The sequence below is a fragment of the Streptomyces sp. NPDC050439 genome, assembly GCF_040655335.1.
Lineage (GTDB): Bacteria > Actinomycetota > Actinomycetes > Streptomycetales > Streptomycetaceae > Streptomyces.
In genome coordinates this window covers 54,016-108,800 of record NZ_JBFAJT010000002.1, presented here as the reverse complement: position 1 = coordinate 108,800, position 54,785 = coordinate 54,016, and the positions used below count along the sequence as shown (strand labels likewise).

Below are 54,785 nucleotides of genomic sequence, written 5' to 3'. Positions count from 1 at the left end.
AGGCAACTGGTCCGGATCCCTCACCGCCTTCCATCATCCGTGCGGCGGCGGCGAACAGGGTTACTTCCGCGGCGCCGACACGTGGACCGAATGGCACACGGTGTCGACCGAATGGACCCCGGGGCATGTGCGCTTCTTCGTGGACGGACGGGAGACCGGACACGACACCCGGGGCGTTCCCGACCGGCCGCTGTCCTGGATCCTGCAGAACGAGAGCGCGCTGGAGGGCCCGGGCGCGGCGCCCGGCAGCAGCGCGCAGCTGGAGATCACCTGGGTCGCCGCCTACGCGTACGACTGGAAGTAGACCAGGAGGGCACCCGAGTACTGCCGTGCGGCGTGGGTGACGGCCTCGCGCGCCCGCGAGCGGTGAGGTTTCAGCGGGAGCAGTTCGGCAAAGCGTACAAATATGGTGCAAATCGGCTACACGATGATGACCGAGCAAGCGGGCCCCCGTGCGCTCGTCGACGACCTCGTCGCGGCGGAGCAGGCCGGGTTCGACTTCTCCGTCACCTCGGACCACTACTTCCCCTGGCTCGACTCGCAGGGGCACGCGCCCTACGCGTGGAGCGTGCTCGGCGCGGCGGCGCAGGCGACCTCGCGGATCCCGCTCATGACGTACGTGACCTGCCCGACGGTGCGTTATCACCCCGCCGTGGTGGCGCAGAAGGCCGCGACGATGCAGCTGCTCTCCGAGGGCCGCTTCCGGCTGGGCCTCGGCTCGGGCGAGAACCTCAACGAGCACGTCGTCGGCGCGGGCTGGCCGTCGCCGCAGGTTCGCCTGGAGATGCTGGAGGAGGCGGTGGACATCATCCGGGCGCTGTTCACCGGCGACAACGTCAATCACCAGGGCACCCACTTCGACGTGTCGAACGCCCGTCTGTGGGATGTCCCCGACAAGCTGCCGCCCATTGGAGTGGCCGTTTCCGGCGGACGGTCCTGCGCGCTGGCCGGGCGCAAGGCCGACCTGGTCATCGCCACCGAGCCCAAGGGGGACCTGGTCGAATCCTTCGACCGGCACGGCGGCAGCGGCAAGCCCCGCGTCGGCCAGCTGCCCGTCTGCTACGACACCGACAAGGACGCGGCCATCGCCCGCGCGCACGACCAGTTCCGCTGGTCGGTCGGCGGCTGGCCCGTCAACTCCGAACTTCCCGGTCCTTCCGGCTTCGCGGGCGCCACCCAGTTCGTCACCCGCGAGGACATGGCGAAGCAGGTCCCGTGCGGCGACGACGTCGACACCTTCGTGGACGCCGTACGCCCCTTCGTCGATGCGGGCTTCACCGAGGTCGCCCTCGTCCAGGTGGGCGGCGACCAGCAACGCCCCTTCATCGACTGGGCGGAGAAGAAACTGCTGCCCGCCCTGCGCGACCTCTGAGCTGACGCAGCGACCTCTGAGCAGTTCGGGTACCGCCACCGCCAGATACCTGCCCGCACATCGGGTACCCGTGATCACACAGCAAGCCCCGCGATCCCACTGGAGCACAGCGTGAACGACACACCCGACCCGGCAACCCCCACCGCACAGTCCGACTCCCCGGACCTGGTGCAGGTGGTACTCGGCGAGTGCTCCGCGGCCGACGCGGACGCCGTCTTCGGGGTGCTGCGCACCCACTTCCCCTCCGACCGCGGCGAGGACGCGCCCCACCGCACGGAACAGCCCCGCCCCGCCGTCTGGACCGGCGGGTTCCTCGCCGCCGACAGTCCGGGGCCCGTCCGCGGTGTGCTGCTCGCGGGGCCCGTCACCGCCGACCTCCAGGGCAGCCCGGTGGCGGTGGACCGGCTGCGCTCCACGCTCGAATCGGCCTTCGTCGTCTCGCCGCGGGGCAACGTGTCGGGCGACCAGGAGGTGCAGGTCCAACTGCGCCTGACGGGCGCCGAAGAGGGCGAGCCGCCGCTGCCGGGCCACTGAGAAAAGAGCGGCAGCGCGGACGGGCGGCGCAGACGTCCGCCGGGGCTACTCGCCTCCCTCGAACATGCCGACCAGGCCGCGCGGCGCGTCGTCGCCGAAGAGCAGCTCGTGGAGCTCGGCGCCGTCGGTGGCGGCGGCTGCGCTGCGGGGGAACATCGCCTGCTCGTACGAGGCGAGGGCGGCCTCTATGCCATCCGGGTGCGTGGCGATGGCCTTGCCGAGTTCGGCAGCGTCGTACATGGCCAGGTTGGCGCCCTCTCCGTTCGGCGCCGCGAGGTGGGCGGCGTCACCGAGCAGGGTCACGCCCGGCACGCGCTCCCACCGGTGTGCGGCGGGCAGGGCGTTGAGCGTGCGCAGGACCGGGGCGGTCTCACCGTCGGTGATCAGCGCGGTGAGCTCGGGCGCCCAGCCGTCGAATTCCCGCGCGATCCGTGCCGCGGCCGATGCGCCATCGGTGAAGTCGATGGCGGCGAACCACTCCTTCGGCTCGGTCAGCGCCACATACGTGTGCAGCGTCCCGCCGCTTTCCCGGTGTGCCTGGATGCCCTTGCCCGGCGCGAGCGCGAACAGCGACCCGCCGCCCACCGCTTTCGCGGCGGCCGGGTGCCGGGCGTCGGCGTCGAACAGATAAGTCTCGACGAACGATCGGCCGATGTACTCGGGCGTGGCGTCGGAGAGCAGCGGCCGCACCCGCGACCAGGCGCCGTCCGCCCCGATCAGCAGACCCGTGACGGTGGTGCCGCCGTCGGCGAAGGTCACCTCGTGGCGGCTGTCGCCGAGCGCGCGGACGCCGCTGACCTTGTGCCCCCACCGGACGGTGCCGGCCGGGAGGGAGTCGAGCAGCATCTGGCGCAGCGCCCCGCGCTGCACCTCGGGGCGTCCGCGTGCGCTGTCGTCGTCGTACAGGACGGTGCCGTCCGTGGCCAGCACGCGTGTTGCCTCGCGGCCCTCCAGGATGAGGTCCTGGAACTCCTCCATGAGGCCTGCGGCTTGGAGGGCCGACTGTCCTGTGTCGGCGTGTATGTCGAGCATCCCGCCCTGTGACCGGGCCGTGGGTGAGGCCTCCGCCTCGTAGACCGTGGCCGTGATGCCGTGGACGTGCAGGACGCGGGCGAGGGTCAGTCCGCCCAGGCCTGCGCCGATGATCGCGATGTCGGTGGTGTGCGTGTTCGTGGTGTGTGTGTTGGTGGTGGCTTTCATGGTGGCTCCTCTGGTCATGCGCCTCCCGGGTGGGCCCGACGGGCACCTCTGGAATGACGTTCCATGAACACACTGGAACCTCGTTCCAGAGATGTCAAGCTGGAACGAGGTTCCAGAGCTGTGCCAGGATGTGTGCATGGCAACGAGGACGCGTCGTGCGGAGCGACGAGAGGAACCGCTCTCCCGGGAGCGCATCGTCGAGGCGTCGATCGCCCTGCTCGACTCGGCGGGCGAGGGCGGGCTCACCTTCCGCGTGCTGGCCGAGCGCCTCGCCACGGGACCCGGCGCGATCTACTGGCACATCGCGGGCAAGGAAGAACTGCTCAACGCCGCCACCGACGCCGTCATCGCCCGGACCGTGGCCGCCGGCACCACCGAGGCGACGCCGCGGGAGGCGATCCGCGCGCTCGCGCTCGGTGTGTTCGACGCGATCGAGGCGCATCCGTGGGTCGGCACACAGCTCTCCCGCGCCCCGGGGCAGTCGCCCATGCTGCGGGTCTTCGAACACATCGGACGCCAGGTCCAGGCGCTCGGCGTACCCCGGCAGGCCCAGTTCACGGCCGCGTCCGCGTTCCTGAACTACATCCTCGGAGTGGGCGGCCAGAACGCGGCCGACGCCCGCGCCCACCAGGCACGCCGGCCCGACACGAGCCGCAGCGACTTCCTCGACGCCGCCGCGGCCGCGTGGTCCGACCTCGACCCCGAGGAGTTCGCGTTCCTGCGCAGCGTCGCGGACCAGCTACGCGTGCACGACGACCGCACGGAGTTCCTCGCCGGGATCGACCTCATCCTGACCGGCATCACCGCCGGTCACTGATCGGTCGGGCCGTACCAGACCGTCGTGGCGTTGCAGAACTCGCGGATGCCGTGGCCCGCCAGTTCACGTCCGTAGCCCGAGCGCTTGATGCCGCCGAAGGGCAGGCCGGGGTGGGAGGCGGTCATGCCGTTGAAGAAGACGCCGCCCGCCTGGAGGTCTCGTACGCAGCGTTCGATGTCCGCGTCGTCGCGCGTCCACACATTCGAGCTGAGCCCGAACGGTGAGTCGTTGGCCAGGGTCACGGCCTCGTCCAGGTCCGCCACGCGGTAGAGCGTGGCCACCGGGCCGAACGCCTCCTCGCGGTGGATGCGCATGTGCTCGGTCACGTCGGCCAGGACGGTGGGGGAGTAGTACCAGCCCCGCTCCTGCTCCTTGGGGCGCTGCCCGCCGCACAGGGCGGTGGCGCCATGGGAGAGCGCGTCGTCGACGAGCTCCTCCAGATCGGCGCGGCCCTGTTCGGTGGAGAGCGGACCGACGTCCGTGTCCTCGCTCGCCGGGTCGCCGACGGTCAACTCCCGCATGCCCGCGACGAAACGGTCCCGGAAGGCGTCATATACGTCGGTGTGCACGATGAAGCGCTTGGCGGCGATGCAGGACTGTCCGTTGTTCTGCACCCGCGCGGTCACCGCGGTCGCGGCGGCACGCTCGACGTCGGCGCTCGGCAGCACGAGATAGGGGTCGCTGCCGCCCAGTTCGAGGACGGTCTTCTTGATCTCGTCGCCCGCGGTGGAGGCCACCGAGCGTCCCGCCGGTTCGCTGCCGGTGAGGGTCGCGGCGACCACCCGCTCGTCGCGCAGGATGCCCTCGACGGCGCCCGAGCCGACCAGCAGCGTCTGGAAGCAGCCCTCGGGGAACCCGGCGCGGCGGAAGAGGTTTTCGAGGTACAGGGCGGTCTGCGGCACATTCGACGCGTGCTTGAGCAGACCGACGTTGCCCGCCATGAGGGCGGGAGCGGCGAACCGTACGACCTGCCACAGCGGGAAGTTCCACGGCATCACCGCGAGCACGACGCCGAGCGGGCGGTAGCGGACGATGGCCCGGCTCGCCCCGGAGTCCTCGACGTCGGCCTGCGCGGGGTGCTCGTCCGCCAGCAGGCCCTCGGCGCGCTCGGCGTACCAGCGCATGGCCTTCACGCACTTGGCCGCTTCGGCTCTGGCCGCCTTGATGGGCTTGCCCATCTCGGTGGTCATGGTGCGCGCGATGGACGCGTTGTCCTCTTCAAGCAGGTCCGCGGCCCGGTTCATGAGCCGGGCCCGCTCGGAGAAGGTGCTGGTGCGGTACCGGCCGAACGCGGCGTGGGCCGCCGCCACCCGGCGCTCGACCTCCGCGTCCTGCAGCGGCTCGAAGGTCTCGAGCGTCTCGCCGGTGGCGGGATTGACCGTGGCGATGGGCATGCCGTTCCTCCTCGGGACGCCTAACGCGACTGCGAGGGGCCCTGGTGGGGCTCCTCCCACGAATTCGCGCGCGGCTGGGGCTCCTGCGGTGGGTTGGGGCGCCGGGTGACCTGCCGCCGTCCGAACCAGAAGAGGGCGAGCAGCACAAGGACGATCACCACGCCGATGATCAGCAGCAGTGACGAGGATCCGCTTGCGGCGAGGGTCATGTACGGCCTCCGAATTCACCCTAGAGCGACCTGCGCGGGGAAGCATGCGCAGGACTTGCGGGTGCCCTGACATGCGGAGCGCACACTTCCCCCGCCCGGGATGATCAGAGAATCTCCAGTGGCTCCTTGCGCACCGGGGCCGGGAACGCGGCGTCCAGTGCCTTGAGGTCCGCCTCGGTGAGGCTGACGTCGAGGGCGCCGTGGTTCTCCTCCACGTGCGCCGGGGTGGAAGCCTTCGGGATGGCGATGACGTCGTCGTGCCGCAGCACCCAGGCGAGCGCCACCTGCATCGGGGTGCAGCCGTGCTCCGATGCCACGGACTCCAGGGCACGCTGACCGAGCAGGCGTCCCTGCTCCAGCGGCGAGTACGCCATCAGAGGCACCGCACGCTCACGGCACCAGGGGAAGAGGTCGTACTCGGGGCCGCGGCGGGTGAGGTTGTAGAGCACCTGGTTTGTCTGCGGGAGAGCGCCCCGGGGGAGTTCGGAGAGGTCGTCGACATCGAGGTTGCTCACGCCCCAGGCGCCGATGCTGCCGCTGCTCACCAGGCCTTCGAGGGCCTCGACGGTCTCGGCGAGAGGCACCCCGCCCCGCCAGTGCAGCAGGTACAGGTCGATCCGGTCGGTGCCCAGGCGGCGCAGGCTGGCCCGGCAGGCGTCGACGGTGCCGCGGGCGTCGGCGTTCGACGGCAGCACCTTGCTCACCAGGAACACCTCGTCGCGCCGCCCGCGGATCGCCTCGCCGACCAGCTCCTCCGAGGCGCCGCTGCCGTACATCTCGGCGGTGTCGATCAGCGTCATGCCCAGGTCCAGGCCTCTGCGGAGGGAGGCGAGCTCCTCGGCGCGGCGGGCGGGATCGTCGCCCATGCGCCAGGTGCCCTGGCCCAGGGCGGGCACGCTCACACCGGAGGGGAACGTCACCGTCTTGGCCGCTGTCATCGCATGTCCCTTCTCGTGTCTCAGCGTGTACGTCCGCGGGTGCGGGCCACGGACGTCACGCAGAGAACTTCACACTGCTTCGCGCCGACGCACAAGCGATCACCACCAGTACGCGGGGTAGCGCTGCGCGCCGGGCCGGGCGCGGGAGGCCGCCCACCCCGCGAGGACGACCACGACGACCGCCCCGGCGAGCAGCGGCACGAACGTCGCCGGCCGGGGGTGGTGCAGGACGATGACGACCGCGGTGGCGCAGGCCGGCGAGTGCGGGGTGCGTGCCGCGGTCATCACGGCGAGGCTGATGCCCGCGGCCAGCGCAGCGGCCCAGGGGGCGCTGCCGAGCGCCGCCAGAACCGCGTAGCCGACGCCGGCGCACAGCAGGTGGCCCGCGATCACACTGCGCGGCTGGGCCAGTGCCAGCCCGGGGGCGCTGTGCACGATGGCAGCGGATGCCGCCAGCGGGGGGATGAGCACCGGCTCGTGGACGACGGAACCGACCGCCACCAGGGCCAGCAGCACCGCGGTGACAGCGCTGATGTTGTGCAGGGTGTGGCTCGTCGGCGGCGGGGCGGGGGCGCGGCCCGCGAGGCGGGGCAGGATGCGGGGGCGGACAGCGGGAGTGGGGTGCGGCGGGGCAGGCGCGGGCGGCGCCTCGGTTATTTCGTCGGTGCTCAAGTAAGGACGTTCCGGACTTCAGCCGGCGGGAAACCCGGACGGCGGGATGACAAAGGGCAGGAGTCGCCACGGCCGCCCCTGCGGTCGGCAGGGAGCGCGGGCAGTGTCGGCGGCCCTGGGTCGGGGCGTCCGCGTACTCACCCAAGATCCTACGAAGTCCGGTCACGGGACCTGCGGCCAGGTCCCGCGAGCACCGTTCTGACCAGGCGTGACACGGGATCGGTGGGGTGCCGTCCCGGCCGGTTCCGCGGCTTCGGGCGCACGGTGCGGCTCGCCGGGAGCTCCGGCACCAGCCTCGGCATCAGCTCCGGCATCAGCTCCGGCACCAGCTCCGGTGCTGCCCGCGCCCCGCAGCCGTGCGAAGGAGAAGAAGGCCGCGGCCGCCATGACGCAGGCCGCCCCGATCGCGGCGTAGCCCATCCCGTGGGTGAAGGCGTCGCGCGCGGCCGACAGCACGCTCTGCGCCGTCTCGGCCGGGAGGTGCGAGGCCACGGTCGTCGCCCCGCCCAGGGTTTCGCGCACCGCGTCGGCCTGCGGGACGCCGGCCGGCAGGGCGTCGGCCATGTCGCGGCTGTAGACCGCCGCGCCGATGGAGCCGAGGATCGCCATGCCCAGGGCCCCGCCCAGCTCCTGGCCCGACTCCAGGACGGCCGCTGCCGAGCCCGCACGCTCCGGTGGGGCGGCTCCCAGGGCGAGCTCGTTGGCGAGCGTCATGGCGGCGACCAGGCCGCCCGCATAGACCGAGGCCGCGGCCAAAGTGACCCAGAGAGCCGTGTCGGTGTGCACCTGGGTCAGCCAGAGGAAGCCGCAGGCGGAGACGAGGAAGCCGCCGCCCATGACATACGCGCGATCGACACGTTGCGCGAACACCGCCGCGGTGGGAGCCATCACGGCCATACCCGCGGCCGGTACCATGCTCCACAAGGCGGCCTCGAAGGGGCTCATGCCGCGGACGGACTGCAGATACTGCGTGAGGAAGACGGCCATGCCCACCGTGGCGAACATGGCGAGGAGATTGGCGACCATCGGCCCGCCGAAGGCACGGCGGCCAAGGAGCCCGAGGTCGATCATCGGGTGCGCCATACGCTGCTGGCGGCGCACGAAGACGTAGCCGAGCACCAGACCCGAGGTGACGCCGAGGGCGGGCAGGGGCTCGTATCCGTGCTGGGCCATCTCCTTGATGCCGTAGATGACCGGGAGCAGGGCGGCGAGCGAGAGCGCCGCGCTCAAGAGGTCGAAGCGGCCCTGTTGGGGCGACTTGAACTCCGGCACCAGGAACGGCACCAGGGCGAGCAGCAGCACCATCGCGGGCAGATTGATCAGGAAGACCGAGCCCCACCAGAAGTGTTCCAGGAGCAGACCGCTGACCACCGGGCCCAGGGAGATGCCGGTGGTCATGACGGCCGTCCACACGGTCACCGCCTTGCGGCGCTGCTTCTCGTCCCAGAAGAGGTTGCGGATCAGGGCGAGCGTCGAGGGCATCAGGGCGGCGCCCCCGAGCCCGAGCAACGCCCTTGTGGCGATCAGCAGTTCCGCCGAGTGCGCGTACGCGGCGGCGACCGAGGCGGCGCCGAAGACGGCGGCGCCCGTGAGCACCAGCGTGCGCCGGCCGATCCGGTCGCCGAGGGCGCCCATGGTGATGAGCAGCCCGGCGAGGACGAAGCCGTACATGTCCAGGATCCACAACTGCTGTGTGGCGCTGGGCTCCAGGTCCTGACTGATGTACGGAATCGCGAAGTAGAGGACCGAGACGTCCATCGAGACCAGCAGCAGCGGCAGCATCAGGACGCCGAGGGCGGACCATTCCTTGCGGCCCGCGAGGGGGCCGGGTGTGTTCTCCATGACCGACACGGAATCGGGTCGACGTGTACGCCGCAAACAATGGCCTAGTGCACCTCCGCCGGGGGCCCTGCTGAACCGGGGGAGTGGTGAGGAAGTGCACTAGTACAGTTCTGTCATGACCGCCGACCCGCCCTATCTCCGTATCGCGCGCGACATCCGCCGACGGATCGACTCCGGCGCTCTCGCCCCGGGTGACCGTGTCCCCTCCACCCGGCACATCACCCAGGAATGGGGGGTCGCCATGGCGACCGCCACGAAGGCGCTCGCCGCGCTGAAGCAGGAGGGTCTGGTGCGCGCCGTGCCCGGTGTCGGCACGGTCGTGGCGGAGCCCGTGCGCGAACGCCGCGCCGCGTCGGGGCAGGGGCTGACGCGCGAGCGCGTCATCCGCTCCGCGATCGCCTTCGCCGACGCGGAGGGTCTGGCGGCGCTGTCCATGCGGCGCGTCGCGGCCGAGTTCGGGGTCTCCACCATGGCCCTGTACCGGCATGTCCCGAGCAAGGGTGAGCTCGTGCGGCTGATGTCGGAGACGGTGTTCAGCGAGGAACCGTCGGGTCCGCGGCCCCACGGCTGGCGTGCCCGACTGGCGCAGGAGGCGCGGTGGTTGTGGGAACGCTATGAGCGTCACCCCTGGCTGGGGCGGGCCATGGCCGGGCTGACCCGGCCGATGGCCTCACCTCATGCGATGCGGTACACGGAGCGGGTCCTGGGCGCCCTGAGCGGGCTCGGGCTCTCGCCGTACCAGATGATCCATGTCCATCTCACGCTGCTGGGGTACGCCCAGGGCGTCACGCTGGCCATGGAGCTGGAGTCCCAGGCTCGGCAGGACACCGGCATGACCCCCGAGGAGTGGATGGCGTCGAACGAGCCCCGGATGGACGCGATCCAGTCCAGCGGCGCTTATCCGGTGCTCGTCGACCTCTTCGGCGACGACGACTTCGATCTCGAACTGGGCACGCTCTTCGAGTTCGGGCTCCAGCGTTTCCTGGACGGGGTCGAGGCACTCATCGCCGAGCAGTGAGCGGAGCTGTCGACGTCAACGCACCAGGCAGGGGCGCTTGTTGTCGAACTGCCAGTCGGGGATGAGGTAGCGCATGCCGGTGGCGTCGTCGCGTGCGCCCAGGGCCTTCTCCTTGTAGAGGTCGTGGGCCGCCAGGAGCCGGTCCATGTCGAGCTCGACGCCGAGGCCGGGGGCTTGGGGTACGGCGATCTCTCCGTCGACGATGCGGGGCGGGGCGGTGGTGAGGCGTTCCAGGCCCTCCTGCCAGATCCAGTGGGTGTCCAGGGCGTTGTAGTCGCCGGGGGCCGCGGCCCCGCAGTGGGTGACCATGGCCAGGGAGATGTCGAAGTGGTTGTTGGAGTGGCACCCCCAGGTGAGACCCATCGCGTTGCACAGCTGCGCCACGCGCACGGAGCCCTGCATGGTCCAGAAGTGCGGGTCGGCCAGGGGTATGGACACCGACTGCAGGGCCAGGGCGTGGGTCAGCTGGCGCCAGTCGGTGGCGACCATGTTGGTGGCGGTCGGCAGTCCGGTGGCCCGGCGGAACTCGGCCAGGACCTCGCGGCCCGAGTAGCCGCCCTCGGCGCCGCAGGGGTCCTCGGCGTAGGCGAGGGTGTCGGTCAGCGGAGCGCACAGCTCGATCGCCTCGCGCAGGGACCAGGCGCCGTTGGGGTCGAGGGTGATGCGGGCCTGGGGAAAGCGGTCCTTCAGGGCGCGCACGGCAGCGACCTCCTCGGCGCCTGCCAGGACGCCGCCCTTGAGCTTGAAGTCGCGGAAGCCATAGCGGTCGTAGGCGGCTTCGGCCTGCCGGACGATCGCCTCGGGGGTCAGGGCCTCCTCGTGCCGGACGCGGTGCCAGTCGACGGAGGCGTCGGGCTCGCGGACGTAGTCGAGGTCGGTGCGGTCGGGGTCGCCGACGTAGAAGAGGTAGCCGAGGACGCGCACGGAGTCGCGCTGCTGTCCGTCGCCGAGCAGCGCGGCCACGGGCACTTCAAGGTGTTGGCCCAGGAGGTCGAGCAGCGCGGACTCGACGGCGGTGACGGCGTGGACGGCGGTGCGCAGGTCGAAGGTCTGGGCGCCCCGGCCGCCGAAGTCGCGGTCGGCGAAGCGGTCGCCGATCTCGCGCAGGACGCGCTTGTAGTCACCCACGCGGGCGCCGACGACGAGGGACTCGGCGTCGCGCAGGGTCTGGGTGATCTTCTCGCCGCCCGGTACCTCGCCCAGGCCGGTGCGGCCGTCGGAGTCCTTGAGGACCACGATGTTGCGGGTGAAGTAGGGGCCGTGGGCGCCGGAGAGGTTGAGCTCCATGCAGTCCCGGCCGGCGACCGGATAGACGCTGAACGCGGTGACGGTCGGCTGCCTGTTCATGATCGGCGATTCCTCAGGTGTGAGAGCGGGTGTGAGAGCGGGTGTGGGATGTAAGGGGGCGCGAGGGTCAGAGGCTCAGGACGTCAAGCGCCCACTCCATCGCGAGGACGCCGCCGAGGCCGAGGATCGCGAGCACCGTCGTATAGGTGGTGCGGACCTTGATCGCCTCGATGACCGAGAGGTTGAAGTACTCCTTGAACAGCCAGAATCCGGGGTCGTTGACATGGGAGAAGGCGATCGATCCGCAGGAGACGGCGAGCACGAGCATCTCGGGGTGGACGCCGCTGCCCGCGAGGAGCGGCAGTACGACACCGGACGCGGTGACGACGGCGACCGTGGCGGAGCCGAGGGCGATGCGCAGGATCACCGCGATCAGCCACGCGAGGATGAGCGGTGAGATGGCCCAGCCGTCGGTGGTGTCCTTGATGTGGTCGGAGATGCCGCCTTCGACGAGAACGTTCTTGAAGGCGCCGCCCGCGCCGATCACCAGCAGGATCATGGCCATGGCCTTGGCCGCGGACGTACAGGAAGCGCTGACGTCGGAAAGGCTGCGGCCGATGCGCGGCCCGAACGCCCAGATCGCCAGGAGGAGGGTCAGGAGCAGGGCGATCGGTGCCGAGCCGATGAAGGTGACGAAGTGCAGGAACGGGCTCTCGGCGGAGGTGGCCATCTCGGTGACCGAGGCGCCCGCTATCAGTACGACGGGGAAGAGGGCCACGGCCAGGGACCAGCCCATGCCGGGCATTTCCTCGTCGGTGAACTCGTGCTCGCTGACCAGGCCCGTGGGGATGGTGGGGTTCATCGCCTTGACGAACGGAAGCCGGGGCCACGTCAGCGCGATGAGCGCCCCCGCGGGTATCGCGATGAACAGGCCGTAGACCAGGGTCAGTCCCACGGAGGCGTGGAACGTGGCGGCCACGGCGGTGGGGCCGGGGTGCGGCGGCAGGAAGCTGTGCATCGTGGAGAGCGTGATCGACATCGGAAGCCCGATCCACAGCAGCTTCGCGCCGGTGACGCGTACGAGGGTGAACGCGATGGGCACGATGATGATGAAGGCGACCTCGTAGAACATGGTGACGCCGATGAGCATGGACGTGACCACCATGGCCACCTGGACCCAGCGCGGTCCGAACGCGTCCAGCATCTTGTTGGCGATGCGCTGGGCGGCACCGGAGTCCCCCATGACGCGGCCGACCATGGCGCCGAGCCCGATGACCAGCATCGTGTCGCCGATCTGGCCGCCGATGCCCTCCGAGAGGACGTCGGGGATCGTGGCCACCGGTATCCCCTGCACCAGCGCGACGCCGACGGCCACGAAGAGGAGGGCGGCGAAGCCGTTCAGTTTCAGGCGGGTCATGAGGAACAACAGGATCAAGACGCTGACCCCGACTACGACGAGCGGCATTTCAGTTCCCCTTTGAACTGTGGGTCAAGTCGGTGTGGGGGGTGGGGAAGTCAGGAAGGGCGGGGCGCTCAGGCCCTGTTGCGAGGGGCCGAGACCAGGTCGAGGCCGGCGTGGAGAACCTTCTCCAGGTCGGCGATGTCGGCCGGGCCGAGGTCGGTGAGGGGGGCGCGCACCGGGCCGACCGGCAGGCCGCGCAGCCGGGCGGCGGCCTTGACCAGGGCGACGGCGTATCCCGGCGCCCGGTCGCGCAGTTCGACGAGCGGGACGTAGAACTCCCGCAGCAGCCGGTCCACCGCCGTGTCGTCCCGCCGGCGCAGCGCGGCGAAGAACGCGTCGGCGATCTCGGGGGCGAAGGCGTGCACGGCGGAGGAGTAGGCGGGTACGCCGACGGTGGCGTAGGCGCGGGCCTGGATCTCCGCGGTGGCGGCGCCGTTGAAGAAGAGGAAGTCGTCGGGGGCGGCGAGGGTCAGACGCTGCAGCCGGTCGAGGTCGCTGTGCCCGTCCTTGAGGCCGATGACGGTGGGGATGTCGGCGATCTCGCGCAGGGCGTCGGCGGTGAAGGTGACCTGGCCACGCTGGTAGGCGATGAGGGGCAGCCGGGTGCCGGCGGAGATGCGGCGCAGCTGTTCCACCAGGCCGGCCTGCGGGGCCTCGACCAGGTAATGGGGCATCACCAGGAGGGCGTCCGCGCCCTCTTCTTCGGCGATCCGGGCGAACCGCAGCGACTGGGCCCACCCGTATCCGGTGCCGGCCACCACCGGCAGGCGTCCGTCGGCGACCTCGACGGTGACCCTGATGACCGTGCGGTACTCCTCCTCGTCGAGGGAGAAGAACTCGCCGGTCCCGCAGGCGGGGAACACCGCACCGGGCTCCGTCGCCAACTGGGCCGTCAGATAGGTCCGGTAGGCCTCCGCGTCGAGGCTGCCGTCACTTCCCATGCTCGTGAGCGGGAAGGACAGCACGCCGCGTGCCATGCCTTCCCGCAGTCGGCGGGCGATGTCCTGGGGCGTCGTACTGAGCTGGTCCATGCTGAGCTCGCTCACGAATCTCATCTCTATATGCAGATGGCGTCCACGTATGAGAATGGAGGCTAGAGTCATGAACGATCGGGGTCAATGGCCGGACACCGCGGATCTACGATGGGCGCATGTCGCAGAGCGAGACGGCCCCCGCAGTGGCCCCCGGGACGGGCTCTGGGGTGGACTCCGGGACGGGTGCGGGCGTTCGCGGGGTGAAGTCGGCGCTGCGCACCGTGGCGCTCCTTGAGTTGCTCGCCGAGCGCGCCGACCGGCCCGCCCGCCTGGACGAACTCGCCGAGGAGCTGGGTGTGCCGCGCAGCAGCATGTACCAACTGCTGCGGACCCTGATCGACTGCGGCTGGGTGCGCACGGACACCACCGGATCCCTTTACGGCATCGGCATCCGCACCCTGCTCACGGGCACGAGTTACCTGGACGGCGACGCGCGGGTGTCCGCCATCCGCCCGTATCTGGACGAGGCGTCGGACGCCTTGGGGGAGACGATCCATTTGGCGCGGCTCGACGGCCCGCACGTGGTGTACCTCGCCACCCGTGAGTCGCACGAGTATCTGCGCACCATCAGCCGCGTCGGCCGCCGTGTTCCCGCGCACGCCGGAGCCCTGGGAAAGGCGCTGCTCGCGGAACGCCTGGACGGCGAACTTCCGCTCCCCGACGGCCTGTTGGAGTCCTGCACCCCGAGCACGCACACCGACCGCGCCGCGCTGATCGCCGACCTCGGCCGGGTGCGCGAGCGCGGCTACGCCATCGACCGCGAGGAAACGGTGACCGGCATCGCGGGCTTCGGCTTCGCCCTGCGGTATGACGTCCCGGCCGTCGACGCCATCAGCTGTTCGGTGCCCGTGGCCCGGCTCACCGACGAACACCAGAGCCGCGTCGTGGCCGTCATGCGAGAGATCCAGACGAAGATCGAAAGACTGCTGTCACCCGTTTCGGGCGCTCCCGACTGGCGCTGATCGCCTGCCGCCGTCCGGTGGGCGGCGGCAGAGCTCCGACTTGATAGGCAAGCGAAGACTTGCCTATGGTGGTGGTCATGTCGGACGATGTGTTCAAGGCGCTGGCCGACCCCACCCGTCGGTACATCCTCGACGGGCTGGTGGAACGGGACGGTCAGACCCTGTTCGAGATATGCGCGAGGCTGACGAACAAACACGGTCTCGGGCTGTCCCGACAGGCGATCAGCCAGCATCTGGCCGTGCTGGAAGCCGCCGGCCTGGTCCGTTCGCGACGCGAGGGCCGCTACAAGTTCCACGACCTGAACACCGAACCGCTTGAGCACATCGTGACCCGATGGCTCAGGCCCCAAGCACCGGAGCGCACCCCATGAGGATCCACCTGACCAGCGTTTTCGTCGATGACCAGGAGAAGGCCGCGCGCTTCTACACCGACGTGCTCGGCTTCGTGAAGAAGCATGACGTCCCCGTCGGCGAGGACCGCTGGCTGACCGTGGTCTCGCCGGAGGACCCGGACGGCACCGAACTGCTCCTCGAGCCCTCCGGCCATCCCGCGGTGCAGCCGTACAAGACGGCCCTGGTCGCGGACGGCATCCCGGTGACCTCCTTCGCCGTGGAGGACGTGAACGCCGAGTTCGGCCGGCTGCGCGGGCTCGGCGTTACCTTCACCCAGGAGCCGCTGGAGATGGGCCCCATCACCACCGCGGTGTTCGACGACACCTGCGGCAACCTCATCCAGATCCAGCAGGGCGGGTAACTCGGTGGCGTGCCGGGCCCGCACGGACGACCATGTCCCGCATGAGCGACCAACCCGAACGCTGGACCCAGGCCACCACCTACCCCGACATGTGGGCGGACCCGGAGGACGACCCCCGCAACAGCGACGGAGTCAGCCCGGACGGTGAGCTGGCGACCCTGCAGGACTTCCTGACGAGTTACCGCATGACCTTGAAGATGAAGTGCGAGGGCCTGGACCCGGAGCAACTGGCCCGGCGCTCGGTCCCGCCCTCGACGCTCTCGCTGCTCGGCCTGCTGCGGCACCTCGCCGAGGTGGAACGGGACTGGCGCAACTGGATCAGGGAGGGCGACCCCCTGCCGAAGCTGTACGGGAAGCGCGACGCGGATTTCCACGGCGCTGTCGGCGAGCAGGCCGTGGTCGATGCCGCGTACGCCGACCTGGCGCGCGAGCAGGCGGCACTGGACGAAGAACTGGCCGAACATCCCGACCTGGGCGAGCGCCTGGGGAAGGACGGCTTCGCGGTTCGCGAGCTGATGGTGCACAGGATCGAGGAGTACGCCCGTCACTGCGGGCAGGCCGACCTGTTGCGCGAGTGCATCGACGGCAGGGTGGGTCAGTGATGGATTTGCCCCTCTTGTAACTTTTCGCCCCATACGCCCGCTTACATCCGTTCTTGGCCCGGTCTCGCCTGCATGTGCCGCTCGGTGACAGCTGCTCGTCCTTGACGGTCGGCTACCGAGCTGTGTGCGCATTGTGCGAAGATCCGGAGACTGTTTGACAGCCGTTGCGGCATAGTCACAGTGGAAGTGCCAACGGCAACAGCCGCATGGCCAGGCGAACTTACCGGGTGGGAAGGGCGGGAGAATTGCGGTGGCGTCACAGCCATGGACTTCCGGCGTGCGTGCGGCCGGTGCAAGTGACTCTGCGGCGGCCCGTCAGTTGTCGCCGCCCTTGGTGCTGCTGGTCGAGGACGATCCCGGCGACGCACTCCTGGTCGAGGAGCTCGTCGCCGACAGCGCCCTGAAGATGCGGCTGCAGTGGGTGCGTTCCATGGCCGAGGCGCGCGAGTCACTGGCCGTGGAGGTCCCGGACTGCGTGCTGCTCGACCTGCATCTGCCGGACGCCCAGGGCCTCGAAGCCGTCTCCATGATCCGCTCCCGCGCGGAACAGGTCGCGATCGTCGTGCTCACGGGCCTCGCCGAGGAGGAGACCGGCTCCGCCGCCGTGGCCGCCGGAGCCCAGGACTACCTCGTCAAGGGCCGCGTCGAACCGGAGCTGTTCGGCCGGGCCGTGCGCTACGCGATCCAGCGCAAGCAGACCGAGCAGGCGGCCGTCGCCCTGCAGGCCAGCCAGATGCAGGCGCAGGAGAACGCCCGCCTGGAGCGCGGACTGCTGCCCAGGCCGCTCCTGAACAGCGCGGGCGTGGACGTCGTGGCCCGCTACCGCCCCGGCCGCGCCCAGGCTCTGCTGGGCGGCGACTTCTACGACATCGTCCAGGGCGCGGACGGCACCGTGCACACCCTCATAGGGGACGTCTCCGGCCATGGGCCCGACGAGGCCGCCCTCGGCGTGGCCCTGCGCATCGCCTGGCGCACCCTGGTGCTCAGCGGCGTCACCGGCGCCGAGCAGGTGGGCCGACTCGAGGAGATCATGCTGGCCGAGCGGGTGAAGCCGTACGTCTTCGCCACGCTGACGAGCCTCTCCGTGCCGGTCGGGGCGGCGCACGTGCACGTGACGCGCGCGGGTCACCCCGGGATGCTGCTGCGCAGCGCGGAGGGCGGGGTCGAGTGGGTGGAGACGCCCGGCGGTCCTGCCCTGGGCGTCGCACCCGGTCTCTCGCACTGGCCGGTCGAGCGAGTGGCCCTGCCCGCGGGATCGGCCCTGGTGCTGTTCACCGACGGCATTTTCGAGGGGCACATAGGAAACGGGCGCGAGCGGCTGGGCGAAGAAGGACTGCTGGGCCTGGCGCGTGAGCTGGGCGATTTGGCACCCGAGGCATTCGTCGACACGCTGATCCAGCGCGCCGAAGACCTCGCCGAGGAGCAGGGCGGCCTGGCCGACGACGTGGCCGTGGTGCACCTGCACTGGCACGGGGACAAGGAAGGCCCGACGAGATCAGTCGTCGAGGGCCGGTACAAGAGCAGCATCGGAGAACAGCGCCGTGGTTGAGACGACGAGCAGGACAAGGTTCGGCCGGCGGCTGACCGTACAGGGCTGGTTCCAGCTGGTGCTGGCCCTGATGGTGCTCCTGGTGGTGGTCGGCACCGTGATCGGCGCCCGCCTGCTGGGGCAGACCGCGGACGTGACCGACGAGCTGGTCGACCGCCTGCAGCCGGCCCGCACGCAGACCTACCGCCTGCAGGCCGCCCTGGTGAACCAGGAGACCGGCGTCCGGGGCTACGCCATCACCGCCGACCGGCAGTTCCTGCAGCCCTACACCCAGGGCAAGCGGGACGAGGCCCGCGCCGCCGCCGAACTCCGCAAGCTCCTCGCGGACCAGCCCCGACTCCTGGCGGACCTCAAGACGGTCCAGCGGGAGGCGGCGGACTGGCGGCGCGCCTACGCCCAACCTCTGGTGGACAACGTCACACCTGGCCGGCCACGCGCCGTCGCCGAGACGGACACCAAGCGCGGCAAGGAGGTCTTCGACCATATCCGCACCGCGTGGGCCACGCAGAACGCCGACCTGGCCGAGGCCGTCGACGACGGCAAGGACGAGCTGGACAGCTCGCGCACGGTGCGCACCGTGATCCTGGGCGCCATGGTCGTGGTCTTCGTGCTGGCCGGGATCATCCTGGCGTTCCTGGTGCGCGCGCTGGTGGCCCGGCCCCTGGACGCGCTGCGTGTCTCGTCCCGCCAGGTGGCGCGCGGCGACTTCGACCACGTCATCACGATCGACGGGCCTGCGGACCTCAGGGCGGTGGCCGCGGACGTCGAGGGCATGCGGCAGCAGATAGTGGAGGAACTGGGAGCCTCGCGCAGCCGGCGCGACGCGCTGACCCAGCAGGCGGCCGAACTGGACGCCCAGGCGGTGGAATTGCGCCGCTCCAACGCCGAACTGGAGCAGTTCGCCTACGTCGCCTCCCACGACCTGCAGGAGCCCCTGCGCAAGGTCGCCTCGTTCTGCCAGCTCCTCGAGAAGCGGTACGGGGACACGCTCGACGACCGCGGCAAGCAGTACATCGACTTCGCGGTCGACGGCGCCAAGCGCATGCAGGTCCTCATCAACGACCTGCTCACCTTCTCCCGCGTCGGGCGTCTCAACGACGCCAGTGTGCCCGTCGACCTCGGCCAGGTCCTCGGCAAGGCGCTGGCCAATCTGGAGACCTCCGTCCGTGACACCGGCGCGGTCGTCGAACGTCCCGACGATCTTCCCGAGATCGTCGGCGACCCGACGCTCCTGACGATGCTCTGGCAGAATCTCGTCGGCAACGCCGTCAAGTTCCACCACCCCGACCGCACCCCGCGCATCCGGATCACGTGCGAGGAGGACGAGGGCTCCGGCAACTGGAACTTCAGCGTCACCGACAACGGAATCGGCATCCCCGAGGAGTTCGCGGAGAAGGTCTTCGTGATCTTCCAGCGCCTGCACGGCCGGGACGCCTACGGAGGCACCGGCATCGGCCTGGCGCTGTGCAAGAAGATCGTCGAGCATCACGGCGGACACATCTGGATCGACAGCGGCCAGGCCGAGGGAACCCGCCTGTGCTTCACTCTGCCGTCCGACGCCGGGACCGACACCGACGCCGCCGATGACTCGGCCGAGAACACCGCCGAGAACGCCACCGAGAACACCGCACCCCGCAACGAGGAAAAGGCCCTGACATGAACACCCCTGATGCCGCGCCGATCGACGTGCTCCTCGTGGAGGACGACCCGGGCGACGAGCTGATGACGCGCGAGGCGTTCGAGGACAACAAGATCCGCAACAACCTGCACGTGGTCCGGGACGGCGAGGCGGCGCTCGACTTCCTCTACCGGCGCGGTGAGCACACGGCGGCGCCGCGTCCCGATCTGATCCTGCTCGACCTGAACCTGCCCAAGTACGACGGGCGCCAGGTCCTGGAGAAGATCAAGTCGGACCCGGACCTGCAGGACATCCCGGTGGTGGTGCTCACCACGTCGGCAGCGGAGGAGGACATCCTGCGCAGCTACAAACTGCACGCGAACGCCTACGTCACCAAGCCGGTCGACCTGGACCAGTTCATCGCCGCGGTACGGCAGATCGATGACTTCTTCGTCCAGGTGGTACGCCTGCCACGTCGCCAGTAGATTCCTCGTTCATGACTGAGAGCTCCCCCTCCTATCTCGCCACGACGGCGGACGCCTACGGGGCCATCGCCCCCCTCTACGACGAACTGGCCCGCGGCGCGCTCGACGCCTTCCCGCTGGATCGCGCGGTGCTCGCGGCGTTCGCCGAACTCGCGTCCGCCGGCGCCGGGCCGGTCGCCGAACTGGGCTGCGGCCCCGGGCGGACGACGGCCCACCTGAGGGACCTGGGCCTTGACGTCTTCGGCATCGACCTGTCGCCGGTGATGGTCGACCTCGCGCGCGAGAACCATCCGGACCTGAGGTTCGAGGTCGGCTCCATGGACGCCCTGGACCTGGCCGACGGCAAGCTGAGCGGCATCGTGTCCTGGTACTCGGTCATCCACACCCCGCCCAAGGACCTGCCTCCGTACTTCGCCGAGTTCCGGCGGGTCCTCGCCCCCGGCGGCCACCTCTTGCTCGGGTTCTTCGAGGCGGACGGCGGGCCGGTCACGGCGTTCGACCACAAGGTCACGACCGGCTACCGCTGGCCGGTGGACGGCCTCGCGGAACTGGCCCGCGAGGCCGGATTCGTGGAGATCGGACGGATGCTGCGCGAGCCGGGCGAGAACGAACGCTTCCGCCGCGGCCACCTCCTGATGCGCGCGGGCGACTAGGGCCCTAGGGCCCTGGCTCAGGCGCCGGCCAGGTGGCGGGGCGCGCGGCGCATGGACCACAAGGTCGGTCCGCCGCCCGGCAGTTGGACCTCGCCGAGCACCGTGAAGCCGAAGTGCTCGTAGACGGGCAGGTTCGAGGGCTTGGACGATTCCAGGTAGGCGGGCAGACCGTCCGCGTCGGCCTTGGCGAGGCCCGAGCGCAGTAGCGCGGCGCCCTGTCCCTGGCCCTGGGCGGCCGGGTCGGCGCCGACCACCGCCAGGTACCAGTGCGGCTCCTGGGGGCCGTGCGCGGCGGCGGCCGCCGCGGCCTCCTGGAACAACGCGGCCCGGTCGCCCAGGATCTCCACGAGCTCCTGGATCGTCTCCGCGTCGGGAACGGCCTTGTCCTGCGCGCCCGGCGGCACCCAGTACGCGGCCGCCGACGCGGTGTGCTCGCAGACGCCGTGGTGGACGTACTGGCGGGTGAAGAGCGTCGAGAAATAGCGGCCGAGCCCCGTCTCGCGCGTGGCGTCGTCGGGGAAGAACCAGCGCATCATCGGGTCGTCGTCGAAGGCGCGGGCCAGGGTCCCGCCGATTCGCGAAGCATCGTCGATGGTGGCCGTCTTGGGCGTAGTCGTCATTGACATACGGGTCATTCTCCACCCGATGATCTTGGACTGCCGAGCCGGGTCCGACGCGAAAATCAACTCGCTCCCGCCGCGCCCCGAACCTATCCTCGGCGAAGCGGGACCGCGCGGTCCCGCAGGTTGCGGCGCCGTGGCAGAGCGGCCCAATGCGATCGGCGTGCGGGAAGCCCCCCGCACGCCGACTGAGGGGAGCCGGGCGGGCCTTGCCTCTCCTCCTCCGCGGGTTCGAATCCCGCCGGTGTCGCAGCCGACCCGTGTCAGAGCCGCACGTCCGCCTCCGCTGACTGGAGTTCGCATGAGCACGCCCGTCCCCGCCGCCGTGGTGTTCGTCGGACCGGAGGAGACCGCGGCCGTCGGGCGGGGGCAGATCAGCGTCCTGTGGTCGCTCGGCGAACAGGGCAGGGATCTGGACGCCGCCGTCGTCCGGCTGGCCCCGGGCGCGAGCCTCGGCGACCACATGGAGGAGTACGGGGTCCTGTTCGGTGTCCTGTCCGGTACGGGTGAACTCCGCACGCCTGGCCACTCCTGGCCGCTCGCACCGGGCGCCCTGGCCTGGCTCCCCGCGAGCCACATCCGGTGCGTGGACGCGGGGGAGCAGGGGCTCGTCTACACGACCTCCCATCGCCGGCGCCCGGTGCTCGGTGTGGGTCCGGACGGTGTCTCCGACGCGGGTGAGCCGGTCTGCCTGCTCGGCCGCGTCTGCCCCGGCTGCGGCCGCCTCGCCACCGAGGGTGACGCCCGGTACTGCGCCCGCTGCGGCACGCCGTTGGCGGACTGACCGATGCCGCAAGCGAAGGCAGGCCGGCCGGAACAGCCCGGTGCGCACGACGTCCTGGCCGGTGACCACCGCTCCGCGCACCTCCTCGCCGAGAACGTGCACTGCGTCCTCGGGGACCGCATGGTGCTGCGCGATGTCTCCCTGAAGGTCTCCCGCGGCGAGCGCGTGGGCCTGATCGGCGAGAACGGCCGGGGCAAGTCGACGTTGCTGCGCGCCCTCGCCGGTGACCTGGTGCCGCAGCGCGGCCAGGTCGTCCGTGCGGTCGCGGGCCAAGTGGGATTCCTGCCGCAGCAGCCCGGCTTCCCGGCGGGGGCGACCATCGAGACCGTCGTCGCGCGGGCGACCGCCGAGTTCGCCGAGATGGCCGAACGGATGCGGGCCGCCGAGGAGTTGATGTCGTCCGGCACGGAGGACCTGAGCGAGGTGCTCGGCGACTACGGCCGCCTCCAGGACGAGTTCGCCCGACGCGGCGGCTGGGAACTCGACGCCCGCGTCGGCGAGGTCCTCGATGTCTTCGGCCTCGGCGGCCTGGACCGGCGTCGGCCCACCGAGACACTGTCGGGAGGCGAGCGATCCCGCCTGACGCTCGCCGAACTGGTCCTCGCCGAACCCGCCGGGCTGCTCCTCGACGAGCCGACCAACCACCTCGACGACCGAGCGGTGGACTGGCTCGTCCAGTGGCTGGTCCAGTACCAGGGGCCGTGCCTCATCGCGTCGCACGACCGCCTGTTGCTCGACACCGCCGTCACCGCCATCGTCGACCTGGACGGCTTCCGCGGCTCCACCATCCGCTACGGCGGCGGTTACCGCGACTATCTCGACGAACGGGCTGCGGCCCAGGCGCGCTGGTGGCAGCAGTACCGCGACTGGCGCCAGGAACTGGCCGAGGCGCGCCGCCGCCTCGACAGGGCGGGCCGGACCGGCCGCACCTTCGGCGCGATGCGGGACAGCGACAAGCTGTCGTACAACCTTGCCGGAGGCGGCGCCCAGGCCGCCGCGTCCCGTGCCACCCGCGCGGCCCGGCAGCAACTGGGGCGGCTCCTCGACGAGGAAGTGCGACGCCCGCCCGAGCCGCTGGCCTTCAGGCCACCTTTCCCGGAGACAGGTCAGGCCCCGGATCAGGCCTCGGAGACCAAAGGTGTGCTGTTGCGGGCCGAGGGCCTGGTCGTCGGCGATGTGGTGCGGGGCGTGGACCTGGAGCTCGCTCGCGGTGCGCTGCATGTGATCACCGGAGCCAACGGCGCGGGCAAGACCACCCTCCTGACCGTCCTGGCAGGCCTACGGGAGCCCGACGCCGGGGCGGTGGTCCGTGAACCGGGGCTGCGCGTCGGCTACTTGCCGCAGGAGAGTGACTTCGCCCAGGAGCAGCGCGGCGTGCTGGCCACCTTCGCCGCCCACCGCGCGGCTCATGTCGAGGACGCGGAGAAGGAGTTGACCCGGTTCGGGCTGTTCGCGGCCTCGGATTTCGATGTCCCGGTCAACCGGCTCTCCGTGGGCCAGCTGCGACGCCTCGAACTCGCGCTGCTGTTCTCGCGGCAGCCTCATCTCCTGCTGCTCGACGAGCCGACCAACCACCTCAGCCTGGCGCTGGTCGAGCAACTCCAGCTGGCCGTCGAGGAGTTCACCGGACCGGTCGTGATGGTCACCCATGACCGGGCTTTGCGCGAACGTCATCGGGGCAGCCTGCTGGAGCTGTCCGGGGGGCGGCTGGTCGAGCAGGCCTGACGGGGGCCGGCCCGGCGCCTCCCTCAGAAGGGTCAGTTGTCCACGTCTCCGTACGTCGTGCCGACCTTGAGCCCGTCGATCCAGTTGATGACACGCTTGTCCTCGACCTCGGAGCCGTACGAACCGAACCGGGTGTCGTTGCCCAGGTCGTCCCAGGTGCGGCCGGAGAACTCGGCGACCTTGGTGCCGTTGTAGAAGGCCGACACCCACCCGGCGGAGGCGTCGGAGGAGGTGTGGATGCCGAGCACGATGCGCTTGTACGTGCTGGTGGTGACGGGAGTGGACCACTTCAGCGTCCACTTCTCGCCGGTCTCGATGTGGAACAGCTTGAGCGCGCCGCCCTCGACCTTCATCAACACCGGGTAGTTCTGCTGGTGTTGCTCGTTGGTGCCGTACGACTTCCACTGGAAGATCGTGCCCGCGTCCGGGGTGTTGGTGGAGGTGTCCCAGCCGATCCAGTACGTCGAGTTGTTCTTGAAGGTGTACCGCGATCCGCCGACGCTGATCCCGTGCGCCTCGCACCGTTCCAGGCCGAGCGGCTTGTTGAACTTGAAGACCTGCCCGCGGCCGTCGCTGTTGTCCTGCGCGGTGACGCTGCCGGGCGACTCGCACAAGGTCGAGGAGAAGACACCGGTCCCACCGGATGCGTCGCCGTCCCAGATGACGGAGGCGTCGGCGGGCGCCGCGGTGAACAGGACCAGTGAGGAGGCGGCGGCCGTGAGCGTGCCGGTTCGCTTGCGCATGGGAGCTCCTTGCGAGTGGGGGGAGGGGCTCGCGTGGTAAGCGGTTTCTAGCACGGCCGTGTCCGAACACTCAAGGGCATGGCGGCAGTTGGGAGAGGTGATCAGCCCAGGACGAGCGGCAGTCTTCCGTCCAGCTCACCCAGGTCCGCCCTCTGCGCCTCAGTCGGGGCGCGCCGCCCGGTGCCGATCAGCAGCGCGTCCGTGTCGGAGAACGATGCGGGGAAGGCGGCGCCGGCGATCTGCTCCAGCATCTCGCGGCTCCGGGCGAGCCCTTCGGCGGGCGGCCGGGCCACGTTCGGGAGGTCGGCGACCAGGTCGAGGTGGTGGAGGGTCCATTCCATGACGTACGTGGTGAGGTAGTCGGCCGTGGTGAGGACCTCGTCGCGCGTGCTCACCCGGGCCTCTGGGTCGGCGAGCGCGGCGGCGCGGCCGGCGGCCGAACCCACGTCGTCGAGGTGGAACTTGAGGAGCCAGGGCTCCTCGTACGCGGCGGCAAGGCGGACGGTCAGCGCGTCGAGCGGGTCCTCGCCGGTCGGCGGCGTCGCGGAGACGTCCCAGTAGGTCAACGCGTCGCGGGTCGGCTCTCCTTCGGCGGGGGTCACCAGGGTGATCAGGACGTCCTGGGCGTCGACGACCAGATGGCACACCAGGTCACGCACGAGCCAGCCCGTGCAGCCGGACGGCCGCGCGAAGGCCTCGTCGGGGAGTTCGGCGACCGCCGTGCGCAAGGCCGTCCATGAGCGCGAGAAGAGATCCACGGCGTCAAGGTAGTGCGGCGCGGCGAAGGGGGACAAGGCTGCCATGCGGGCCCATGGAGGGTCCGCCCGCGCTTTCCTTGCCCTCCTTCGCGGCGGAGGGCCGACCCGGCGCGGCTAGCTCAGCGGGGTGGCCCGGATCGCGGAGATGTCGAACTGCAGGCGGACCTTCTCGCTCACCATGGCGCCACCTGTCTCCAGACGCTGGTTGTAGACGAGGCCCCAGTCGGTGCGGTCGATGGTGGTGGTGCCGTCGAAGCCGGCCCGCTCGAAGCCGAAGGGGTCCACGACCGAACCGAGGTAGTCGAGCTGCAGCTCGACGGGCCGGGCGACACCGCGGATGGTCAGGTCCCCGGCCATCCGGAAGGTCTCCCCGCCCTCATGGACCGTGGAGGTGCTGCGGAACGACATCTCCGGGTGGCGGCGCGCGTCGAAGAAGTCGCCGCCCACCAGGTGCGCGTCCCGCTGCTCCACGCCCGTGTCGACGCTGCCGACCCGGATGACGATCTCGGCCCGCGACTCGGAGGGCCGGGCGCCGTCGAAGTACAGCGTGCTGTCGTAGTCACCGAAGGCGCCTCGCACCGTCGTCACCATCGCGTGCCGCACGGAGAACCCGATGCGGCTGTGCGGGCGGTCGATGGTCCACTCCCCGGTCAGTGCGCGCAGCGCCGGGTCGAGAGCGGCGCCGGAGGATGCCGAGAAGGGCGTACTGGGGCCGACCGCCGGCATCGGCTCGAGGGTCGGGGTCTGGCGACGGCTGAAGATACCCATGATGTCGCGTCGTCTCCTTCGGAATTGATCACTCCGTGTTATCACGCCGAGGGGAAAGGCCACTCAGCGAGATGGGAGGTCTCGTCCGGGTTCGGCGCCACGGACCGGAAAGATGCACAAGATCGACACGGATGTGGATGCACGAATGGGTGGTCCGGCATCACACACCGTCACATGATGTCCGAATGGTCGGCGAGGCGGGGATTGTTCGGCCGTTCCGCGGCGCCGGCGCCGAAGCTGTCATCGGCATTCGGAAGGTGCATACTTGAAATAATTCTGAGGGTCGGAGGCGCAATGATCGCACTCGGAATCATCCTGCTCATCATCGGTCTAGTGGCAGGCATCTCCATCCTGTGGACCATCGGTGTCATTCTCCTCGTCATCGGTGTGGTCCTGTGGATTCTCGGATCTGTCGGCCACGCGGTGGGCGGGCGAAAGCATTACTGGTAGGCGCATCCTCGATGTGCCCCGCGGGCCCCATGGCCCGAAGTGCGCATGCGGACGGCTCCTCCGGGTAGCAGGCTGAACTCGATCAACCTGTTGGACGGAATGGAGTCGGTGCATGGCCGGCAAGGGCGGAGGGCAGCGGACGCAGTCCGCGGCCCAGGGGTGGTTGGACCGTGTGCACCAGTGGTGGCGGAGGGCCCTGGACACACCGGGCTATGAACGCCACACCCTGCTCCTCGTCCTGAAGAGCACCCTGGCCGCGACGCTCTCCTGGGTGGTCTCCTACTACCTGCTCGACGCGCCGTCACCGGCGTTCGCGCCGTTCTCCGCGGTGCTGATCATGCAGGTGACGGTGTACCAGTCCCTGCTGCAGTCGTTGCGCTACCTCGGCGCGGTGGCCGTCGGTGTGGCCATGGTGGCCGCCCTGGGATTCCTGGGCGGCCCCGACCTGCTGACGTTCGTGCTGGTCGCGCTGGTGGGCCTGTCCATCGGACGCTGGCCCGCGCTCGGCGCGCAAGGTTCACAGGTCGCCACTGCGGCCTTTTTCGCCTTCTCCACGTATGCCGCCGCCACGTCCGCCACGCAGAAGATCACCCAGCTCGGGGAGATCATCCTGCTTGTCCTCATCGGCTGCGGGATCGGCGTCGTCGTCAACGTCACGGTGGCCCCGCCGATGCGCTACCGCAGTGCCGAGTACGGGATCCGAACGCTGTCCTCCGCTCTGTACGAGCTGGTGAGCGACATGTATCCGGCGCTGCGCGAGGGCGAGGTGGACGAGGAGCGCTGCAGTCAGTGGCGCCGACGGGCCGAGCAGACCGGTGGACAGATCACACAGGCCAAGGAAGGGCTGCGTACGGCGGAGGAGAGCCTCTACTTCAACCCCCGGCGTCTGTTGCGCAGGCATCGGGGCCGCGCCTCGTTCGAGGGGTACGGCGCGGTGCTCGGAGCCCTCGAACGCTCGCTGTACCAAGTGGCGTCACTGACGCGCGGCCTGCACCAGTGGCAGGAGGACGACGAGGGCCGGCACGACGACGGGGCCTTTCTCGACGACTACGCCGGCTTCCTCGAATCCCTCGCGAAGATCGGCGAGGTCCTTTCCCAGCTGGACGAGGACTCTCTGACGGAGCAGGCCAAGCAGCTGTGCCGGCTCGCCGACGAGGCCCAGGAGGCCTGCCGGAAGGTGCGGGACGGAGCGAGCCGGGCCGGCCTTCCGCTGGCCGACCCGGCTCGTCCGTACGGGGTCCTCGTCGTGGAGTCCACCCGTCTGATGGAGGAGTTCCAGTACGCCTGTGACGTGCTTCAGCGGTACGTCGACCAGGGCGACCGGGAGACGTGACCGGACCCTTCGCGCACCGCAGCCCCTGCGGTCAGTGGTGGCCGTGGGCGCTGGAGGAGGCGCCGCCGAAGAGCCGCGCGACGGCGCGGAAGGGCAGGGTGACCACCGTGGCGATGGCTCCACCGATGGATCGAAGAACATCTGCAATGGCCTTCAGCATGAGGGACCTCCAAAGAACGTCTTTACTTGCTCGTCTTGCCGTTGTGTCGAGCTTCTTGCTGGCCGCCAGATCATTAACTGCCGTACGGCTTGTTCTTCACCGGTTGCCCTGCGAATGGCGACGAAAACATGGGCCGCTTTCCACGAGGTCCGCATGCCGCGAAGGGTCCGTTCTGCAGAACGCGCTTGATTAGGGTTGATCCAATCGGGAACGCCTCCAGGGATACACCCGCCCCCGGCACCGAAGAATGGAGCACCCCATGCGCGCGCTGTCCCTGGTATGCACGCTGAATTCCTCGCCCACCGCATCCAGCAGCCACACCCTGTCCGATCAGGTCATGGCCGAATTCGACAAGCTGGGGGTCGAGGTGGAGACGGTCCGGGTGGCCGACCACGACATCCACCCCGGCATCTCGGCCGACCTGGGCAACGGCGACGGCTGGCCGGCCCTGCGCGAGAAGGTGCTGGCCGCCGACATCGTGCTCCTGGCCACGCCGATCTGGCTCGGCCACCCGTCGAGTGTCTGCCAGCGCGTCCTGGAGCGGCTGAACGCCGACATGTCGGAGACCGGCGACGACGGCCGGCCCCTTATGTACGGGAAGGTCGCGGCGGTGGCCGTGGTCGGCAACGAGGACGGCGCCCACAAGGTGAGCGCGGACGTCTTCCAGGGCTTCAACGACCTCGGCTTCTCGCTGGCGCCGTACGCCGTCACCTACTGGGTGGGCGAGGCGAAGCAGGGCACCGACTATCAGGATCTGGACGAGACCCCCGAGTCCGTCGCCTCCGCCACACACGCCCTCGCCGTCAACGCCTTCCACCTGGCCGAGCTCCTCGCCGGCAAGCCCTACCCGGCGCCCTGACACCCCCTCACCGGGCGGCCCCGGCCGGAGCGGGGCGAAGCGGACCAGGCGGCGGAAGGACGTGAGATGAGCACGAAGGCGGGCGCCGACAGATGGACGTGACTGCTGCGGACATCGGATACGCCTGCATGGGCATCGGCGCGCTGCTCGCAGCCGTGCTGCCCCGCCTGGTGGCGCGGCAACCCATGTCGATGCCGATGGTCTTCCTCGCCGTCGGCTTCCTCGTCTATCTGCTGCCGACCGGGCTGCCCGACCTCGACCCCTACGAGCACCGGGCCTGGCTGGAGCACCTCACCGAGGTGTGCGTCATCGTGGCCCTGATGGGCGCGGGACTCGCGATCAACCGGCCGTTCGGCCGCCGGTCCTGGTCCACCGCGTGGCGTCTCATCGGCATCACCATGCCGCTGACCGTCGTGGTCACCGCGCTCGTCGCCTGGGGCCTGGTGGACTGGCCGCCGGCCGTCGCGCTGCTCCTGGGCGCGATCCTCGCCCCCACCGACCCGGTGCTCGCGGCGGAGGTACGGGTCGGTGAGCCGACCGACGCCGAGAACGACGAGGACGAGGTGCGTTTCGCCCTCACCGGAGAAGCGGGCCTCAACGACGGCCTCGCCTTTCCGCTGGTCATGGCCGCCCTCGCGATGTTCGCCGCCTCACAGACGGGCTGGTCCGGTGAGTGGGTGGGCCACTGGCTGTGGAGCGACGTGATCGTACGCGTCACGGTCGGTGTGGCGGTGGGTCTGCTGGTCGGCCGGCTGCTGGGGTGGATGTTCTTCCGGGCCGGCTGGGAAGCGCTGCGGCTGTCCGAGCACCGGGAGGGATTCGTTGCGCTGGCGGCGACCTTCATCTCGTACGGCCTCACGGAAGTACTGCACGGCTACGGATTCCTCGCGGTGTTCACGACGGCCTGCGCGATCCGGGCCGCCGAGCGCGCCCACGGCTACCAAGTGGTGATGCACACCTTCATGGAGCAGGTGGAGCGGCTCCTCACGGCCGGTGTGCTGCTCCTCATCGGAGGGTTCATCGCCTGCGGCGGGCTCTCGGCGCTCACCTGGGGCAGCGCGGTGACGGCCCTCCTGGTGCTGCTCGTGATCCGTCCGCTCACCGGCTGGATCGGCCAGCTGCGGGGACGCACGACCCCCAAGGAGCGTGTGGTGACCTCCTTCTTCGGCATCCGGGGGATCGGCTCCGTCTTCTACCTCGCCTACGCGCTGGGGGAGGGCGATCTCCAGGCGTATCAGGAGGAATTGTGGGCGGTGGTGACGTTCGTCGTCCTGCTGTCGGTGGTGCTGCACGGAACCGCGGCCTCGCCCGTGCTCAGGCGCCTGGACAAGGTCGGCTCCCGCAACCGATGACAGGGCGACGAGGAAGCGGGGCCTATCCCTCCGGCCCAGGGGCACTCGGTTGGTGACAGGACGCCAACAAAGGGGAAATCGTGGAGATTTCGGGTCTCATCAGTGCTGTGGTGATCGGAATCATCATCGGGATACTGGGGCGGCTGGTCGTTCCCGGGCGCCAGCGCATCGGCATCCTCTGGACACTGGTCGTCGGCATCGTGGCGGCGTTGATCGGCACGGCGGTCGCGGCGGGTCTGGGCGTGGCGAACACCGACGGCGTGGACTGGGTCGAGTGGCTCATCCAGATCGGTCTGGCGGCGCTGGGCGTCGCCGCGCTGAGCAGGGTGAAGCTGCGCTAGCGACGGCAGGCAGGCAGGCAGGACAGGAAGCAGGCCGGGGGGCTTCCCCCGGCCCGGTCAGACCTCGACGCCTGCTGCCTCCCAGGGGCTGGGTCCGGTGCCGTCGAGCCAGGCCCGCAGGTCGTCGCCGTTCACGCACACGATGCCGCACTGCTGCGCGTACTCCAGGGCGGGAGCCGTGAAGTCGCTCGTCGTGACGAGCGCCGCTATGTCGGCCTCGTGGACGGTGAAGCACGTCCCGCCGAATCGCTGCAGGTCCTGCGAGCCGACCTTGTTGTCGTCGCCGTAGCGCTTGCACTGGATGACGACACGGAGTCCGTCAGGGGTGATGGCCAGGACATCGGCGCCCAAGTCGCAGGCGCCGCCGACCACTTCCACCTCGCGGCAGTCGTCACGGGCGCACAGCTCGGCTATGGCCTCCTCGAAGCCGTCGGGATCGAGTTCGGTGAAGTCGTCCGGAGCGTCGAGGACGACGGTGGCCTCTTCCCCGTCCAACACCTCTGTCAACGAGCCGGGTTGGGGCACGTCGAGCGGGATCTCCCGCTCCGGCGGGCCCGCCGGTATCGCCTCGGACTGCGCCCCGCCGTAGGCGGCCGTGGCGTCGAGGCTCTCGGAGGCCCGCTCGGCCGCCTCCTCCAGTGCCTCGGCCGCGCGGCGCGCGTATCTCGCCGCGGAGAAGCGCCGCCACCTGGAGCGGCACAGGTGCGCGGCCGCGACGGCCACCACGATGATCGAGCCCGCCCACAGCGGACGGCTTTCGACGATGTCCGCCGCTGTGCGGACCACGAACGCCAGGACGCACAGGATGATCGCGAGCAGGACGAAGAACAGGGCGGTCGCCCGCAGATTGAAGCGCCGCTCACGGTCGACACGTCGAACCGGGCGCGTGGGTACGGTCATTGTTCTCCCTCACGGAGGACGACAACGAAGATCACTCGTCTCCGTGTGCCCAAGATCAACGACCTGAAGATCCCTCCATGCCACGCCTGTGGGTGCGCTCCGCGTGCCGCCCGCCGGAGTCGCTCCTACGCTGGTGTCCTCGGGGCTGTCACGGAGGTACCGCATGCCCCGACCCGTCTGGTCAGGCGCGATCTCGTTCGGCCTGGTCACGATCCCGATCAAGGTGCTGCCCGCCACCGAGAACCACAGCATCAGCTTCCACCAGTACCACCTGGAGGACATGGGCCGGGTCCGTACGCGGAAGATCTGTGACCTCGACGGCAAGCAGCTCACGAACGCCGAGATCGGCAAGGGCTACGAGGTCAGCAAGGACACGATCGTCGAGGTCACCGACGACGAGCTCGACGAGATGCCGCTCCCGACCGCGAAGGCGATCGAGATCGCCGGCTTCGTGCCCTATGAGTCGATCGATCCGATCAGGATCGGCGAGGGGTACTACCTGCAGGCCGACGGGCAGGTCGCGAACAAGCCCTACACGCTCCTGCGCAAGGCCCTGGAGCGCAACAGCAAGGCCGCAGTCGCCAAGTTCGCCTGGCACGGACGTGAGCGCCTCGGCCTGCTGCGCGTGCAGGACGACGTGATCCTGCTGCACGCCATGAAGTGGGACGACGAGGTCCGCAGCCCCCAGGAGCTTGCCCCCAAGGCGATGGACCTGGACGACGACGAGATCGAGCGGGCGATCCTCCTCATCGACTCCATGACCACGGACGGCATCGCGGGCCAGGACTGGGCCACCGACCGCTACACCGAGGCCCTTGAGCAGGTCATCGAGGCGAAGGCAGACGGAAAGAAGCCGCCCAAGCCGGACGAGGAGGAAGCGTCGGGCGGGCAGGTCCTCGACCTGATGGCCGCGCTCCAGGAGTCCGTGCAGAAGGCTCGGTCGTCCCGGGGCGAGACCGGCAAGGACGCCACTGTCCACGAGATGCCCAAGAAGAAGACGGCGGCAGCCAAGAAGGCCGCGAAGAAGTCGACGGCCAAGTCCTCGTCGGCCAAGACCGCGGCGGCGAAGAAGACCGCCGGCAAGAAGACGGCGAGCACGAAGGCGACCGCCAAGAAGACCACCGCAAAGAAGACCACCGCAAAGAAGACGTCCGCCAAGAAAGCGACCGCCGCCCAGAAGCCTGCCGCGCGAAAGCCGAGGCGCACCGCCTGAGCCGCGGGCCCCGCCGGTCCGCCGGTCCGCGGAGCCGCGGCGGTCAGTGGCCCGACGGTGCCAGATGCGCGCGCTCACCCTGCGGGCCGAACAGGGCGAGCAGCTCCGCCGGCCGGCTGTCGGCACTGCCGATCCAGTGCGGTACGCGGGTGTCGAACTCCGCGGCCTCACCCTCGCCGAGCTGGAACTCCTGCTCGCCGAGGATGAATCTGACGCTGCCGTTGAGGACGTAGAACCACTCGTACCCCTCGTGGGTCTGGAGGCTCGAAGTGGGCGCCCGGCCGGCGGGCGGGTAGATCACCTTGTACGCCTGGATGCCCCCGGCCCGCCTGGTCAGCGGCACCATCACCAGGCCGGAGTGCCTGACCGGCCGCAGATGGACGCGGGGATCGCCGGTGGGCGGCGCCGCGACGAGATCGTCGAGCGGGACGCCGTGCGCCCGCGCCAGGGGCAGCAACTGTTCCAGCGTGGGGCGCAGCCTGCCGTTCTCCAGGCGGGAGAGGGTGCTCGCCGTGAGGCCGGTCTCGTCCGCCAGCGCCGCCAGGGTGGCGCCCCGGGCCTGGCGCAGGGCCCGCAGCCGCGGCCCCACCCCGGCCAGGACGTCTTCCGCGGTGTTGCTCCCGTTGTCCGTGGTGTCCATGCCCCGATCATGCGGATCCGCAACTTTTCTTGCAAGGGGGGAACGGCCCTATCGATGCTGTCGGTACACCACCGACAAAGGAGTACCGCGATGGATTCCACCGAAGACCGCCGGGCCATGACGGACACAGCCGCCGGGGGCGACCAGGACCAAGGCGCGGCGGACGAGAGCGCCGCACTGTTCTGGGAGCGGCACTACCGCTCCCGGCGCCCCGGGGCCGCACGCGTCAACCCGCTGCTCGCCGAGACCGTCTCACCGCTGAACCCCGGCGTCGCCCTGGACCTGGGCTGCGGCGCGGGCGGGGACGCCATCTGGCTTGCCCGGCAGGGCTGGCAGGTCACCGCCGTGGACATCTCCACCACCGCCGTCGAACGAGTACGGGAACGCGCCAGGGAGCTCGGCATCGCGGACCGGGTCACCGCCGAACGGCACGACCTGGCCGAGAGCTTCCCGGCCGGGCGGTTCGACCTCGTCTCCGCCCAGTACTTCCACACCCCGCTCCAGCTGCCCCGCGCCCGGGTCCTGCGCACCGCCGCGCGGGCCCTGCGGCCAGGCGGGCTCCTGCTGATCGTCGATCACGGCTCCACCGCGCCCTGGTCCTGGAACCAGGACCCCGACATCCACCACCCCACCCCTGGCGAGATCGCCGCCGAACTGGATCTCGACCCGGCGCGCTGGTCCGTCCTGCGCGCCGACATGCCCGAGCGCCGGGCCACCGGACCGGCCGGTGAGAGCGCCACCGTCATCGACAACGTGCTGCTCGTACAGCACGCCCCCGTACAGCACGCCGGAACGGAGTGACCCGATGTCCGGAAACGAGAAGGACACCCTGCGAGGCTTCCTCGACCAGCTGCGGAACTCGGTCGCGGACAAGGTCGCGGGTGTGCCGGAGCCGCAGGTGCGAGCGGCCATGGTGCCCTCGGGCACCAGTCTTCTCGGGCTGCTCAAGCACCTGGCGTGTGTCGAACGCTTCTACTTCCTCGGCCAGGATGCCGACGACTGGCCCGCGACCCTGCGGCCGACGGCCCAGGACACCGTCGACGGCCTGCTCGCCGACTACCGGGAGACGGCCGAGCGGGCGAACCAGGTCATCGACGCCTGCCCGGACCTACGGGAGCCCGCCCCACGAGCCCCGCGCCGAGGGGCGGCGCCGTCCATGCGCTGGGTCCTGGTGCACATGATCGAGGAGACCGGCAGACACGCCGGTCACGCCGACATCCTCCGCGAACAGATCGACGGGTCCACAGGCCGCTGAACGCGCTCAGCCCGTGACCCGCCGATCAATCGCCCGCGACCGACCTCAGACCGGTTCGGGATGAGGTTCCGGTTGCTGTGCCGGCACGGCCTTCGGCTCCCACAGCTTGGTGGTCCGCACGTAACCCTGGACCACCGAGATCATCGCCAGGACGAGCAGCGGACCGAATATCCACGGGTGCTCGGCCATCTGCATCGGCAGATAGCGGTAGGACACCAGGAGCAGCGCGAATATCGTCGTGCCGTAGGCGACGAGCTGGATTCCCGCCCGGTCCCAGCCACGGGCGAGCGAGCGCAGCGCCGCGTCGATCGTGAACGCGAACACCACGCCGGCGATGATGTCCACGCCGTAGTGGTAGCCGAATCCAAGGGTCGCGCCGAGCGTGGCGAGCAGCCAGAAGACGCCCGCGTAGCGCAGCGCCCGTGGGCCCTGGCGGGAATGGATGAAGATCGTGGTCGCCCACGCGGTGTGCAGACTGGGCATGCAGTTGCGCGGGGTGATCTCGTCGAACGGCATCGATTCGGGGGTGGCGATCGGCGGCGGCGTGTGCGGCCACAGGTTGGCCAGAGCCCATTGCTCGCCACCGGTGCCGAAGGCCCCGTCGCCGTAGGTGAAGATCGGTCCGACCACCGGGAAGATCATGTAGATGGCCGGTCCGAGCAGGCCGATGACCAGGAACGTACGCACCAGGTGGTGGGCCGGGAAGCGGCGCTCGACCGACACGTTGCGCAGTTGGTACAGCGCGACGATGACCGCGGCCACCGCGAGCTGGATATAGACGTAGTCGAGCACGTGGGCGCCGACGGACCCGGTGGCCGAGACCATCCGGCCCACCAGCCACGACGGGTTGCCCAGTGCGTGGTCCGCGGTGGCCACGTACTGGTCGAGCACCGCAGGGCGGGTCTTCGACGTGATGAGCAGCCAGGTGTCGCCCGTCTTGCGGCCGGCCACGAGGAGCAGGCTGAGACCGATGCCCTTCAGCAGCAGGACACGTTCCTGTCCGGTGCGGCGCGTGAAAGCGATGACCGCACAGCCCAGGATCACCCACAACGCGCCGTTGCCGAACATCATCTTGGCGTCGACTGCCCATCGCACCAGGAAGAAGACGACATCGATGCCGACCGCGACACCCAGCGCGATGAATCGCTGACGCCAGGTGAACACCACCATCATCAACGCCATGCCCGCGTACAGCAGGGGCCCTGACTTGGGGGCGAAGATCACCTCGCGCGCCTGGTTGGTGATCGGCCCGGCCACGCCGTAATGGCGCGCGGCGATCTCCAGCGCGACGAGGAACCCGAGGGCCACCACGGCCGCCGCGGTCCACGCCATCGCGCGGGGTCGGCGCCATGCCGCGAGCACTGCCCTGTAATCGATGCGCGAAGAGCTTCGCGAGTCTCTAGATATCAATTGTTTTGGCCGATTTGTTAGTTGCGGGTAATAACTCACTCTTCGTGCTGAATGGCGTTGTTTCCTGGTGAAGTATGGGCGATCAGGGCACTCGTCGTGAGTTCGATCATGTTAGCGGAGCAGTGCGGAAGAGGGGACAGAAGAGTTTGCCCGCTCTTCGACTCGGCCTTCAACATCCGCCTCCAGAAGGCTACTTCTTGGTCTATACCAACAACCGCTGCCCCAGTATCCTCATGCGTGCCGGTGGCACACCACCCCCCACCCAGGTTGCGTGCTGGCGCGGGCGAACACCCTCGAACTCTGCCCTCAGCAGCCGGGTGACCTCCCCCTTCGCCGCCTCCAGGAGGATCACGGTGAAAGTTCGCACCAGAAGCTCGGCGATCATCGGCACCCTCTGCCTCGTCGCCTCCCTCGCCTTGGCCGACGCATCCGCCGACGAGCCCACCCCACCACAGGCCCCCACGGTCGCACTCAAGAAAGTGACCACGGCCACGAACCCGACCGCGGGCACCGCCGGTCCCGGCGGCACGGTCTGGCTGGCCGAACGCGCGGGCACCGTAAGGATCTTGGACCACAAGGGGCTCGGAAAGCCCGTCCTCGACATATCCAAGGAAACGACCACCGACGGCGAACGCGGCCTGCTGGGCATCGCGTTCGACAAGAAGTTCGCGCACTTCTACATCTCGTACACGAACCTCGAAGGCACCAGCACGGTGGACGAGTTCGCCGTACGGCACGGCAAGATCCGGACCGACACCCGACGCGCCGTCCTCACGCAGCCACAGCCCTACCCGAACCACAACGGCGGCGACATCAAGATCGGACCCGACGGCTACCTGTACATCGCGTTCGGCGACGGCGGCGCGGGCGGCGACCCGCACGGCAACGGCCAGAACCTCGACACCCTGCTCGGCAAGGTGCTGCGCATCGACCCCAGAGGAGGTGAGCCGTACGCGATCCCGCGGGACAACCCGTTCGTCGGCGACCCGAAGGCGAGGGACGAGATCTGGGCGTACGGGCTGCGCAACCCATGGCGGTTCTCCTTCGACGCCGGCACCGGCGACCTGCTGATCGGCGACGTCGGCCAGAGCGCGTGGGAGGAGATCGACTGGGCCCCGGCCGACAGCAAGGGCGGCGAGAACTACGGCTGGTCCCAGATGGAGGGCACCCACCCCTTCCGGGGAGGCACGGAGCCCGCCAATCACGTGCCGCCGGTCCACGAGTATGACCGCACGGGCCTCGGCTGCTCGGTCACCGGTGGATACGTCTACCGGGGCAAGGCCATCCCGGAACTCAGGGGCCAGTACCTGTTCTCCGACTACTGCGACGGCACCATCCGCTCCCTGCGGATGCAGAACGGCAAGGTGACCGGCGTGAACGACCTCGGCGTCAGCGCGGGAGAGGTCGTCTCGTTCGTGCAAGGAGGCAACGGCGAGCTGTACGTGCTCGACATCGGCGGCAGCGTCTATCGCATCGCCCGCGGGTAGGTCCCGCCCCGCACACGATGCGGCCGAGCCGTCCGGGAGGGTGTGAGCGAGCCCGCCCGGACGGCGTCGGGACGAGCGTGCCGTGGTGCGGTGATGCCGCGGTGCCGTGCTGCCGGATTTCGGTGGCAGAGTGGAAGAGCTTGTTCCGTCGCCGCCCAGGGAAGGTAGTCCCCGCATGCGCCTGCTGCTCATACGCCATGGCCAGACCCCGTCCAACCTCAAGCACCTCCTGGACACCGGGGTCCCGGGCCCGGCGCTGACGCCGCTGGGGCAGGACCAGGCGGCCGCGCTGCCGGAGGCGTTGGCGGCGGAGAAGATCGATGCCCTGTACGTGTCCACGCTGCTGCGCACCCAGGTGACGGCCGCGCCGCTCGCCGCCGCGAGGGGTCTCGAGCCGCGGATCAGGGACGGCATCCGGGAGCTGTCCGCCGGAGACCTGGAGATGCGGGGTGACCAAGAGGCGGCTGCCGTCTACATGTCCACCGCTTTCGCCTGGTCCGGGGGAGACGTCGAGCGCCGGATGCCCGGCGGCGAGAACGGCCGGGAGGCTCTGGGACGCTTCGACGGCGTCGTCGCAGAGGCTGCCGCGACGGGAGCCGAGACGGTGGCGCTGGTCAGCCACGGTGCCGTGATCCGTACGTGGGTGGCGGCCCGGGCGGTCAACGTCGACGTGGAGTACGCGGCGAACCACCCGCTGGCCAACACGGGCGTGGTGATCCTCGAAGGATCACCCGACGAGGGCTGGCAGGCCCTGGTGTGGGAGGGGCGCCCGCTGGGCCCGGAAGGCGAGTCGCCCGAGGACAGCGGTCCGACAGGAGAAGCACCCGTGCCGGTGGCCTGACACACGGAAGGGTGCGGCCCGCCCCAGTGGCCCGCCCAGCGGGCGCGGGAACGCGAGTGACCGTACGGTGGCCGAAGGCGTTCCCGAGGACGCCGTGGGTGGGCCCGTCTTCGTTCGCACGTGACGGGCCCGCCCCTTTTTCATGCGGGTGTTCGGCTCAGGCGCGGCGTGCGGCCCATACGGTGCGCTCGGTGCGGAGCGCGAGATCATCGCGGCGCAGGACGCCGTCCGGGCCCTCGGTGTCGAGCAGCCGGTCGAGGGAGGCGAGGTCCTCGGCGGTCAGCGCCTGGGCGCCGGCGCGCAGGCGCTTGAGGCTGTTCAGCGCGTACCGGCCGACCGCCGGGCTGTTGGTGCCGTCGACGTGCACGCTGATCGTGCGCTCGGCCTCGACGGTGAATCCGGCGGCCGCCAGCTTGGGACCCCAGTCCGCGCCGCGGTGCGGCACGCGCTCGGCCGCGTGATGATCGAGCGCGGCGTGGCAGCGCTCTTCGAGGCCGGGCCGGTCCTCCGGAGCGTCCGCGGGCAGGAAGCGCGGGAAGCCCGCCAGCTCGACGACGGCGAACAGGCCGCCGGGCGCGAGCAGATCGTGGGCCCTGCGCAGGGCGCGGTCGGGGTCGGCCATGTGGTGCATCGACGCCGACGCCCACACCAGCTCGGGCCGGCCGAGGTCGGGCCAGTCCGCGTCGAGATCGGCCGCCACCGTGCGCACCCGGTCGGCCGTCCCCAGCTCCTCAGCCTTCGCTCGCAGACGGTGCAGGTGATCGGCCGACGCGTCGACGGCGGTCACCTCCGCCTCGGGAAAGCGGGCCAGCAGGGCGAAGGTGCCCGCCCCGGTCCCGCATCCCAGGTCCACGATGTGCCGCGGTGTCTTCCCGACGGGCAGCCATGCGGTGATCGACGCGATGTGCTCGGCGAGCACCTCCGCGTCCAGATCGAGGATCTCGGCCTGGCTGTCGGTGTCCGGTGCGTGCTGGGGGTGGTGGTCGGTGCCGTGGTGGCCTGCGTGCGAGGGAGCGTGGTTCATGCACCCGACGCTAAGCCGGTCATGCGTTGGGGGCAGCAAGTATCCCCGGATGCGCAAGAAGATGGCGCGCTGCGCTGCCGTACGCGCAATCACCTGCCCCTCGCGTCGGAGCGTTACAGGCCGGAGTGCTTACCGTCGTCCTTGACCGCCTCGTCCGCCTTCTCCGCGCGCTGATGACCACGGCGGGCGTCGCGGTCGAAGATGCCCAGAATCTCGCACGGCCCACCCTCGGCGCCGATGGCGTGCGGAAGCATCGTGGGGAACTCCGCGGCCTGGTTGGTCTCGATGCGGAAGCGCCGGTTGCCCAGCAGCAGGACCGCCGTGCCGGACAGCACGACGAGCCATTCGCGGCCGGGGTGCGCGCGCATGCGGGCGGGGTTGTCGGGCGGCGGGTTCGTCATCCGCTGGCGTACGACGCTCATGCCGGGTTCTGCCTTGATCGGCCAGCGCATGAGTCCGTGGGCCGCGTCGATGGTCGGGCTGGCGATGACGTCGTCGGTGGCCGTCTCGACGAGTTGGTCCAGGGAGGTGTCCAGGGCCCGGGCGAGGGTGACGAGCTGGTCAAGAGCCAGACGGCGCTGACCGTTCTCGATGCGGCTGAGCGTGGACTGGCTGACCGAGGCGCGGGTGGCCAGCTCCTCCAGGGACCAGCCCTGCGCCACGCGCAGGGCACGGATCCGTTTGCGCACCAGGCTGTCCATTTCGCCATTGTCTTGCGTCATGGGCAACATCGTATGCCTGGTCCGCAAGGCGTGCCTATCTTCGTGACGTAGCCCCTGAACCGCCGGCGCCGTCACACGGCACCGCGCGCGGGGCGCTGCCCCGCCCCTTCGCGCCCCTCGTCCGATACGGCGCTGATCCTGCACGCCCTCGGACACACCCCTTGACGCTCGCCCTTGGAGAGGGACCCATGAGCACGAACCACCCCCGGCCTCCACAGTCGAGCGCTGCCGCTCCACCTCCCGCTCCCGTCGGCGCCCATGACGTCGGGGCGCCGGACGCGCGACAGCGCCGTACGATCCTGGTCGCTGTCTGCATCGCCCTGATGGCCGTGATCGCCTCGGTGTCCGGGCTCAACGTCGCCCAGCCCGACCTCGCCATGGCCTTCGGCGCCTCGCAGAGCACCATTCTGTGGATCATCAACATCTACACCCTCAGCCTGGCCGCCCTGCTCCTGCCCCTTGGCGCGCTCGGTGACCGCTGGGGCCGCAAGCCCATGCTGCTGACCGGTCTGACCGTGTTCGGCGTCGCCAATGTGGTGGCCGGTCTCGCCCCGTCGGCCGAAGTCATGCTGGGCGCGCGCCTGTTCAGCGGCGTCGGCGCGGCGATGATCATGCCCATCACGCTGGCCGTCATCACCTCCACGTTCCCCGCCGAGGAACGCGGGCGGGCCATCGGCGTATGGACCGGGGTGGCAGGAGGCGGCGGCATCCTGGGCATGTTCCTCTCCGCCGCGCTGGTGGACGTGGCGAGCTGGCGCTGGCTCTTCGTCCTGCCGATCGCGCTGGTCGTCGTGGCCCTCGCCATGGCGCTGCGGTCCGTGCCCAACTCCCGCGACGAGTCAGGGCGCAGGTTCGACACCATTGGCGCGCTGACCTCCGTCGTCGCGGTCGTCGGGCTCATCTTCGTCCTGCAGGAGGGATCCGAGCGGGGCTGGACCGCCCCCGCGACCCTGCTCGGCCTCGTCGTGGGTGCCGCGGCCGCCGTCGGGTTCGTGGTCTGGGAGCTGCGCCGCAGGGACGCGGCGCTCCTGGACGTGCGCCTGTTCGCCGAGCGCTCGTTGGGCGGCGGCTCGCTCACGCTTCTTGTGGTCTTCGGTGTCCAGGCAGGCATCTTCGTCGTGCTCTTCCCGTTCTTCCAGGCCGTGCTCGGCTGGTCGGGCCTGCTGTCCACGCTGGCCCTGATGCCCATGGCCGTGCTGATGATGGCGTCCTCGGGCCTTGCCCCCAAGCTGGCCGTGCGGATCGGCGCACGCTCGACCATGGCGGCGGGCATCCTGCTGGCCGGGGCCGGTCTGGCGCTCATGGCGCTCTTCGTCTCCGTCGACGGCGGCTACCTCTCCGTCCTCCCCGGCATGCTCGCCATGGGCACCGGCATGGGCCTGTCGATGACGCCCTCGACCGAGGCCATCACCAACTCGCTGCCGCGCGAGCACCAAGGCGTGGCCTCCGCACTCAATGACGTCACACGGGAGTTCGGTACCGCGCTCGGTGTGGCCCTGCTCGGCGCGCTGCTCTCGGCCGGCTACCGCAGCGCCATCGACGCCCGACTCGACGGCCAATCCGACGGCGTCGCCGACACCGCACGTGAGGGCGTCGCCAACGCCATCGGGGCAGCGGACGGCTCCGGCGCCCACGCACAGGCGCTGGTCCGCGCCGCCCAGGAGTCGTTCGTCGACGGCTGGCAGCAGGCCATGTGGGCGGGCGTCGTTGTCATGGCCGCCTTGTTCCTCTACATCCTGGCGAGAGGGCCGCGGCGCCCGGTAGTTGAGGGGGACCGGCGGGCGTGAGGGGGTCAACACGGTGCCTCCGCGCCGCACTCGCGGCCTAGAAAGGGGCTCCATCCGGTAAATCCCAACTGAAGGAGTGATCTATGCGCTCGCAGGAGTGACGCTCCTTGCTGGTGCGCCGACAGTGTTGTGACCATCGCCGGATGAACGGACAGAAGCGGAAGGCCGAGTTGGATGGCGTCGCCGAGACGACGCTATGGACGTTGCACCACCGCGCTCTGGCCGCGAAGGACCCCGGCTCGGCACTGCGGGACCCGAAGGCGATCGAGGTGATCGACGCGGTCGACTACCCCTTCGAGGGGCGGTTCGGCACCGGCAACTGGGGCTACGCGCAAGGGATGGCCGTACGGGCACGCTGTTACGACCGCGAGGTGGGACGTTTCCTCAAAGACCACCCCGACGGCACGGTCGTCTCGCTCGGGGAGGGTCTGGAGACGCAGTTCTGGCGGGTGGACAACGGCCGGGTGCGCTGGCTCGGGGTCGACCTGCCCGAGGTCGCCGAGCTGCGCCAACGGCTGCTGCCGGACGCGCCACGCCACCGCACGCTGCCCTGTTCGGCCACCGACACACGGTGGATGGACGAAGTGGACGCCTCGCGCGGGGTGTTGATCATCGCCCAGGGGATGCTGATGTACCTCCCGCGCGATGTGGTCCACCGGCTCATCGAGGCCTGCGCCGCCCGATTCCCCCAGGCGGAGCTGGTGTTCGACACCCCGCCCGCCTGGATGGCGGCCCGCACCGTAGCCGGCCGCTGGAAGTACCCCGCCGGGTACCGCCCGCCGCCCATGCTCTGGGGGATGACGCCGACGGAACAGCGCAAGCTGCGCACGGTCCACCCGAACATCACCGCCGTGCGGGCGGTCCGCGAACCACGGGGCCGGGGATTCCTCTGCGGATGGCTCCTGCCGCTGGCCAACTTCCTTCCTGCGATCCGTACGCGAAAACCACTCTGGGTCACGCGCGTGTCGTTCGGCCCGAATCAGCCCCAAGGAGTCAACCGATGACCGAACGCCTGGAAGCCGCGCGGGAGCAGGCCCACCTGTGGCCGCCGCGAACATCGCCCCAGGCGCGGGTCGACGAGCGGCCGCCGCCGGTGCCGGAGCAGCGTGCGGTCCTCGTGGAAGGCAGCACGCTGCGCCTGCGGGAGTTCCTGCCCGGCGATGTCGAGGGCGTGCTCGGCATCTTCGGCGACCCCCGCACGACCCGGGAGTTCGGCATGCCGCCCTTCCGGCACGCCGACGCCGCGGCGCTGGTCGAGCAGGCACGGGCAGGTGCCCGCCGGACTCCCCGCACGCACTACCGCCTGGGCGTCAGCGAGATCGCCACGGGTGAACTGATCGGCTCGGCGAAGCTGATCGTCGAGGACCAGTCGGGCGAGGGCGGGATGGTGCGCGTCGGCTACCGCAGCGCGGAGGTGGGCCTGGCCCTGCGCGCCGACCGGGTCAGCGTGGGCCACAGCGTCGAGATCGGCTTCCTGCTGGGCGTCCTGGGCTTCGACCGGCTCGGCCTGCACCGCGTCTGGTCGGGCTTCATGCCGTCGAACGTCGCCGCGCAGCGGGCCATCGAGAAGGCCGGCATGGTCCGAGAGGGGCGACTGCGCCACTACGGCCATGTCGACGGGGTGTGGCACGACATCGTCCAGTACTCGATTCTCGAGGACGACTGGAAGGCCCTGCGCGGCCGCTGAGCACGTCAGTGACAGTCACCCTCTTAGTCTGAGGTGGTGATCAGTGACGTGCCCGCGAACCTTCGCACGAGTCTTGCCCGCGTGCTCGAGGACTTCAGTCCCGCCCTGCTCGATCTCGTGCACGGCAGCCCCGGACCGACCGACGAGGTCGGCGGGGTCGTCATCCACGACCCGGGGGACGCGGTCGCCCACCCGCCGCGCGCCATCGTGCTGGGCGTCGGCGTCTACGGGGTGAAGGAGATCGCCCGGCTTCTGCGCGAGCTGGGCGAGGACGGTGCGGCGGCCCTGGTGGTGCGTGGCCCGGTGGAACAGGACGAGGCGCTGGCCGAGGCGTCGGCGGCCTCCTCGGTGGTCCTGATCAGCCTCACCCAGGGTGCCTCGTGGTCGCAGCTCACGGAGCTCCTGCGGACGTTGCTCACCGAAGGGGACATCGGTGACGCGGGGGTCGAATCGCTCGGGGGAGTCCCGTCCGGTGATCTGTTCGCGCTGGCCAACGCCGTCGCGACCCTGCTGGACGCGCCGATCACGATCGAGGACCGTCGCCAGCGCATCCTGGCCTTCTCGGGTCGTCAGGACGAGGCCGACCAGTCGCGCGTCGCCACGATCCTGGCCCGCCAGGTGCCGGACCGGTATCTGCGGATCCTGGAGAGCCGGGGCGTCTTCAGCGAGCTGTACCGCAGTGACCGCCCGGTGCACATCGCCCCGGCGACGGTCGAGGAGGGGGAGACGGCCATCCCGCGGGTGGCCGTCGCGGTGCGCGCCGGTGACGAGTTCCTGGGGTCGGTGTGGGCCGCCGTCGAGGAGCCGCTGACCCCCGACCGTGAACAGGCGTTCCAGGACGCGGCGAAGCTCGTCGCCCTGCACCTGCTGCGCCACCGGGCGGGCGCCGACGCGCAGAACCGGCTGCGGGCCGACCTCGTGAGCACGGTGCTCGAAGGCGGGACGGGCACGGTGGACGCCCTGGACCGGCTCGGTCTCGTGAGGGAACCCACGGTGGTGATGGCCATGGGCCTCGCCGGGGAGAAGGGTGATCACGCTCAGCTCGCGGCGGAACGCCAACGCCTGACCAGTGCCCTGGGCATTCACCTCAACGCGGTGCAGCCGCGATCGGCGCTCGCGCTCCTCGGGGACGTGGCCTACGCCGTGGTTCCGGTGCCGGCGGGCCCGGTGGCGGGCCGGGAGCGTGCGGAGCAGATCGCGGCCAATTTCGTGGAGCGGGCCGGCAAGAGGTCGCGGGTGGTGATCGGCATCGGCTCGGTGGCGACCGACCCGTCGGCGCTTGGCCGCTCACGCACCAGGGCGGACCGTGCGCTGCGGGCGCTGATGAGCGACCTGGGCAGCAGGCGGGTGGCGTCGATCGGCGACGTATACATCGACGCGTTGCTCTTGGACCTGCGGGACCTGGCCGCGGTGCAGGGCGACGAACTGCTGAGCCCGGTGGCCCGGCTGGTGGAGTACGACACACGGCACCGCTCACACCTGGTCGAGACGCTGCGCGCGTGGCTGGACGCCTTCGGCGACATCATCGCCGCGTCGGCGAGCGTGTTCGTCCACCCCAACACCTTCCGCTACCGCATCCGACGGGTCGCCGAGGTGGCGGAGGCCGACCTGCAGGACCCGTCGGTGCGGTTCGCGCTCATGCTGCAGCTGCGGTTGATGCGTTCCTCGGGCACGGACGCGCGGGAGTAGGACGGGAGCACGCGGGCCGGCCGATCGTCGCTGCTACAGCTGGATCCATTCCTTGGCCGTGGTCACCTGCTCAAGGATGTCGTCGAGCGGTTCGACGCCGAGTCCCGGCCCGGTGGGGACGTCGAGATGGCCGTCGGCCAGTTCGAAGGGCTCGGTGATGTCCGTGGCGAAGTAGCGGCTGGAGCCCGACGTGTCGCCGGGGAGGGTGAAGCCGGGCAGCGCGGCAAGCGCGACGTTGGCGGCGCGGCCGATCCCGGTCTCCAGCATGCCTCCGCACCACACCGGGACGCCGTGGGCCACGCACAGGTCGTGGATGGCCTTGGCCTCCAGGTAGCCGCCGACCCGGCCCGGCTTGACGTTGATGATCGATCCCGCGCCCAGGGTGATGGCCGCCGCGGCGTCCTCGGCGGACTCGATGGACTCGTCCAGGCACACCGGCGTACGCAGCTGCTTGGCGAGCGCGGCGTGCTGGACCAGGTCGTCGTCCGCCAGCGGCTGCTCGATGAGCAGGAGGTCGAAGGCGTCCAGCTTGGCCAGCTGACGGGCGTCGGCCAGGGTGTAGGCGGCGTTGGCATCCACCTGGAGCAGCAGGTCGTCGCCGAAGCGTTCCCGCACCGCGCGGACCGGCTCGATGTCCCAGCCCGGCTCGATCTTGAGCTTGATGCGGACGTAGCCCTCGTCGATGAACCCGCCGACGGCGTCGAGGAGTTCGGGGATCGAGTCCATGATGCCGACCGAGACACCGCACGGAACGCGCTCGCGCTCGGCGCCGAGGTAGGACCCGAAGGACTGGCCACCGGCGCGCAGTTGGGCGTCGAGAACGGCCGTCTCCAGGGCCGCCTTGGCCATCTTGTGGCCCTTGAAGGGCTTCATGGCGCGCTTGACCGCGTGGGCGTCCGCCGCTGCGGGCAGCGCCGGGATCAGGAAGCGGCGCAGCACGTCGGCCGCCCCGTCGACGTACTCGGAGCAGTAGCGCGGTTCGGACATGGCGACGCACTCGCCCCAGCCCTCGCTGTCGGGCGTGACCACGCGGACGAGCAGGACGTCGCGTGCGGTCTCGACACCGAACGAGGTCCGGAAGGGCGCCCGCAGGGGCATCGCGATCCGGCGCAGTTCAATTCCGTTGATCTTCATGCTGCTCATGCTGCTTGGCTCCTGGTGGAGTGGTTCGGGTGTCACGCGGTGGTGGCGCGCGTGACGACGTAGAAACTGCGGTCGTGGAAGCCGGTGACGCGGGCGCCGTCGGCCAGCAGGCCGCCGAGCACGTCGCGCATCGCGAGACGCCAGGCCTTGGCCGCGCCGGGGTCGGTGCGACGCATCCCCTCGATGTCCGGCGGAACCTCGACCAGCAGGGTGGCGGCGTCGGTGCGGCCGACGACGGGCAGGCCGTCGCGCATGGACAGCGCGATCGCGGCGTCGTCGGGGACCGTCACGGACACGGGGCGCGAGGCTGCGGCGGCGATCGCCCCGGCACCGTTCAACTCCCAGGCGACGAGCGCCCGGTCGGTGTCGTCACCGCCGTTGATCACGTCGTCCATCGGCCCGTAGAAGCTGGTGAGGTACTCCACCGGCCGCCCGCCCAGTTTGGTCAGATTGAAGTGGGCGTTACGGCGCACCAGCGGGTCGTAGGTCCAGGTGATCCGTCGCAGCCCACGGTCCAGGGCCCATTCACGCTGATGCAGCTTGAGGGCCAGGCCCGCCCGGTGGCCGGGCAGGGCGCCGGTGACGTGCGAGTGCAGGGTCTCGCCGACCGGGGCCGCGAAGAACGCGACGGACGCGCCGACCAGTCGGCCGTCGTCGAAGGCTCCGGCGACGTAGTTGCCCGCGTGGGAGAGCGCCCGCATCTGCTCGACGCCCATGGGGGAGGCGCCGGGGGCGCTGCCCCAGATCTCCTCGAACAGGGCGTTGGCGCCCTCCAGCGCACCCAGGTCGTGCAGTTCCTGTACGACGAGACCGTGTGCTGTGGGCTCGCTCGCGGTGGTGGCGCTCATCGGGCGACCTCCTCGACGAGGGCGGCCAGCAGTCGGGCGCGGGGGACCATCTCGGCGACGATCAGGTGTTCGTGGTCGGCGTGTGCCCCGCCGCCCACTGCTCCCAGGCCGTCGAGGGTGGGGCAGCCGAGCCCGGCGGTGAAGTTCCCGTCGGACGCTCCGCCGACCGCCGCCGACGACAACGGCCCCAGACCCAGTTGCGTGGCGAGGCGATGGGCCCGCTCGAACAATTCGGCGGAGGAGGTCAGCTCCAGCGGCGGCCGGTTGGGGCCGCCCAGTACGTCGAGGCGGGCGCCGGGCACGGTCGGCTTCAGCGCATGCATCGCCGCGTCCACCCGCTCCTGCGCACTGAGCGTCGGGACACGGACGTCCACCGAGACGTGTGCCTCCGCGGGCACCGTGTTGGTCGTCGTGCCGGCGCCGACCACCGTGGGGACCACGGTGGTGCGCCAGTCCTGCGGGGCGCCGACGTTGATCTCCTCGGCCAGTCCTTCGAGGGCGAGGGTCAGATGCGCGGCCTCCACTGCCGCGTTGATGCCCTTCTCCGGCTCCAGGCCGGAGTGGGCCGCCTTGCCGTGCGCCACCAACTCGTAGGCGGAGGTGCCCTTGCGGGCTGTCTTCAGCGCGCCGCCGTCGGCCGCGGCCTCCAGGACGAAGGTCGCCGCGCACTGCCGCGCCACCTCCTCGATCAGCGGCCTCGACGCGTCCGAACCGGTCTCCTCGTCGCCGGTCACCAGGACGCAGACCCCCTCCAGGGAGGGCAGCGAGGCCAGCGCGTGGAACATCTGCACGAGCCCGGCCTTCATGTCGAAGATCCCAGGACCGCGCGCGACGCCGTCGGCCACCGACCACGGGTGCGTGGCCAGTGAGCCCATCGGCCACACCGTGTCGTGATGACCGAGCAGCAGCACCCGGGGCGTGCCGAACATCCACCGCAGGTGGGTGACGCCGTCGACGACGATGCGTTCGGGCGGGACGCCCAGGTGGCGGGTCCCCTGCGCGGCCACGACGTCCGCGCTGCGCGCCACCGCGGTCAGGTCGGAGGAGAAGGACTCGCACACCACCAGTTCCTCGAGGTCCGCGAGCATCGCCGGAAGATGGGGCATCTGCTGTCCTTGTGTCGCGCCGCTCATCGGGTCCTCCCCAGTTGCTCGCGGAAGAGGCGCCGGACATTGCCGCCGAGGACCGCGCTGATGGTGTTCTCGTCAAGGCCCCGCTCGACCATGACCTCGGTGAGGGCGGGGAGCTGTGCCGGTCCGTCCAGACCGGGGAGCGAGGCGTCGAGGGCGATGCCGTCATAGCCGCTGTCGTCGCAGCACGGCGGGGTGATGTCCTTGGCCACCTCCCGCAGGAAGTCCGGGCCGATGCCGACGTGGTCGACGCCGACCAGCCCGATGACGTACTCGATGTGGTCGACGACCCGCTCGATGGTCCGCGACTCCTGTTCCGTGGCCAGGAAGGCGGGGAAGAAGTTGACGCAGACGACGCCGCCGGTGGCCGCGACGCCGCGGATCTGCTCGTCGGTCAGGTTGCGATGGTGGTCGCACAACGCGCGTACGGAGGAGTGCGAGGCGATCAGCGGCCGGGTGGAGAGCTCAAGGACGTGAGCCACACCGGACGCGCCCAGATGGGAGATGTCGAACACGATGCCGAGGCGCTGCAGCTCGCGCAGCGCCTCGGCACCGGCCCCGGTGAGTCTGGACCCGGTGGAGTCCTCCCCGCTGCCGTCCCCGAGCGCGGACCGCCCCCAGTGGGCGATCGAGACCATCCGTACGCCGAGGCGGTGCAGGGTCCGGAACAGCTCCACGTCCGCGTCGACGCCGGGGGCGCTCTCCAGGGCGAGCACCAGGGCGATCCGGTCCGCCGCGAGGGCGGCGTCGATGTCGTCGCCGTCCAGACACAGGCGTACGTGCTCGGGGTTCCCCTCGGCGAGGGCGTGCGCGCACTCGATCATCCGCAGGGTGCGGCGCAGCGCGCCTTCCGGCCGGAACTGGTCGTCCACGAACACCGGCAGGACCTGGATGTTCACGCCGCCCTCGCGCAGCTGCGGAAGCCAGCGCTCGCGGAAGAACTCCGCCCATCGGTGCGGTGGCCGCTCGACCACCGACATGAGCAGATCGTTGTGCGTGTCGGCGACGACCGTTCGGCTGTGCAGATCTTCGGTCACCTTCGACTCCTCCTCAGTTGCATGCGTGCGACGCTATGCGACTTTGGAGGGGCGCGGTTCGTAGGAGGAGACCAAGATCAGTCATGTTCTCCGTAACTCCGGACAACCGGCCCGGCGTCAGGCGCTCCCGCCACCTCCCATGCCCCGGTGGCCGATCGCCTTGGCGTTGCGCCGGAAGTCCGACCAGACCGGTGAGGAGCAGGCGCCGCAGTCGGCGCCGAAGAACTCGGCGCGCGCCTCTTGGTCGCCCATCAGGAAGTACCGGAACCAGGCGGTGATCGGGCCGCGGAATCCGCCGCCGTCTCCCGCGGGCGTCACATGCGAGGCACCCGCCAACTCGCCGTAGACGGCGGGGACGTGATCGGCGTTGTCGTAGCGGGGGATCACCAGGAGCTCGGGGATGACCACGAGGTCGCGCTCACCGCCCAGGATGAACATGGGTCCCTTGAGGTCGCCGATCCTGCCCTGGGGGCCCGGCTCGATGGGGACGGTCACGTCGACGCGCGGGTCCGCGCCGGCGTTGATCGCGCCGCCGCCGCCCTGCGAGTGCCCCGACGCCCCGACCTTGTCCAGGTCGACCTTGCCGTAATACGGGCTTCGGGGGTCGGCGTCGGCCTTCTTCAGTACGTCGATGCCGTCGAGCATGGCGCTGCCGGACCCCGCTTGTGTGGTGTTCGCGGCGATCACGATGAACCCGTGTGAAGCGAAGTGCGTCAGGAGTCCGTCGTAGATGACCGGCGTCACGAACGAGCCGTTGCCCCAGATGATCACCGGGTGCTTCGCGCAGCCCCGGCTGCCGAGCGCGGTGGGGCGCAGGATGGTGTGGCTCAGTCCGGCGCGCTCCTTGGTCACGGTGAAGGGTCCTTCGTCGGCCCAGTGGCCGCCGACCGACGGACAGCTGCCGGCCGCGCGGGCGGCCGTTGCCGGGCCGGTGCCGTCCGACTGCGCCAAGCTTTGGCCGGTGAGCGCGAGGGACAGCGTGAGTGACGCGGCCAGCACGGTGGCATATCGACGTACTGCGGACGCGGCCGATGCGGCGGAGGACCGCCGCGTGCGGTGGTTCATCGGCATGGGGTTCTCGCGTCCCGGGACACCGGCCGTCACGGGCGCGCCGCCGCCTTCGCGATGGCCTCACCGAAGGCAGCCATGCCGCGGGCGTTGGGATGCAGGGGTGCCGCGACGCTGGTGGGCACCAGACCCTCGATGTAGCGCTCGGACGGCGCCGCGCAGGTGTCGTGCCCGGCGCTGACGGCAGCGGTGTCGACGTACGTGGCGCCATGAGCCTTGCTCTGCTCGGCGAGCACGCCGTTGAGCTGGTTCACGCGTGCCTGGAGGTAGTTGCCGTCCTTGTCCCAGATGGGCTGGGTGGGCCAGCAGCCGTCCTTGCGGATGTAGGTGGCGTAGCCCGCGACGACGACCCGGGCGTTCGGGGCGCGCCGGTGGACCTCGTCGAGGGCCTGCCCGAAGGAGGCGCGCCAGGCCTCGATCGCCTTCGCCGTGGGGTCGCCCTTGGCCGCGGCGGTGTCGGCGCAGGAGATGCCGGCGGGCTTGGGCAGGAGATTGACGCAGCCGAGCGCGGTGCCGACAAGGCTGACGTCGTTGCCGCCGATGGTCAGGGTGACCAGGTCGGTGCTCGGCTTGAGGGCGTTGTACTGGGGCGGCAGCAGGCCGAACTGGCGGCCGGAGAAGTCGCCGACCTTCGCGCCCGAGCAGCTGACGTCGGTGAGCCGCGCGTCCAGCGCCTCGGCCACGACGGCCGGGTAGTTGCGTGCGGAACGCAGACAGGACCACTGGCTCTGGTCGGGGATGAGGGGTCCCGCCGCGAAGGAATCGCCGATGGCGACGTACTCCAAAGGCTCCTCGGCCTGCGAGGCGGTCGCGCCGGCCGGGGACACGCCGAGGGCGCAGGCGGACAGGGCGGCGGCCATGACCGCGGTGGTGCGGGCGCGTGTGGGGCGCACGGGCTCTCCTGGGTGGGGTGTACCGGGGGTAACGGACGCCCTTATGATCCGGGCCATCGACGCCTTGGTGTTCTAGGCGCGCAACCAGACTTTCCGGGGGGTCAGTTGTGACCGGTGACAAAAGCGTGGGCCGTTTCCTGATCGCCGACGTACCGGGGCTGGCCGCGACGGTCACCCGGCGCCTCGCGGACGACCTGCCGGTCTACGGGCGGCTGCCCGCCGAGGAACTGCACGGGGACGTCCGCGCCATCGTCGACATGACGATCCGGGTCTTCGCCGACGTGCTGCGCACGGAGCGCATGCCGCCCCCGGAGTTCCTCCGGACGGTGCGCCGCTCGGCGGCCAGGCGCGCGGAGGAACGCATCCCGGTGGAGGCGGTCGTCAGCGCCTACTACTACGGGGCCCGCATCTGCGTGGAGGAGGTGACGGCGAGGGCCGAACCGCAGGACCTGATCGAGGCCCACCGGCTGCTGCTCGACTGCCTGCGGGAGATCACGGCCGCCGTCACGTCGGGGTACGTGGAGGAGAGCCAGTCGCTGATCGGGGAGCGCGACGCGGCCCGCCACACCGTCCTGTCCGCCCTGCTCGACGGCAGAGGCCCACAACTCGACTCCGCCCAGCCGGGGATACGCCTCCCGCCGTGCTACCTGGTGCTCGCCTTCACCATCGGCCGCCACCCCGACGAGGACCGCGCGGACGTCGACGCCACCGTGGCCTCCCGGCGCAAGATCAGACGCCTGCGTACGGAGCTCGACCGCGCCCTCGGCCACCCTGTCCTCTCCCGCCTCTCGGCCGACGAGGGGCTCGCGCTCATTCCGTCCGACCTCGCGCCGGACCGCGCCGCCGACGGCGACCGAGCCCGCCTGGAGAGGCTGACCACATCCCTCATCACCGCCAGCGGCGTGCCCCTGGTCGCGGGTGCCGCCGCGAGCACCCCGGCCGACGTCCCGCACGCCGTCCGCCTGGCCACCGAGCTGCGCGACACCGCGACGGGCACCGGTCGGCCTCCGGGCGTCTATCCCCTGACCGCGCTGCTCCTCGACTACCAGCTCACCCGCGCGAGCCCCGCCCGCGCGCACCTGGCCGCCCTGCTGACCCCCTTGGCGGACGGCCCCGATCTGACCGCGACCCTGCGCACGTACTTCACGTCGAACCTGGACCGCCGCGAGACGGCGGCCCGCCTGCACGTGCACCCCAACACCGTCGACTACCGCCTGCGCCGCATCGCCGCCCTCACGGGCCTCGACCTCGCTGCACACACCGATCTGCTGACGCTGCGGGCCGCGCTGAGCGCGTACGACGCGCGAGCGCGGGAAGGGCACAATCCTTCACTGTGACGATCACCGCGCGCGAACTGAACCGGGCCACCCTCAGCCGTCAACTGCTTCTTGAACGTGAGCCGTTGACCGTCCAAGAAGGCATGCGGCGCGTGGTCGCGCTCCAGGCACAGCAACCTGCCTCTCCTTACGTCGCCCTGTGGAACCGGCTCACCGGCTTCACCGCGGCGGACCTCGACGCTGCGTTCGCCGAGCGTTCGCTGGTCAAGGCGACCCTGATGCGGATCACGCTGCACGCCGTACACGCCGAGGACTACCCCGCCTTCCGTGCCGCGTTGCAGCCCACCCTGTACGCCTCCCGGCTCGGCTCCCGCTTCGCCGCCTCGGGGCTGAGCCCGGACGACGCCGACGCACTGGTGCCGGAGCTCCTCGACTTCGCCGCACGGCCGCGGACCTCGGCACAGATGCAGGCGTGGGTCGAGGAACGCCTCGGCGCGGAGAAGAAGGAAGGGGCGTGGTGGGGGCTGAAGGGGTACGCGCCGTTGCACCACGCCCCGACGGAACATCCCTGGTCCTTCGGTCACCGGCCGTCCTTTGTCGCGGCCCCGCACGGATTCGTCCCTACGGGCCGGGCGGCGGACCCGCAGGCGCTGCGGACGTTGATCCTGCGCTATCTGGCGGGGTTCGGGCCCGCGTCGGTCGCGGACGTGGCGCAGTTCGCCATGGTGCAGAGGGCGCCCGTCCGCGCGGCGTTGCTCGCGCTGGGCGACACCGTCGAGCAGCTCAAGGGACCGGACGGGGACGTGCTCTTCGACATCCCGGGCGCCTCCCGGCCGCCCGCCGAAACTCCCGCTCCTGCCCGCCTGATGGCCATGTGGGACAGCGTTCTGCTGGCCTACTCCGACCGCGGCCGGGTGATACCCCCGGCCTACCGGCCGTGGGTCATCCGGCGCAACGGCGACGTACTGCCCACGTTGCTGGTCGACGGTCATGTCGCCGGTGTGTGGCGTCCGCTGGACGACGGCATCGAGGCCACGGCCTTCCACCCGCTGCCACCGGAGACCTGGGATCAACTCGCCGTGGAGGCCCAGGCCTTGACGGCTTTTCTCGGTGAGCGTGAGGTGACGGTCTACAGCAGATACCACCACTGGTGGGCGAAGCGTCCCGAGACCGCGGGCGAGGTGCGGATGCTGTAGCCGCCGATGGTGTGCGGGCTCGTGTGCCGCTCAGCGGGTCCTGCGGGTGTTCCACAGCGGCAGTTGCTCGAAGAGGGCGACGGCCTCGCCGTTCCAGTGCCGGTGCCAGGAGGCGGCTTCGGCGGCAGCGGCGTGGGCGTGCCGGTCGATGTCTGCCTGGACGCGGGCGGGGATGTCGTGCCGGTGGGCGATGCTCCGGACGCGGTCGATGACCTCCGGGGTGCAGCCGGGGTCGGCGAGGGCGGCTCTGACCGTCTCGTGATCGTCGCCGTCGGTGGCGGCGAGGAGTTCGCGGGTCAGGTAGGTGTGGCGGCCTGCCCGCAGGTCGGCGCCGCTGGGCTTGCCGGTGAGGCCGGGGTCGCCGAAGAGATCGAGGTAGTCGTCGCGCATCTGGCCGCTGAGACCGGCCAGTCGGGCATAGCGGTGCAGGCTCTCCTCATGTTCGGCCAGGTCCTGGCCGGCGGCGAGGAGGCCAAGGCGCATGGGAGCCAGGATGGTGTAGCGAGAGGTCTTGTACTCGCACACCGTCTCCAGCAGCGCCTGCTCGCCCTCCTCGCCCTCCTCGCCCTCATCGCCTTCGGCGGCTGAGGGGTGCACGTCGCGTTCGAGGTCGAGGACCTGGCCGATGACGGTGTCGGTCGTCACCCCGAGCTGGACGTCGAGCATGGCCTGCTTGCGGTCGGCGGGCAGGTCGGCATCGAACAGGACGCGCAGCGCCAGGAAGCCGGCGAGGTCCCCCGTCATCATGGCCAGACCCAGCGCGGCCTGCGGGTGGTCGGGGAGGTCTGCGCGGCACGCGTAGTACGTCGAGGGGCCGCCACGGCGCAGCGGCGAGTCGTCCATGATGTCGTCGAGGATGAGCGCGTGGCTGTGGAGCAGTTCGAGACTCAGCGCGGCTTCCGTGAGCCCCGGTATCTCCTCCCGGGTGGCGAGGGCGGCAGCCTCGTAGAGCAGGGTGGTCCGGATCCGCTTGCCGCCGCGCAGTGACAACTGCGCCAGGAGTTCCAGGCAGCGGGACGGGAAGCGGCCGAGATGTGCGCCGTTGAGGTCACCCGAGAGCTCGGCGAAGTACTTCTCGAAGGCCGCGTCGAAGCGCCGCCGGTGGCCTGCGGCACGCTCGAAGGCGCCGGCGGCGCTGGCGGTGCTGGCGGTGCTGCTGTTCATGGAGGTTCGGGCCGACCTTCCTGTACGGGTGCGGTGCCCAGCCTGCCATTCGGCGAGAAAGGGTCCGCCACCGGCACCG

At 70.4% G+C, this 54,785-nt stretch carries 57 protein-coding genes and 1 tRNA gene (1 of these 58 running past the window's edge); 32 read left to right on the top strand and 26 right to left on the bottom strand.

What is annotated here, in order from left to right; translation table 11 throughout:
* From AB0I66_RS07560 to AB0I66_RS07550, 3 genes are all read left to right on the top strand, one after another.
* Positions 1–304: the final stretch of a glycoside hydrolase family 16 protein gene (locus AB0I66_RS07560; protein WP_363206826.1), read on the top strand. 605 nt of this gene lie to the left of the window's left edge; the window shows 304 of its 909 coding nt (coding positions 606–909); its start codon lies off the left edge, out of view; it ends in the stop codon at positions 302–304.
* Between the two features lie 102 nt (positions 305–406).
* Positions 407–1,372, top strand: coding sequence for an LLM class F420-dependent oxidoreductase (locus tag AB0I66_RS07555; RefSeq protein WP_363206825.1), 966 nt, complete (start codon positions 407–409; stop codon positions 1,370–1,372).
* Between the two features lie 111 nt (positions 1,373–1,483).
* Positions 1,484–1,906, top strand: coding sequence for a hypothetical protein (locus AB0I66_RS07550; RefSeq protein ID WP_363206824.1), 423 nt, complete (start codon positions 1,484–1,486; stop codon positions 1,904–1,906).
* Between the two features lie 45 nt (positions 1,907–1,951).
* On the opposite strand, the gene AB0I66_RS07545 is transcribed toward AB0I66_RS07550, so the two are convergent.
* The gene (locus tag AB0I66_RS07545; RefSeq protein ID WP_363206823.1) at positions 1,952–3,106 is read right to left on the bottom strand and encodes an NAD(P)/FAD-dependent oxidoreductase; all 1,155 of its coding nucleotides are present in this window, start codon (positions 3,104–3,106) and stop codon (positions 1,952–1,954) included.
* Between the two features lie 136 nt (positions 3,107–3,242).
* On the opposite strand from AB0I66_RS07545, the gene AB0I66_RS07540 reads away from it, so the two are divergent.
* On the top strand, positions 3,243–3,923 hold the full coding sequence (locus AB0I66_RS07540; RefSeq protein ID WP_363206822.1) for a TetR family transcriptional regulator: 681 nt from the start codon (positions 3,243–3,245) through the stop codon (positions 3,921–3,923).
* Here the strand turns inward: AB0I66_RS07540 and AB0I66_RS07535 are convergent.
* From AB0I66_RS07535 to AB0I66_RS07515, 5 genes are all read right to left on the bottom strand, one after another.
* Positions 3,917–5,317: an NADP-dependent succinic semialdehyde dehydrogenase gene (locus AB0I66_RS07535; RefSeq protein ID WP_363206821.1), complete on the bottom strand. Its 1,401-nt coding sequence runs from the start codon at positions 5,315–5,317 to the stop codon at positions 3,917–3,919. The two genes, AB0I66_RS07540 and AB0I66_RS07535, sit on opposite strands and share 7 nt — an antisense overlap.
* 20 nt (positions 5,318–5,337) lie before the next feature.
* A complete protein-coding gene (locus AB0I66_RS07530; protein ID WP_363206820.1) occupies positions 5,338–5,526 on the bottom strand; it encodes a DUF6479 family protein in 189 nt (62 codons plus the stop codon).
* 104 nt (positions 5,527–5,630) lie between these two features.
* Positions 5,631–6,464 (bottom strand): aldo/keto reductase, encoded by an 834-nt coding sequence (locus AB0I66_RS07525; RefSeq protein WP_363206819.1) that lies wholly within the window; start codon positions 6,462–6,464, stop codon positions 5,631–5,633.
* Positions 6,465–6,563: 99 nt separating this feature from the next.
* Entirely contained in the window at positions 6,564–7,136 is a 573-nt protein-coding gene (locus AB0I66_RS07520) for an HPP family protein (RefSeq protein WP_363206818.1), read from the bottom strand.
* Positions 7,137–7,298: 162 nt separating this feature from the next.
* Positions 7,299–8,978, bottom strand: coding sequence for an MFS transporter (locus tag AB0I66_RS07515; RefSeq protein WP_363206817.1), 1,680 nt, complete (start codon positions 8,976–8,978; stop codon positions 7,299–7,301).
* 115 nt (positions 8,979–9,093) lie between these two features.
* Between AB0I66_RS07515 and AB0I66_RS07510 the strand changes: the two genes are divergently transcribed.
* Entirely contained in the window at positions 9,094–9,996 is a 903-nt protein-coding gene (locus tag AB0I66_RS07510; protein ID WP_363206816.1) for a GntR family transcriptional regulator, read from the top strand.
* 15 nt (positions 9,997–10,011) lie between these two features.
* On the opposite strand, the gene AB0I66_RS07505 is transcribed toward AB0I66_RS07510, so the two are convergent.
* From AB0I66_RS07505 to AB0I66_RS07495, 3 genes are all read right to left on the bottom strand, one after another.
* Positions 10,012–11,343, bottom strand: a complete 1,332-nt coding sequence (locus tag AB0I66_RS07505; protein ID WP_363206815.1) for an enolase C-terminal domain-like protein — start codon at positions 11,341–11,343, stop codon at positions 10,012–10,014.
* 67 nt (positions 11,344–11,410) lie between these two features.
* Positions 11,411–12,748 carry a gluconate:H+ symporter gene (locus tag AB0I66_RS07500; RefSeq protein WP_363206814.1) on the bottom strand — a complete coding sequence of 446 codons (1,338 nt, stop codon included), beginning with the start codon at positions 12,746–12,748 and terminating at the stop codon, positions 11,411–11,413.
* Between the two features lie 68 nt (positions 12,749–12,816).
* Complete coding sequence (locus tag AB0I66_RS07495) at positions 12,817–13,776, bottom strand: 5-dehydro-4-deoxyglucarate dehydratase (RefSeq protein ID WP_363207832.1); 960 nt, start codon at positions 13,774–13,776, stop codon at positions 12,817–12,819.
* A gap of 203 nt (positions 13,777–13,979) precedes the next feature.
* On the opposite strand from AB0I66_RS07495, the gene AB0I66_RS07490 reads away from it, so the two are divergent.
* The 8 genes from AB0I66_RS07490 (at position 13,980) to AB0I66_RS07455 (ending at position 20,402) form a co-directional block, all read left to right on the top strand.
* Entirely contained in the window at positions 13,980–14,741 is a 762-nt protein-coding gene (locus AB0I66_RS07490; RefSeq protein ID WP_363207831.1) for an IclR family transcriptional regulator, read from the top strand.
* 77 nt (positions 14,742–14,818) lie between these two features.
* Complete coding sequence (locus tag AB0I66_RS07485) at positions 14,819–15,112, top strand: metalloregulator ArsR/SmtB family transcription factor (protein WP_363206813.1); 294 nt, start codon at positions 14,819–14,821, stop codon at positions 15,110–15,112.
* Entirely contained in the window at positions 15,109–15,495 is a 387-nt protein-coding gene (locus tag AB0I66_RS07480) for a VOC family protein (protein ID WP_363206812.1), read from the top strand. Before AB0I66_RS07485 ends, AB0I66_RS07480 begins: the two co-directional genes overlap by 4 nt.
* Positions 15,496–15,527: 32 nt before the next feature.
* Positions 15,528–16,097, top strand: coding sequence for a DUF664 domain-containing protein (locus AB0I66_RS07475; RefSeq protein ID WP_363206811.1), 570 nt, complete (start codon positions 15,528–15,530; stop codon positions 16,095–16,097).
* Positions 16,098–16,374: 277 nt separating this feature from the next.
* A complete protein-coding gene (locus AB0I66_RS07470) occupies positions 16,375–17,646 on the top strand; it encodes a fused response regulator/phosphatase (protein WP_363206810.1) in 1,272 nt (423 codons plus the stop codon).
* A gap of 70 nt (positions 17,647–17,716) precedes the next feature.
* Entirely contained in the window at positions 17,717–19,306 is a 1,590-nt protein-coding gene (locus AB0I66_RS07465) for a CHASE3 domain-containing protein (RefSeq protein ID WP_363207830.1), read from the top strand.
* Positions 19,303–19,749 carry a response regulator gene (locus AB0I66_RS07460; protein ID WP_363206809.1) on the top strand — a complete coding sequence of 149 codons (447 nt, stop codon included), beginning with the start codon at positions 19,303–19,305 and terminating at the stop codon, positions 19,747–19,749. The genes AB0I66_RS07465 and AB0I66_RS07460 overlap by 4 nt, the downstream gene beginning before the upstream one ends.
* Before the next feature lie 11 nt (positions 19,750–19,760).
* On the top strand, positions 19,761–20,402 hold the full coding sequence (locus tag AB0I66_RS07455; RefSeq protein WP_363206808.1) for a class I SAM-dependent methyltransferase: 642 nt from the start codon (positions 19,761–19,763) through the stop codon (positions 20,400–20,402).
* Between the two features lie 17 nt (positions 20,403–20,419).
* On the opposite strand, the gene AB0I66_RS07450 is transcribed toward AB0I66_RS07455, so the two are convergent.
* On the bottom strand, positions 20,420–21,037 hold the full coding sequence (locus AB0I66_RS07450) for a GNAT family N-acetyltransferase (protein WP_363206807.1): 618 nt from the start codon (positions 21,035–21,037) through the stop codon (positions 20,420–20,422).
* A 115-nt stretch (positions 21,038–21,152) separates the two neighbouring features.
* Between AB0I66_RS07450 and AB0I66_RS07445 the strand changes: the two genes are divergently transcribed.
* From AB0I66_RS07445 to AB0I66_RS07435, 3 genes are all read left to right on the top strand, one after another.
* A tRNA-OTHER gene (locus tag AB0I66_RS07445) sits at positions 21,153–21,272 on the top strand.
* A gap of 51 nt (positions 21,273–21,323) precedes the next feature.
* Positions 21,324–21,806 carry a hypothetical protein gene (locus tag AB0I66_RS07440; protein ID WP_363206806.1) on the top strand — a complete coding sequence of 161 codons (483 nt, stop codon included), beginning with the start codon at positions 21,324–21,326 and terminating at the stop codon, positions 21,804–21,806.
* Positions 21,807–21,809: 3 nt separating this feature from the next.
* Complete coding sequence (locus AB0I66_RS07435; RefSeq protein WP_363206805.1) at positions 21,810–23,531, top strand: ABC-F family ATP-binding cassette domain-containing protein; 1,722 nt, start codon at positions 21,810–21,812, stop codon at positions 23,529–23,531.
* A 32-nt stretch (positions 23,532–23,563) separates the two neighbouring features.
* Here the strand turns inward: AB0I66_RS07435 and AB0I66_RS07430 are convergent, their stop codons facing one another.
* The 3 genes from AB0I66_RS07430 to AB0I66_RS07420 all read right to left on the bottom strand — a co-directional run bounded on the left by AB0I66_RS07430 (position 23,564) and on the right by AB0I66_RS07420 (position 25,800).
* Positions 23,564–24,274, bottom strand: coding sequence for a hypothetical protein (locus AB0I66_RS07430; RefSeq protein ID WP_363206804.1), 711 nt, complete (start codon positions 24,272–24,274; stop codon positions 23,564–23,566).
* Between the two features lie 101 nt (positions 24,275–24,375).
* On the bottom strand, positions 24,376–25,032 hold the full coding sequence (locus AB0I66_RS07425) for a maleylpyruvate isomerase N-terminal domain-containing protein (protein ID WP_363207829.1): 657 nt from the start codon (positions 25,030–25,032) through the stop codon (positions 24,376–24,378).
* Positions 25,033–25,146: 114 nt separating this feature from the next.
* Positions 25,147–25,800, bottom strand: a complete 654-nt coding sequence (locus tag AB0I66_RS07420) for a YceI family protein (RefSeq protein ID WP_363206803.1) — start codon at positions 25,798–25,800, stop codon at positions 25,147–25,149.
* A 294-nt stretch (positions 25,801–26,094) separates the two neighbouring features.
* On the opposite strand from AB0I66_RS07420, the gene AB0I66_RS07415 reads away from it, so the two are divergent.
* Together AB0I66_RS07415 and AB0I66_RS07410 are read left to right on the top strand one after the other, a co-directional pair.
* Positions 26,095–26,250, top strand: a complete 156-nt coding sequence (locus tag AB0I66_RS07415) for a DUF6131 family protein (RefSeq protein WP_363206802.1) — start codon at positions 26,095–26,097, stop codon at positions 26,248–26,250.
* A gap of 112 nt (positions 26,251–26,362) precedes the next feature.
* Entirely contained in the window at positions 26,363–27,583 is a 1,221-nt protein-coding gene (locus AB0I66_RS07410; RefSeq protein WP_363206801.1) for an aromatic acid exporter family protein, read from the top strand.
* A 31-nt stretch (positions 27,584–27,614) separates the two neighbouring features.
* Here AB0I66_RS07410 and AB0I66_RS07405 read toward each other — a convergent pair whose 3' ends face one another.
* Positions 27,615–27,743: an LPFR motif small protein gene (locus AB0I66_RS07405; RefSeq protein WP_263973004.1), complete on the bottom strand. Its 129-nt coding sequence runs from the start codon at positions 27,741–27,743 to the stop codon at positions 27,615–27,617.
* 259 nt (positions 27,744–28,002) lie between these two features.
* Between AB0I66_RS07405 and AB0I66_RS07400 the strand changes: the two genes are divergently transcribed.
* The 3 genes from AB0I66_RS07400 to AB0I66_RS07390 all read left to right on the top strand — a co-directional run bounded on the left by AB0I66_RS07400 (position 28,003) and on the right by AB0I66_RS07390 (position 30,295).
* Positions 28,003–28,602 (top strand): flavodoxin family protein, encoded by a 600-nt coding sequence (locus AB0I66_RS07400; protein WP_363206800.1) that lies wholly within the window; start codon positions 28,003–28,005, stop codon positions 28,600–28,602.
* Positions 28,603–28,694: 92 nt separating this feature from the next.
* Entirely contained in the window at positions 28,695–29,954 is a 1,260-nt protein-coding gene (locus AB0I66_RS07395) for a sodium:proton antiporter (protein ID WP_363206799.1), read from the top strand.
* An 80-nt stretch (positions 29,955–30,034) separates the two neighbouring features.
* Positions 30,035–30,295 (top strand): GlsB/YeaQ/YmgE family stress response membrane protein, encoded by a 261-nt coding sequence (locus AB0I66_RS07390; protein WP_363206798.1) that lies wholly within the window; start codon positions 30,035–30,037, stop codon positions 30,293–30,295.
* 57 nt (positions 30,296–30,352) lie between these two features.
* Here the strand turns inward: AB0I66_RS07390 and AB0I66_RS07385 are convergent, their stop codons facing one another.
* Entirely contained in the window at positions 30,353–31,195 is an 843-nt protein-coding gene (locus AB0I66_RS07385) for a restriction endonuclease (RefSeq protein ID WP_363206797.1), read from the bottom strand.
* 163 nt (positions 31,196–31,358) lie between these two features.
* Between AB0I66_RS07385 and AB0I66_RS07380 the strand changes: the two genes are divergently transcribed.
* Complete coding sequence (locus AB0I66_RS07380) at positions 31,359–32,408, top strand: Ku protein (protein WP_363206796.1); 1,050 nt, start codon at positions 31,359–31,361, stop codon at positions 32,406–32,408.
* Positions 32,409–32,451: 43 nt separating this feature from the next.
* Here the strand turns inward: AB0I66_RS07380 and AB0I66_RS07375 are convergent, their stop codons facing one another.
* On the bottom strand, positions 32,452–33,048 hold the full coding sequence (locus AB0I66_RS07375) for an XRE family transcriptional regulator (RefSeq protein WP_363206795.1): 597 nt from the start codon (positions 33,046–33,048) through the stop codon (positions 32,452–32,454).
* A gap of 90 nt (positions 33,049–33,138) precedes the next feature.
* On the opposite strand from AB0I66_RS07375, the gene AB0I66_RS07370 reads away from it, so the two are divergent.
* Both AB0I66_RS07370 and AB0I66_RS07365 read left to right on the top strand, forming a co-directional pair.
* Positions 33,139–33,849 (top strand): class I SAM-dependent methyltransferase, encoded by a 711-nt coding sequence (locus AB0I66_RS07370; protein WP_363206794.1) that lies wholly within the window; start codon positions 33,139–33,141, stop codon positions 33,847–33,849.
* A gap of 4 nt (positions 33,850–33,853) precedes the next feature.
* On the top strand, positions 33,854–34,303 hold the full coding sequence (locus AB0I66_RS07365) for a DinB family protein (protein ID WP_363206793.1): 450 nt from the start codon (positions 33,854–33,856) through the stop codon (positions 34,301–34,303).
* Between the two features lie 45 nt (positions 34,304–34,348).
* Here AB0I66_RS07365 and AB0I66_RS07360 read toward each other — a convergent pair whose 3' ends face one another.
* Positions 34,349–35,635: a phosphatase PAP2 family protein gene (locus tag AB0I66_RS07360; RefSeq protein ID WP_363206792.1), complete on the bottom strand. Its 1,287-nt coding sequence runs from the start codon at positions 35,633–35,635 to the stop codon at positions 34,349–34,351.
* A 431-nt stretch (positions 35,636–36,066) separates the two neighbouring features.
* Between AB0I66_RS07360 and AB0I66_RS07355 the strand changes: the two genes are divergently transcribed.
* Together AB0I66_RS07355 and AB0I66_RS07350 are read left to right on the top strand one after the other, a co-directional pair.
* Entirely contained in the window at positions 36,067–37,200 is a 1,134-nt protein-coding gene (locus tag AB0I66_RS07355; RefSeq protein ID WP_363206791.1) for a PQQ-dependent sugar dehydrogenase, read from the top strand.
* 175 nt (positions 37,201–37,375) lie between these two features.
* A complete protein-coding gene (locus tag AB0I66_RS07350; protein ID WP_363206790.1) occupies positions 37,376–38,041 on the top strand; it encodes a histidine phosphatase family protein in 666 nt (221 codons plus the stop codon).
* Between the two features lie 157 nt (positions 38,042–38,198).
* On the opposite strand, the gene AB0I66_RS07345 is transcribed toward AB0I66_RS07350, so the two are convergent.
* Both AB0I66_RS07345 and AB0I66_RS07340 read right to left on the bottom strand, forming a co-directional pair.
* On the bottom strand, positions 38,199–39,065 hold the full coding sequence (locus AB0I66_RS07345; protein WP_363206789.1) for a class I SAM-dependent methyltransferase: 867 nt from the start codon (positions 39,063–39,065) through the stop codon (positions 38,199–38,201).
* Positions 39,066–39,178: 113 nt separating this feature from the next.
* Positions 39,179–39,787 carry an XRE family transcriptional regulator gene (locus AB0I66_RS07340; protein WP_363206788.1) on the bottom strand — a complete coding sequence of 203 codons (609 nt, stop codon included), beginning with the start codon at positions 39,785–39,787 and terminating at the stop codon, positions 39,179–39,181.
* 188 nt (positions 39,788–39,975) lie between these two features.
* Here AB0I66_RS07340 and AB0I66_RS07335 point away from each other — a divergent pair, with 188 nt between their 5' ends.
* From AB0I66_RS07335 to AB0I66_RS07320, 4 genes are all read left to right on the top strand, one after another.
* Positions 39,976–41,574, top strand: a complete 1,599-nt coding sequence (locus AB0I66_RS07335; RefSeq protein ID WP_363206787.1) for an MFS transporter — start codon at positions 39,976–39,978, stop codon at positions 41,572–41,574.
* Positions 41,575–41,717: 143 nt separating this feature from the next.
* Positions 41,718–42,578: a class I SAM-dependent methyltransferase gene (locus AB0I66_RS07330; RefSeq protein WP_363206786.1), complete on the top strand. Its 861-nt coding sequence runs from the start codon at positions 41,718–41,720 to the stop codon at positions 42,576–42,578.
* Complete coding sequence (locus AB0I66_RS07325; RefSeq protein WP_363206785.1) at positions 42,575–43,261, top strand: GNAT family protein; 687 nt, start codon at positions 42,575–42,577, stop codon at positions 43,259–43,261. Before AB0I66_RS07330 ends, AB0I66_RS07325 begins: the two co-directional genes overlap by 4 nt.
* Before the next feature lie 36 nt (positions 43,262–43,297).
* Positions 43,298–44,950 (top strand): helix-turn-helix domain-containing protein, encoded by a 1,653-nt coding sequence (locus tag AB0I66_RS07320; protein WP_363206784.1) that lies wholly within the window; start codon positions 43,298–43,300, stop codon positions 44,948–44,950.
* Positions 44,951–44,983: 33 nt separating this feature from the next.
* Here AB0I66_RS07320 and menC read toward each other — a convergent pair whose 3' ends face one another.
* The 6 genes from menC to AB0I66_RS07290 form a co-directional block, all read right to left on the bottom strand.
* Entirely contained in the window at positions 44,984–46,084 is a 1,101-nt protein-coding gene (menC, locus tag AB0I66_RS07315; RefSeq protein ID WP_363207828.1) for an o-succinylbenzoate synthase, read from the bottom strand.
* 41 nt (positions 46,085–46,125) lie between these two features.
* Positions 46,126–46,941 carry a GNAT family N-acetyltransferase gene (locus AB0I66_RS07310; protein ID WP_363206783.1) on the bottom strand — a complete coding sequence of 272 codons (816 nt, stop codon included), beginning with the start codon at positions 46,939–46,941 and terminating at the stop codon, positions 46,126–46,128.
* Complete coding sequence (locus AB0I66_RS07305) at positions 46,938–48,047, bottom strand: M20 family metallopeptidase (protein WP_363206782.1); 1,110 nt, start codon at positions 48,045–48,047, stop codon at positions 46,938–46,940. Before AB0I66_RS07305 ends, AB0I66_RS07310 begins: the two co-directional genes overlap by 4 nt.
* A 23-nt stretch (positions 48,048–48,070) precedes the next feature.
* Positions 48,071–49,108 carry a membrane dipeptidase gene (locus tag AB0I66_RS07300; protein ID WP_363206781.1) on the bottom strand — a complete coding sequence of 346 codons (1,038 nt, stop codon included), beginning with the start codon at positions 49,106–49,108 and terminating at the stop codon, positions 48,071–48,073.
* Positions 49,109–49,225: 117 nt separating this feature from the next.
* Complete coding sequence (locus AB0I66_RS07295; protein WP_363206780.1) at positions 49,226–50,212, bottom strand: acetylxylan esterase; 987 nt, start codon at positions 50,210–50,212, stop codon at positions 49,226–49,228.
* Positions 50,209–51,069, bottom strand: coding sequence for an SGNH/GDSL hydrolase family protein (locus tag AB0I66_RS07290; RefSeq protein WP_363206779.1), 861 nt, complete (start codon positions 51,067–51,069; stop codon positions 50,209–50,211). The genes AB0I66_RS07295 and AB0I66_RS07290 overlap by 4 nt, the downstream gene beginning before the upstream one ends.
* Positions 51,070–51,176: 107 nt before the next feature.
* Here AB0I66_RS07290 and AB0I66_RS07285 point away from each other — a divergent pair, with 107 nt between their 5' ends.
* Complete coding sequence (locus tag AB0I66_RS07285; RefSeq protein WP_363206778.1) at positions 51,177–52,406, top strand: helix-turn-helix domain-containing protein; 1,230 nt, start codon at positions 51,177–51,179, stop codon at positions 52,404–52,406.
* Positions 52,403–53,542 (top strand): winged helix DNA-binding domain-containing protein, encoded by a 1,140-nt coding sequence (locus tag AB0I66_RS07280; protein ID WP_363206777.1) that lies wholly within the window; start codon positions 52,403–52,405, stop codon positions 53,540–53,542. The genes AB0I66_RS07285 and AB0I66_RS07280 overlap by 4 nt, the downstream gene beginning before the upstream one ends.
* A gap of 30 nt (positions 53,543–53,572) precedes the next feature.
* On the opposite strand, the gene AB0I66_RS07275 is transcribed toward AB0I66_RS07280, so the two are convergent.
* Positions 53,573–54,706, bottom strand: a complete 1,134-nt coding sequence (locus AB0I66_RS07275) for a polyprenyl synthetase family protein (protein WP_363206776.1) — start codon at positions 54,704–54,706, stop codon at positions 53,573–53,575.
* Between the last annotated feature and the right edge of the window lie 79 nt (positions 54,707–54,785).

What these genes read in the sequence shown, in the direction of transcription:
- AB0I66_RS07555 (WP_363206825.1), top strand. Translation starts at nt 407, where the DNA reads ATGGTGCAAATCGGCTACACGATGATGACCGAGCAAGCGGGCCCCCGT.
- AB0I66_RS07545 (WP_363206823.1), bottom strand. Translation starts at nt 3,106, where the DNA reads ATGAAAGCCACCACCAACACACACACCACGAACACGCACACCACCGAC.
- AB0I66_RS07540 (WP_363206822.1), top strand. Translation starts at nt 3,243, where the DNA reads ATGGCAACGAGGACGCGTCGTGCGGAGCGACGAGAGGAACCGCTCTCC.
- AB0I66_RS07535 (WP_363206821.1), bottom strand. Translation starts at nt 5,317, where the DNA reads ATGCCCATCGCCACGGTCAATCCCGCCACCGGCGAGACGCTCGAGACC.
- AB0I66_RS07530 (WP_363206820.1), bottom strand. Translation starts at nt 5,526, where the DNA reads ATGACCCTCGCCGCAAGCGGATCCTCGTCACTGCTGCTGATCATCGGC.
- AB0I66_RS07525 (WP_363206819.1), bottom strand. Translation starts at nt 6,464, where the DNA reads ATGACAGCGGCCAAGACGGTGACGTTCCCCTCCGGTGTGAGCGTGCCC.
- AB0I66_RS07515 (WP_363206817.1), bottom strand. Translation starts at nt 8,978, where the DNA reads ATGGAGAACACACCCGGCCCCCTCGCGGGCCGCAAGGAATGGTCCGCC.
- AB0I66_RS07510 (WP_363206816.1), top strand. Translation starts at nt 9,094, where the DNA reads ATGACCGCCGACCCGCCCTATCTCCGTATCGCGCGCGACATCCGCCGA.
- AB0I66_RS07505 (WP_363206815.1), bottom strand. Translation starts at nt 11,343, where the DNA reads ATGAACAGGCAGCCGACCGTCACCGCGTTCAGCGTCTATCCGGTCGCC.
- AB0I66_RS07500 (WP_363206814.1), bottom strand. Translation starts at nt 12,748, where the DNA reads ATGCCGCTCGTCGTAGTCGGGGTCAGCGTCTTGATCCTGTTGTTCCTC.
- AB0I66_RS07495 (WP_363207832.1), bottom strand. Translation starts at nt 13,776, where the DNA reads ATGGACCAGCTCAGTACGACGCCCCAGGACATCGCCCGCCGACTGCGG.
- AB0I66_RS07485 (WP_363206813.1), top strand. Translation starts at nt 14,819, where the DNA reads ATGTCGGACGATGTGTTCAAGGCGCTGGCCGACCCCACCCGTCGGTAC.
- AB0I66_RS07480 (WP_363206812.1), top strand. Translation starts at nt 15,109, where the DNA reads ATGAGGATCCACCTGACCAGCGTTTTCGTCGATGACCAGGAGAAGGCC.
- AB0I66_RS07475 (WP_363206811.1), top strand. Translation starts at nt 15,528, where the DNA reads ATGTCCCGCATGAGCGACCAACCCGAACGCTGGACCCAGGCCACCACC.
- AB0I66_RS07465 (WP_363207830.1), top strand. Translation starts at nt 17,717, where the DNA reads ATGGTGCTCCTGGTGGTGGTCGGCACCGTGATCGGCGCCCGCCTGCTG.
- AB0I66_RS07460 (WP_363206809.1), top strand. Translation starts at nt 19,303, where the DNA reads ATGAACACCCCTGATGCCGCGCCGATCGACGTGCTCCTCGTGGAGGAC.
- AB0I66_RS07455 (WP_363206808.1), top strand. Translation starts at nt 19,761, where the DNA reads ATGACTGAGAGCTCCCCCTCCTATCTCGCCACGACGGCGGACGCCTAC.
- AB0I66_RS07450 (WP_363206807.1), bottom strand. Translation starts at nt 21,037, where the DNA reads ATGACCCGTATGTCAATGACGACTACGCCCAAGACGGCCACCATCGAC.
- AB0I66_RS07440 (WP_363206806.1), top strand. Translation starts at nt 21,324, where the DNA reads ATGAGCACGCCCGTCCCCGCCGCCGTGGTGTTCGTCGGACCGGAGGAG.
- AB0I66_RS07435 (WP_363206805.1), top strand. Translation starts at nt 21,810, where the DNA reads ATGCCGCAAGCGAAGGCAGGCCGGCCGGAACAGCCCGGTGCGCACGAC.
- AB0I66_RS07430 (WP_363206804.1), bottom strand. Translation starts at nt 24,274, where the DNA reads ATGCGCAAGCGAACCGGCACGCTCACGGCCGCCGCCTCCTCACTGGTC.
- AB0I66_RS07420 (WP_363206803.1), bottom strand. Translation starts at nt 25,800, where the DNA reads ATGGGTATCTTCAGCCGTCGCCAGACCCCGACCCTCGAGCCGATGCCG.
- AB0I66_RS07415 (WP_363206802.1), top strand. Translation starts at nt 26,095, where the DNA reads ATGATCGCACTCGGAATCATCCTGCTCATCATCGGTCTAGTGGCAGGC.
- AB0I66_RS07410 (WP_363206801.1), top strand. Translation starts at nt 26,363, where the DNA reads ATGGCCGGCAAGGGCGGAGGGCAGCGGACGCAGTCCGCGGCCCAGGGG.
- AB0I66_RS07405 (WP_263973004.1), bottom strand. Translation starts at nt 27,743, where the DNA reads ATGCTGAAGGCCATTGCAGATGTTCTTCGATCCATCGGTGGAGCCATC.
- AB0I66_RS07400 (WP_363206800.1), top strand. Translation starts at nt 28,003, where the DNA reads ATGCGCGCGCTGTCCCTGGTATGCACGCTGAATTCCTCGCCCACCGCA.
- AB0I66_RS07395 (WP_363206799.1), top strand. Translation starts at nt 28,695, where the DNA reads ATGGACGTGACTGCTGCGGACATCGGATACGCCTGCATGGGCATCGGC.
- AB0I66_RS07385 (WP_363206797.1), bottom strand. Translation starts at nt 31,195, where the DNA reads ATGACCGTACCCACGCGCCCGGTTCGACGTGTCGACCGTGAGCGGCGC.
- AB0I66_RS07380 (WP_363206796.1), top strand. Translation starts at nt 31,359, where the DNA reads ATGCCCCGACCCGTCTGGTCAGGCGCGATCTCGTTCGGCCTGGTCACG.
- AB0I66_RS07375 (WP_363206795.1), bottom strand. Translation starts at nt 33,048, where the DNA reads ATGGACACCACGGACAACGGGAGCAACACCGCGGAAGACGTCCTGGCC.
- AB0I66_RS07370 (WP_363206794.1), top strand. Translation starts at nt 33,139, where the DNA reads ATGGATTCCACCGAAGACCGCCGGGCCATGACGGACACAGCCGCCGGG.
- AB0I66_RS07365 (WP_363206793.1), top strand. Translation starts at nt 33,854, where the DNA reads ATGTCCGGAAACGAGAAGGACACCCTGCGAGGCTTCCTCGACCAGCTG.
- AB0I66_RS07360 (WP_363206792.1), bottom strand. Translation starts at nt 35,635, where the DNA reads ATGGCGTGGACCGCGGCGGCCGTGGTGGCCCTCGGGTTCCTCGTCGCG.
- AB0I66_RS07350 (WP_363206790.1), top strand. Translation starts at nt 37,376, where the DNA reads ATGCGCCTGCTGCTCATACGCCATGGCCAGACCCCGTCCAACCTCAAG.
- AB0I66_RS07345 (WP_363206789.1), bottom strand. Translation starts at nt 39,065, where the DNA reads ATGAACCACGCTCCCTCGCACGCAGGCCACCACGGCACCGACCACCAC.
- AB0I66_RS07340 (WP_363206788.1), bottom strand. Translation starts at nt 39,787, where the DNA reads ATGACGCAAGACAATGGCGAAATGGACAGCCTGGTGCGCAAACGGATC.
- AB0I66_RS07335 (WP_363206787.1), top strand. Translation starts at nt 39,976, where the DNA reads ATGAGCACGAACCACCCCCGGCCTCCACAGTCGAGCGCTGCCGCTCCA.
- AB0I66_RS07330 (WP_363206786.1), top strand. Translation starts at nt 41,718, where the DNA reads ATGAACGGACAGAAGCGGAAGGCCGAGTTGGATGGCGTCGCCGAGACG.
- AB0I66_RS07325 (WP_363206785.1), top strand. Translation starts at nt 42,575, where the DNA reads ATGACCGAACGCCTGGAAGCCGCGCGGGAGCAGGCCCACCTGTGGCCG.
- menC (WP_363207828.1), bottom strand. Translation starts at nt 46,084, where the DNA reads ATGAAGATCAACGGAATTGAACTGCGCCGGATCGCGATGCCCCTGCGG.
- AB0I66_RS07310 (WP_363206783.1), bottom strand. Translation starts at nt 46,941, where the DNA reads ATGAGCGCCACCACCGCGAGCGAGCCCACAGCACACGGTCTCGTCGTA.
- AB0I66_RS07305 (WP_363206782.1), bottom strand. Translation starts at nt 48,047, where the DNA reads ATGCCCCATCTTCCGGCGATGCTCGCGGACCTCGAGGAACTGGTGGTG.
- AB0I66_RS07275 (WP_363206776.1), bottom strand. Translation starts at nt 54,706, where the DNA reads ATGAACAGCAGCACCGCCAGCACCGCCAGCGCCGCCGGCGCCTTCGAG.